At 65.3% G+C, this 56070-nt stretch carries 52 protein-coding genes, 1 tRNA gene and 1 pseudogene (2 of these 54 running past the window's edge); 25 read left to right on the top strand and 29 right to left on the bottom strand.

What is annotated here, in order from left to right; all coding sequences use genetic code 11:
- The 4 genes and pseudogenes from CBY09_RS09370 to CBY09_RS09355 form a co-directional block, all read left to right on the top strand.
- On the top strand, positions 1-620 hold the 3' portion of the coding sequence (locus tag CBY09_RS09370; RefSeq protein ID WP_094288815.1) for an acyl-CoA dehydrogenase family protein. Its footprint begins 553 nt before the window's first position; 620 of the gene's 1173 nt are visible here — the last part of the coding sequence; its start codon lies off the left edge, out of view; it ends in the stop codon at positions 618-620.
- Between the two features lie 14 nt (positions 621-634).
- Positions 635-1522 (top strand): beta-keto acid cleavage family enzyme, encoded by an 888-nt coding sequence (locus tag CBY09_RS09365; RefSeq protein WP_094288813.1) that lies wholly within the window; start codon positions 635-637, stop codon positions 1520-1522.
- 184 nt (positions 1523-1706) lie between these two features.
- On the top strand, positions 1707-2828 hold the full coding sequence (locus CBY09_RS09360; RefSeq protein ID WP_094288811.1) for a Fic family protein: 1122 nt from the start codon (positions 1707-1709) through the stop codon (positions 2826-2828).
- A 26-nt stretch (positions 2829-2854) separates the two neighbouring features.
- Positions 2855-3193, top strand: a pseudogene (locus CBY09_RS09355) (3-keto-5-aminohexanoate cleavage protein); the annotation flags it as partial.
- Between the two features lie 92 nt (positions 3194-3285).
- On the opposite strand, the gene CBY09_RS09350 reads toward CBY09_RS09355, so the two are convergent.
- Complete coding sequence (locus CBY09_RS09350; protein WP_133066267.1) at positions 3286-3543, bottom strand: hypothetical protein; 258 nt, start codon at positions 3541-3543, stop codon at positions 3286-3288.
- A 204-nt stretch (positions 3544-3747) separates the two neighbouring features.
- On the opposite strand from CBY09_RS09350, the gene CBY09_RS09345 reads away from it, so the two are divergent.
- The gene (locus CBY09_RS09345; protein ID WP_133066266.1) at positions 3748-4323 is read left to right on the top strand and encodes a hypothetical protein; all 576 of its coding nucleotides are present in this window, start codon (positions 3748-3750) and stop codon (positions 4321-4323) included.
- Between the two features lie 15 nt (positions 4324-4338).
- Here the strand turns inward: CBY09_RS09345 and CBY09_RS09340 are convergent, their stop codons facing one another.
- The 9 genes from CBY09_RS09340 to CBY09_RS09295 form a co-directional block, all read right to left on the bottom strand.
- The gene (locus CBY09_RS09340; RefSeq protein WP_094288805.1) at positions 4339-6510 is read right to left on the bottom strand and encodes a 3-hydroxyacyl-CoA dehydrogenase NAD-binding domain-containing protein; all 2172 of its coding nucleotides are present in this window, start codon (positions 6508-6510) and stop codon (positions 4339-4341) included.
- A gap of 22 nt (positions 6511-6532) precedes the next feature.
- Positions 6533-7738 (bottom strand): acetyl-CoA C-acetyltransferase, encoded by a 1206-nt coding sequence (locus CBY09_RS09335; protein ID WP_094288803.1) that lies wholly within the window; start codon positions 7736-7738, stop codon positions 6533-6535.
- Positions 7739-7952: 214 nt separating this feature from the next.
- Positions 7953-9113: an acyl-CoA dehydrogenase family protein gene (locus CBY09_RS09325; protein WP_094288799.1), complete on the bottom strand. Its 1161-nt coding sequence runs from the start codon at positions 9111-9113 to the stop codon at positions 7953-7955.
- Between the two features lie 131 nt (positions 9114-9244).
- Positions 9245-10411: an ABC transporter substrate-binding protein gene (locus CBY09_RS09320; protein WP_094288797.1), complete on the bottom strand. Its 1167-nt coding sequence runs from the start codon at positions 10409-10411 to the stop codon at positions 9245-9247.
- Positions 10412-10545: 134 nt separating this feature from the next.
- Entirely contained in the window at positions 10546-12402 is a 1857-nt protein-coding gene (locus CBY09_RS09315; protein WP_094288795.1) for an AMP-dependent synthetase/ligase, read from the bottom strand.
- Positions 12403-12409: 7 nt separating this feature from the next.
- Positions 12410-13228 (bottom strand): ABC transporter ATP-binding protein, encoded by an 819-nt coding sequence (locus tag CBY09_RS09310; RefSeq protein ID WP_094288793.1) that lies wholly within the window; start codon positions 13226-13228, stop codon positions 12410-12412.
- Positions 13225-14064: an ABC transporter ATP-binding protein gene (locus CBY09_RS09305; protein WP_094288791.1), complete on the bottom strand. Its 840-nt coding sequence runs from the start codon at positions 14062-14064 to the stop codon at positions 13225-13227. Before CBY09_RS09305 ends, CBY09_RS09310 begins: the two co-directional genes overlap by 4 nt.
- 5 nt (positions 14065-14069) lie before the next feature.
- Complete coding sequence (locus tag CBY09_RS09300) at positions 14070-15146, bottom strand: branched-chain amino acid ABC transporter permease (RefSeq protein WP_094288789.1); 1077 nt, start codon at positions 15144-15146, stop codon at positions 14070-14072.
- Positions 15147-15155: 9 nt separating this feature from the next.
- Entirely contained in the window at positions 15156-16031 is an 876-nt protein-coding gene (locus CBY09_RS09295; RefSeq protein WP_094288787.1) for a branched-chain amino acid ABC transporter permease, read from the bottom strand.
- Between the two features lie 192 nt (positions 16032-16223).
- Here CBY09_RS09295 and CBY09_RS09290 point away from each other — a divergent pair, with 192 nt between their 5' ends.
- Both CBY09_RS09290 and CBY09_RS09285 read left to right on the top strand, forming a co-directional pair.
- Complete coding sequence (locus CBY09_RS09290) at positions 16224-17021, top strand: crotonase/enoyl-CoA hydratase family protein (protein ID WP_094288785.1); 798 nt, start codon at positions 16224-16226, stop codon at positions 17019-17021.
- 108 nt (positions 17022-17129) lie between these two features.
- Positions 17130-17615, top strand: a complete 486-nt coding sequence (locus CBY09_RS09285) for a thioesterase family protein (RefSeq protein WP_094288783.1) — start codon at positions 17130-17132, stop codon at positions 17613-17615.
- A gap of 2 nt (positions 17616-17617) precedes the next feature.
- Here the strand turns inward: CBY09_RS09285 and CBY09_RS09280 are convergent, their stop codons facing one another.
- Both CBY09_RS09280 and CBY09_RS09275 read right to left on the bottom strand, forming a co-directional pair.
- Positions 17618-18085, bottom strand: a complete 468-nt coding sequence (locus tag CBY09_RS09280) for a PaaI family thioesterase (protein WP_094288781.1) — start codon at positions 18083-18085, stop codon at positions 17618-17620.
- A 14-nt stretch (positions 18086-18099) separates the two neighbouring features.
- Positions 18100-18537: a MerR family DNA-binding transcriptional regulator gene (locus CBY09_RS09275; RefSeq protein ID WP_094288779.1), complete on the bottom strand. Its 438-nt coding sequence runs from the start codon at positions 18535-18537 to the stop codon at positions 18100-18102.
- 187 nt (positions 18538-18724) lie between these two features.
- Between CBY09_RS09275 and CBY09_RS09270 the strand changes: the two genes are divergently transcribed.
- On the top strand, positions 18725-19300 hold the full coding sequence (locus tag CBY09_RS09270) for a bactofilin family protein (protein ID WP_094288777.1): 576 nt from the start codon (positions 18725-18727) through the stop codon (positions 19298-19300).
- A gap of 66 nt (positions 19301-19366) precedes the next feature.
- Here CBY09_RS09270 and CBY09_RS09265 read toward each other — a convergent pair whose 3' ends face one another.
- Complete coding sequence (locus CBY09_RS09265) at positions 19367-19789, bottom strand: acyl-CoA thioesterase (RefSeq protein ID WP_015012492.1); 423 nt, start codon at positions 19787-19789, stop codon at positions 19367-19369.
- A 128-nt stretch (positions 19790-19917) separates the two neighbouring features.
- On the opposite strand from CBY09_RS09265, the gene CBY09_RS09260 reads away from it, so the two are divergent.
- The 3 genes from CBY09_RS09260 to CBY09_RS09250 all read left to right on the top strand — a co-directional run bounded on the left by CBY09_RS09260 (position 19918) and on the right by CBY09_RS09250 (position 23159).
- Positions 19918-21768: an ABCB family ABC transporter ATP-binding protein/permease gene (locus CBY09_RS09260; protein ID WP_094288775.1), complete on the top strand. Its 1851-nt coding sequence runs from the start codon at positions 19918-19920 to the stop codon at positions 21766-21768.
- Between the two features lie 45 nt (positions 21769-21813).
- On the top strand, positions 21814-22746 hold the full coding sequence (locus CBY09_RS09255) for a 2-hydroxyacid dehydrogenase (protein ID WP_094288773.1): 933 nt from the start codon (positions 21814-21816) through the stop codon (positions 22744-22746).
- Between the two features lie 68 nt (positions 22747-22814).
- Positions 22815-23159: a nucleotide pyrophosphohydrolase gene (locus CBY09_RS09250; protein ID WP_094288771.1), complete on the top strand. Its 345-nt coding sequence runs from the start codon at positions 22815-22817 to the stop codon at positions 23157-23159.
- 100 nt (positions 23160-23259) lie between these two features.
- On the opposite strand, the gene CBY09_RS09245 is transcribed toward CBY09_RS09250, so the two are convergent.
- The 3 genes from CBY09_RS09245 to CBY09_RS09235 are packed head-to-tail and all read right to left on the bottom strand — an operon-like array spanning position 23260 to position 26193.
- Positions 23260-24297, bottom strand: coding sequence for a DctP family TRAP transporter solute-binding subunit (locus tag CBY09_RS09245; protein ID WP_094288769.1), 1038 nt, complete (start codon positions 24295-24297; stop codon positions 23260-23262).
- 52 nt (positions 24298-24349) lie between these two features.
- The gene (locus CBY09_RS09240) at positions 24350-25648 is read right to left on the bottom strand and encodes a TRAP transporter large permease (protein ID WP_094288767.1); all 1299 of its coding nucleotides are present in this window, start codon (positions 25646-25648) and stop codon (positions 24350-24352) included.
- A complete protein-coding gene (locus tag CBY09_RS09235) occupies positions 25645-26193 on the bottom strand; it encodes a TRAP transporter small permease (protein WP_094288765.1) in 549 nt (182 codons plus the stop codon). Before CBY09_RS09235 ends, CBY09_RS09240 begins: the two co-directional genes overlap by 4 nt.
- A 282-nt stretch (positions 26194-26475) precedes the next feature.
- On the opposite strand from CBY09_RS09235, the gene CBY09_RS09230 reads away from it, so the two are divergent.
- The 6 genes from CBY09_RS09230 to CBY09_RS09205 all read left to right on the top strand — a co-directional run bounded on the left by CBY09_RS09230 (position 26476) and on the right by CBY09_RS09205 (position 31820).
- Entirely contained in the window at positions 26476-27408 is a 933-nt protein-coding gene (locus CBY09_RS09230) for a LysR family transcriptional regulator (protein WP_094288763.1), read from the top strand.
- A gap of 178 nt (positions 27409-27586) precedes the next feature.
- Positions 27587-28486 (top strand): amino acid ABC transporter substrate-binding protein, encoded by a 900-nt coding sequence (locus CBY09_RS09225; RefSeq protein WP_094288761.1) that lies wholly within the window; start codon positions 27587-27589, stop codon positions 28484-28486.
- A 119-nt stretch (positions 28487-28605) separates the two neighbouring features.
- The gene (locus tag CBY09_RS09220) at positions 28606-29505 is read left to right on the top strand and encodes a transporter substrate-binding domain-containing protein (RefSeq protein WP_094288759.1); all 900 of its coding nucleotides are present in this window, start codon (positions 28606-28608) and stop codon (positions 29503-29505) included.
- 111 nt (positions 29506-29616) lie between these two features.
- The gene (locus CBY09_RS09215) at positions 29617-30375 is read left to right on the top strand and encodes an amino acid ABC transporter permease (RefSeq protein WP_094288757.1); all 759 of its coding nucleotides are present in this window, start codon (positions 29617-29619) and stop codon (positions 30373-30375) included.
- Between the two features lies 1 nt (position 30376).
- A complete protein-coding gene (locus CBY09_RS09210) occupies positions 30377-31042 on the top strand; it encodes an amino acid ABC transporter permease (RefSeq protein WP_094288755.1) in 666 nt (221 codons plus the stop codon).
- A gap of 40 nt (positions 31043-31082) precedes the next feature.
- The gene (locus tag CBY09_RS09205) at positions 31083-31820 is read left to right on the top strand and encodes an amino acid ABC transporter ATP-binding protein (RefSeq protein ID WP_094288753.1); all 738 of its coding nucleotides are present in this window, start codon (positions 31083-31085) and stop codon (positions 31818-31820) included.
- 130 nt (positions 31821-31950) lie between these two features.
- Here CBY09_RS09205 and CBY09_RS09200 read toward each other — a convergent pair whose 3' ends face one another.
- Entirely contained in the window at positions 31951-32874 is a 924-nt protein-coding gene (locus tag CBY09_RS09200; RefSeq protein ID WP_094288751.1) for a MurR/RpiR family transcriptional regulator, read from the bottom strand.
- 100 nt (positions 32875-32974) lie between these two features.
- Between CBY09_RS09200 and CBY09_RS09195 the strand changes: the two genes are divergently transcribed.
- From CBY09_RS09195 to CBY09_RS09170, 6 genes are all read left to right on the top strand, one after another.
- On the top strand, positions 32975-34165 hold the full coding sequence (locus CBY09_RS09195; RefSeq protein ID WP_094288749.1) for a M20 family metallopeptidase: 1191 nt from the start codon (positions 32975-32977) through the stop codon (positions 34163-34165).
- 63 nt (positions 34166-34228) lie between these two features.
- On the top strand, positions 34229-35221 hold the full coding sequence (locus CBY09_RS09190) for a Bug family tripartite tricarboxylate transporter substrate binding protein (protein WP_094288747.1): 993 nt from the start codon (positions 34229-34231) through the stop codon (positions 35219-35221).
- A gap of 97 nt (positions 35222-35318) precedes the next feature.
- Positions 35319-36386 carry a dihydroorotase gene (gene pyrC / locus CBY09_RS09185; RefSeq protein WP_420807446.1) on the top strand — a complete coding sequence of 356 codons (1068 nt, stop codon included), beginning with the start codon at positions 35319-35321 and terminating at the stop codon, positions 36384-36386.
- The gene (locus CBY09_RS09180) at positions 36371-37141 is read left to right on the top strand and encodes a DUF3025 domain-containing protein (protein WP_094288745.1); all 771 of its coding nucleotides are present in this window, start codon (positions 36371-36373) and stop codon (positions 37139-37141) included. The genes pyrC and CBY09_RS09180 overlap by 16 nt, the downstream gene beginning before the upstream one ends.
- Positions 37142-37447: 306 nt before the next feature.
- The gene (gene htpX / locus CBY09_RS09175; protein WP_094288743.1) at positions 37448-38326 is read left to right on the top strand and encodes a protease HtpX; all 879 of its coding nucleotides are present in this window, start codon (positions 37448-37450) and stop codon (positions 38324-38326) included.
- Between the two features lie 269 nt (positions 38327-38595).
- A complete protein-coding gene (locus CBY09_RS09170) occupies positions 38596-40167 on the top strand; it encodes a methyl-accepting chemotaxis protein (RefSeq protein WP_094288741.1) in 1572 nt (523 codons plus the stop codon).
- Positions 40168-40198: 31 nt separating this feature from the next.
- Here CBY09_RS09170 and CBY09_RS09165 read toward each other — a convergent pair whose 3' ends face one another.
- On the bottom strand, positions 40199-41278 hold the full coding sequence (locus CBY09_RS09165) for a GlxA family transcriptional regulator (protein WP_094288739.1): 1080 nt from the start codon (positions 41276-41278) through the stop codon (positions 40199-40201).
- A 126-nt stretch (positions 41279-41404) separates the two neighbouring features.
- Between CBY09_RS09165 and CBY09_RS09160 the strand changes: the two genes are divergently transcribed.
- Positions 41405-42748 carry an amidohydrolase gene (locus tag CBY09_RS09160; protein ID WP_094288737.1) on the top strand — a complete coding sequence of 448 codons (1344 nt, stop codon included), beginning with the start codon at positions 41405-41407 and terminating at the stop codon, positions 42746-42748.
- A gap of 33 nt (positions 42749-42781) precedes the next feature.
- On the opposite strand, the gene CBY09_RS09155 is transcribed toward CBY09_RS09160, so the two are convergent.
- The 11 genes from CBY09_RS09155 to CBY09_RS09105 form a co-directional block, all read right to left on the bottom strand.
- Positions 42782-43324: a VUT family protein gene (locus tag CBY09_RS09155; RefSeq protein ID WP_094288735.1), complete on the bottom strand. Its 543-nt coding sequence runs from the start codon at positions 43322-43324 to the stop codon at positions 42782-42784.
- On the bottom strand, positions 43321-45039 hold the full coding sequence (locus tag CBY09_RS09150; protein ID WP_094288733.1) for an NAD(P)/FAD-dependent oxidoreductase: 1719 nt from the start codon (positions 45037-45039) through the stop codon (positions 43321-43323). Before CBY09_RS09150 ends, CBY09_RS09155 begins: the two co-directional genes overlap by 4 nt.
- Before the next feature lie 212 nt (positions 45040-45251).
- A complete protein-coding gene (gene cysK / locus CBY09_RS09145) occupies positions 45252-46169 on the bottom strand; it encodes a cysteine synthase A (RefSeq protein ID WP_094288731.1) in 918 nt (305 codons plus the stop codon).
- Positions 46170-46296: 127 nt separating this feature from the next.
- Positions 46297-47382: an RNA 3'-terminal phosphate cyclase gene (rtcA, locus tag CBY09_RS09140; protein ID WP_205734118.1), complete on the bottom strand. Its 1086-nt coding sequence runs from the start codon at positions 47380-47382 to the stop codon at positions 46297-46299.
- The gene (locus tag CBY09_RS09135; RefSeq protein WP_094288729.1) at positions 47382-49208 is read right to left on the bottom strand and encodes a vWA domain-containing protein; all 1827 of its coding nucleotides are present in this window, start codon (positions 49206-49208) and stop codon (positions 47382-47384) included. The genes rtcA and CBY09_RS09135 overlap by 1 nt, the downstream gene beginning before the upstream one ends.
- A gap of 6 nt (positions 49209-49214) precedes the next feature.
- Positions 49215-50279 carry an AAA family ATPase gene (locus tag CBY09_RS09130; RefSeq protein WP_094288727.1) on the bottom strand — a complete coding sequence of 355 codons (1065 nt, stop codon included), beginning with the start codon at positions 50277-50279 and terminating at the stop codon, positions 49215-49217.
- 29 nt (positions 50280-50308) lie between these two features.
- Positions 50309-51115, bottom strand: a complete 807-nt coding sequence (locus CBY09_RS09125; protein ID WP_240515656.1) for a nucleotidyltransferase domain-containing protein — start codon at positions 51113-51115, stop codon at positions 50309-50311.
- Between the two features lie 195 nt (positions 51116-51310).
- Positions 51311-52534 (bottom strand): RtcB family protein, encoded by a 1224-nt coding sequence (locus CBY09_RS09120; protein WP_094288713.1) that lies wholly within the window; start codon positions 52532-52534, stop codon positions 51311-51313.
- A gap of 26 nt (positions 52535-52560) precedes the next feature.
- Positions 52561-53370, bottom strand: coding sequence for a hypothetical protein (locus tag CBY09_RS09115; RefSeq protein ID WP_094288711.1), 810 nt, complete (start codon positions 53368-53370; stop codon positions 52561-52563).
- Between the two features lie 9 nt (positions 53371-53379).
- Positions 53380-54513 carry a slipin family protein gene (locus CBY09_RS09110; protein WP_094288709.1) on the bottom strand — a complete coding sequence of 378 codons (1134 nt, stop codon included), beginning with the start codon at positions 54511-54513 and terminating at the stop codon, positions 53380-53382.
- 296 nt (positions 54514-54809) lie between these two features.
- Positions 54810-54882, bottom strand: a tRNA-OTHER gene (locus tag CBY09_RS09105).
- A gap of 344 nt (positions 54883-55226) precedes the next feature.
- On the opposite strand from CBY09_RS09105, the gene rtcR reads away from it, so the two are divergent.
- A protein-coding gene (gene rtcR / locus CBY09_RS09100; protein WP_094288707.1) for an RNA repair transcriptional activator RtcR crosses the window boundary here: on the top strand, positions 55227-56070 show its 5' portion. It continues 791 nt past the right edge of the window; the window shows 844 of its 1635 coding nt (coding positions 1-844); the start codon lies at positions 55227-55229; the stop codon falls past the right edge of the window.

Below are 56070 nucleotides of genomic sequence, written 5' to 3'. Positions count from 1 at the left end.
AGGGCAGTGGCGGCATCTCCATGCTGCTCATCCCCGGCCACAGCGCAGGCCTGTCGCGCAGCAAGCTCGACAAGATGGGCTGGCTCTGCTCCGACACCGCCCACCTGCGCTTTGACAACGTGCGCGTGCCCGCCCGCTACCTGCTGGGCGAAGAGGGCGCGGGCTTTCGCATCATCATGGCCAACTTCAATGGCGAGCGCTTTGGCCTCGCCGCATCGGCCCTGGGCTTTGCCGAGGCCTGCTACGACGAAGCCCTGGCCTGGGCCCGCCAGCGCAAGACCTTTGGCGCCGCGCTGGTGGAGCACCAGGTCATCCGCCACAAGCTGGTGGACATGCAAATGCGCATCCAGTCCACCGCCGCATGGTGCGAGTCCGTGGCCGCGCAGGCCGACGCGGGCCGCACCGGCCCCGAGTGGGTCGCGCAGGTGTGTCTGCTCAAGAACCACGCCACCCAAACCATGCAGTTCTGCGCCGACCAGGCCGTGCAGATCCTGGGCGGCATGGGCTTCATGCGCGGCACCGTCAGCGAGCGCATCTACCGCGAGGTCAAGGTCATGATGATCGGCGGCGGTGCAGAAGAAATCATGAAAGACCTGGCTGCACGCCAGCTAGGCATTTGAAGGAGACAGGCACCATGCACAGCACCGACCACGGCAACAAAGCCATCATCACCTGCGCCATCACCGGCGTGCTGACCGACCCCGGCCAGCATCACGTGCCCGTCACGCCCGAGCAACTAGCGAAAGAAGCCCGTCGCGCCTACGACGCGGGCGCCGCCGTGGTCCATGTGCACTTTCGCAACCAGGAGCCCGGCAAAGGCCACCTGCCCAGTTGGGACCCGCAGGTGGCGCGCGACTGCGTGCAGGCCATGCGCGAGGCCTGCCCGGGTTTGATCATCAACCAGACCACCGGCGTGGTCGGCCCCAACTACCAGGGCCCGCTGGATTGCCTGCGCGCCACCCGCCCCGAGATGGCGGCGTGCAACGCCGGCTCTCTCAACTACCTGAAGGTGCGCAGCAACGGCACCTGGGCCTGGCCGCCCATGCTGTTCGACAACCAGCCCGCCAAGGTCAAGGACTTCATCGACGTGATGCTGGAGACCTGTACGTTGCCCGAGTTTGAGTGCTTTGACGTGGGCATCGTGCGCTGCGTGGAGATGTATGTGCAGACCGGCATGTACACCGAACGCCTGCCCGAATACAACTTTGTGATGGGCGTCGAATCCGGCATGCCTGCGGACCCCGACCTGCTGCCCATCCTGCTCAAGCTCAAGATTAAGGAGGCCCCCTGGCAAGCCACCGTCATCGGCCGCAGCGAGATCTGGCCCGTGCACCAGCGCGTGGCCGAACTGGGCGGGCACCTGCGCACGGGGCTGGAAGACACGTTCTATCTGCCGGATGGGGCGAAGGCGGAGTCGAACGGGCCGCTGATTGAGAAGCTGGCGGAGTACGCGCGCAACGCGGGGCGGGAGGTGGCGTCGCCGCAGGAGGCGCGGGGGATGTTGGGGTTACAGGTGCTCTAGCTTGCGGCTGGTGGGCAATTGCTCACTTCGGTCGTTCATCTCTTGGAAGGATCAACACCGCGCATGGGCACGTCATTTATTTAACATGACGGCCCAGTCATGTTAGAAAAGTCGTGTTTTTTTAACGCATCATGGTGCTCATGTGCGTTTTTTGCGTGAATCCAGACACGAGCGGAATGACTCCATGACGTTGCAACCCAGCTACTCCATCCCCAAACTTCCGCCGCTGGGTGTCGATTTTCAGACGCCAGAACTGCTCAGGGCATTGGTCGCGGCCCATCGCCATCTGGCAGAACTCAAAGGCTGCGCCGCCAGCATTCCCAACCAGGCCATTCTGATCAACACCTTGGCATTACAGGAGGCCAAGGCGAGTTCGGAAGTGGAAAGCTATGTCACCACGCAGGACGAGTTGTTTCAGGCGGATTTGCACATCGCCGAATGGGTGTCGCCCGCCGCCAAGGAGGTGTCGCGCTACCGAGAGGCGCTGAGGCACGGATTCGACCGCATGCGAGAGCAACAAGGCATCCTGGGCAATGGCACGCTGATTGCGCTGTTCCAGTTGCTGAAGAACAGCAGCGAGACGTTTCGCACCGGTGGCGGCACGGTGCTCAAGAATGAGAAAACCGGCGCAACCGTCTTCGTGCCACCGCAAGACAGCTCGCAGGTGCAAGCCCACATGCAGGCGCTGGAACAATTCGTCAACGATGACTCGGCCAGCGACCTGGACCCGATCATCAAGATGGCGCTGATTCACCACCAGTTCGAAAGCATCCACCCTTTCAGTGATGGCAATGGCCGCATCGGGCGGATTCTGTGTGTGCTGTATTTGGTGCGCACCGGCTTGCTGGACACGCCCGTGCTCTACCTCTCACGCTACATCAATCAGTACAAGGGTGACTACTACCGTTTGCTGCAGGAGGTGCGCGATGCGGAAGGCGACCCGGCAGCCATTGCCGCTAGCTGGCAGGCGTGGGTGGTCTTCATGCTCAATGCCGTGGCGCAGACGGCGCGCCAAGCCGTCCAACTGGTGGGGGGCATGCGCGACCTGATGGTAGAAACCAAGCGCCGCATGCGGACCGACACCCCCAAGCTGTACTCGCAGGACCTGCTCAACAACCTGTTTCGCCACCCCTACACGCGTATCGAATTCGTGCAGAACGACCTGGGCATCACGCGACAAACGGCAGCGCGTTACTTGCGACAACTGGCCCAAGCGGGGCTGGTGCAGGAGCACAGCCAAGGCAAGCACTTGTATTTCATCAATGCGCCGTTGGTGGAGTTGTTGGTGCGTGGGGAGCGTGGATAAAAGGCCTCGGATGGGGGCGTGTACGCCGCGAATGCAACTTTGTGATGGGCGTCGAATCTGGCATGCCTGCGGACCCGGACCTACTGCCCATTTTGCTCAAGCTAAAGATCAAAGACGCCCCCTGGCAAGCCACCGTCATCGGTCGCAGCGAGATCTGGCCCGTGCACCAGCGCGTGGCCGAGCTGGGCGGACACCTGCGCACGGGGCTGGAGGATACGTTCTATCTGCCGGATGGGACCAAGGCGGATTCGAACGGGCCGTTGATTGAGAAACTGGCGGAGTACGCGCGCAATGCGGGGCGGGAGGTGGCTTCGCCGCAGGAGGCGCGGGGGATGTTGGGGTTGAAGGTCGCGGGCATTCCGTGAGCGTGAATAGCGCCCAGCGCCGCAGCTTGGGTTAGCTGGTAGCGCCAGTTGGCACTTTACCCAGCGTTGGAGTGGCCTCGGGTAGCGCTGCGTTAACTCTGCGAAGGGTTTGGACATACCCGCCGCGCGAGAAACCAGGCGACTACAAGGCTCAAAGCTGCCGATAGCGAGAATCCGTAAATCACCACCATCCGAGAAAAGCGATGCCTTCCCCAATGGGCGTCTTCGTTGGTTTGGATGGCGCGTTTGTATTCGTTCAACTCACTGATCTGCGCAGGAGTCAGCTGGTCGCGGTGCACATAATTTCTGTCGATGTTTTCGACCGCCCCAATGGTGTCCGTCTTGATCATGGGAGAGTGAAACACCATGAACACGCCCGCTACACAGAAAGAGAGAACTGCTTGGCCAATGAGTACCCAAACGAGCTTCTTTACTATTTGTGGTGTCATCTCTACTGAGCATTTAAGGTGACTGAGTACGCAGGACCGTAACGAGTCCGTTCGAACTGGACAAATCACATGAACGTCTTCTACAGCTGGTGAAGGGGAAAGTCCGTGACGCAGTCCTCCTCGGCCCTCAAGGGATTTGCCGCGCTGTCGTATCGTGACCCCGCAGTGGTTCTGCGTGAACTCCGCCAGATCGAGTCTCAAATGGTAGGCGCAAACTTGTCCCCACAAGTCCGCAATCTACGAACCAACGGCTTGAAGCCCATACGCGAGTTTCGCCATGCTGCGCTTTTTTGCCATGGAATGTCCCTGCGTCTGGGGCACCAGGTTCTGTTTTCTCCTGTGGAATCAAGTGACTATGACTTCGTTGCTACATGGCTGATTGCTGATGTTCAGCACTTTGCGCGGGTGCAACTCAAGGAGTTGGTGCCAGCGCATTTGAACGAAGGTGCAACTGTCCAGGCATTGGTCGATGGTTTGAGCAAATATTCCGGCGATGACTTGATAGTTGCTATCTTTCTCAACAGAGAGGGCCGTTTCTCTCTGGAAGAGGTTGTGTTTCCCACCCTGCACATTGCAGAGTTGTGGTTCGTGTTCGCGACAACTCCAGACCTACATATGTGGCAGTTGGTCGGGGATGCATTGCGGGAGCCCGAAGTGAGCTCCTTCAGGTATCCGACTTGAAGGGCCCAGGTTCAGTCAATAGCGTGGCTGAAATTCGCGGATGGCATCTCGGACTTTTGTTTCTAACGTGAACCCCGAGCCGTATTTCGCCGCCAGCTCATCCGCGCGTGTTAGGAACGTCTCAACATCCGTTCCATAAATGAACTGCATCGCCCCCCCCGTCCACGCCGGAAACCCGATCCCAAAAATCGACCCAATGTTCGCGTCATGCACGCTGGTCAGCACGCCCTCGGCCAGACAGCGCGCGGTTTCGACGGCTTGACGGTAGAGCAGGCGGTCCTGGATCTCCTGCACGCTCCATTCCACGCCGGGCTTTTCGAACAGAGGTTTCAGCTCCGGCCACAGGTGCTTCTTGGCGCCTGGGGGGTAGTCGTAAAAGCCGCCGCCACCCGCACGGCCAGGGCGCTTCAGCTCCTTGACCATGCGCTCCACCAGCAGCTCGCCGGGCGTTGCGGTGTAGGTCTTGCCTTCGGCCGCGTAGTCGGCGCGGGTCTGGTCGAGCACATGCACGCTCAGGGTCAGCGCGGTTTCGTCCAGCACGGCGAGGGGGCCTACAGGCAGGCCTGCTTGCATGGCGGCGTTTTCAATCGCGGCGGCGGGGATGCCTTCGCCCAGCATGGCGGCGCCTTCCATCACAAAGGTGCCAAAGGTGCGGCTGGTGTAGAAGCCGCGTGAGTCGTTGACCACGATGGGCACCTTGCCCAGGGCCTGCACGTAGTCGAAGGCGCGGGCCACGGTTTCGTCGTCCGTCTGTTGGCCGCGGATGATTTCCACCAGCTTCATCTTGTCCACGGGGCTGAAGAAGTGGATGCCGACAAACTTCTCGGGCCGGCTGCTGGCCCTGGCCAGGCCGCTGATGGGCAGGGTGGAGGTGTTGCTGGCGAAGAAGCCGCCGGGTGCCAGTTGCGGCTCGGCCTCTTGTGTGACCTTGGCCTTGAGGTCGCGGCTTTCGAACACGGCTTCGATGATGAGGTCGCAGCCCGCCAGGTCGGTTGCGCTGGCGGTGGGGGTGATGCGCGACAGCAGCGCCTGCTGCGCCTCGGCGGTCATGCGGCCCTTGTCCACGCGGGCCTGGGTGAGGCGGGCGCTGTAGGCCTTGCCGGCCTCGGCCTTCTCCGCGCTCACGTCCTTGAGCACGGTGGCGATGCCCCGGCTGGCCTGGGCCCAGGCGATGCCTGCGCCCATCATGCCGGCGCCGAGGATGCCAACCTTTTGTGGCTTGTAGCGTGGGGCTGAGCCTGGGCGCGACTTGCCGCTCTTGATCGCGTTCATGTCAAAGAAGAACGTGTTGATCATGTTGCGCGCCACGGGGCCGGTCATCAGGCGGGCGAGGTAGCGGCTTTCGATGCGCAGGGCGGTGTCGTAGTCCACCATGGCGCCTTCGACCATGGCGGCCAGCGCCGCCTCGGGCGCGGGGTAGCGGCCGCGCGTGGTCTTCTTGAGCATGGCGGGCGCGACGGTGAGGGCGCCTGCAATCTTGGGGTTGGCGGGCGTGCCGCCGGGCATCTTGTAGTTCTTGTCGTCCCACGGCTGCACCGCGTGCGGGTGGGTGGCGATGTGGGCCAGCGCGGCGGGCAGCAGCTGATCGCGCGTGGCCACCAGCTCGTGCACCAGTTGCAGCTCCAGCGCCTCGGCGGGGTTGAAGAGCTTGCCTTCCAGGACGTAGGGCTGCGCGCCCATCAGGCCCAGCAGGCGCGTCATCTTGGTCACGCCGGTGGCGCCAGGCATCAGGCCCAGCGTCACCTCGGGCAGGCCGAACTGGATCTTGGGGTCGGCCACGGCGATGCGGTAGTGGGCGACCAGGGCCACTTCCCAGCCGCCACCCAGTGCCGCGCCATTCAGGCAGGCCACCACAGGGATGCCCAGCGTTTCGAGCGTGCGAAAGTGCTTCTTCATGCGCTCGATTTCGCCAAACGCGTTGGGTGCATCGGCGGGCGTGAGGCGCATGGTGGCCTTGAGGTCGGCGCCCGCAAAGAAGCTGGTCTTGGCCGACGCGAGCACGATGCCCTTGAGCGCGGCGCCCAGGCGTTCGCGGTCGGCTGCTACCCACGCCGTGACCTCGCCCAGCTCTTGCTGCCACTGGCGGCACATGGTGTTGACGGGGGAGTTGGTTTCGTCAAACGTGATGACGGCAACTTCGCCGTTGGTGCCCTGGGCGGGGATGAGTTCGTAGCGGATGGTTTGCATGATGTTCTTGTCTCCTGCCCGTTCAGATACGTTCAACGATGGTGGCAATGCCCATGCCGCCGCCCACGCACAGCGTGGCCAGGCCATAGCGCTGGCCCCGGCGGTGCAGTTCGTCAATCAGGGTGCCGAGGATCATGGCGCCCGTGGCGCCCAGCGGGTGGCCCATGGCGATGGCGCCGCCGTTCACGTTGACCTTGTCGTGCGGTACGCCCAGCTCGCGCATGAAGCGCATGGGCACGGCGGCGAAGGCCTCGTTCACTTCAAACAGATCGATCTGGTCAATGGTCATGCCCGCGCGGGCCAGCGCCTTCTTGGCAGCGGGCACGGGGCCGGTGAGCATGATGGTGGGGTCGGCGCCGCTGAGCGCAGTGGCCACGATGCGTGCGCGCGGTGTGAGGCCATGTGCCTTGGCGGCGGCCTCGTTGCCGATGAGCACGGCGGCAGCACCGTCCACGATGCCCGACGAGTTGCCCGCGTGGTGCACGTGGTGGATGCGTTCCACCTGCGGGTAGCGTTGCAGCGCCACGGCGTCAAAGCCCATGCCGCCCAGTTGCTCGAACGAGGGCTTGAGGGCACCCAGGCCCTCCAGCGTGGTCTTGGGTTTGATGAATTCGTCTTCCGCCAGGATGGTCTGGCCGATGAAGTCGCGCACGGGTACGACCGAATTCTTGAAGTAGCCCGCTGCGCGCGCAGCGGTGGCGCGGCGTTGGGATTCGAGCGCGAAGGCGTCCACGTCGGCGCGGGTGTATCCGTCCAGCGTGGCGATCAGGTCGGCGCCGATGCCCTGGGGCACGAACAGCGTGGCGGAGTTGGTCTCCGGGTCTTGCGCCCAGGCGCCGCCGTCGGAGCCAATGGGCACGCGGCTCATGCTCTCCACGCCGCCCGCCACCACCAGGTCTTCCCAGCCGCTGCGCACCTTCTGCGCGGCCAGGTTCACGGCTTCGAGGCCCGAGGCGCAGAAGCGGTTGACCTGCACGCCCGCACAGCGAAAGTCCCACCCGGCCTTGAGCGCGGCCACCTTCGGCAGCACCGAGCCCTGTTCGCCCACGGGCGAGACGATGCCCATGACCACGTCGTCCACCGCCGCCGTATCAAAGCGGTGGCGCGCTTGCAGCTCCGTCAGCAGGCCCACCAGCAGGTCGATGGGCTTGACTTCGTGCAGGGTGCCGTCCTTCTTGCCCTTGCCGCGCGGGGTGCGCAGCGCGTCGAAAACATAGGCTTCGGTCATGGTGTGGTCTCCAGATTTGAATGAAATTGGCCGTTTGCGCGCGTCCATCGAGCGCTGATAGCTATGAATACAGTAGCGGTGGGTGGTTTCTCCACTGGCCCAGGCGCGGGCAGCCAAGCAAGGGCCGCCCCGCAGTGAGGGCTGCGTCCCCCTGCCCGCATTGCGCAGCAATGCGAGAGCGGGGGGAAGGCGCGCAGCGCCACAGGGGGGTGTCTCATTTCAAGCCCATGCCGCGTGAGATGACTTCTTTCATGATCTCGTTGGTGCCGCCGTAGATGCGCTGCACGCGCGCGTCGGCGTAGGCGCGGGTGATGGGGTATTCCCACATGTAGCCGTAGCCGCCGAATAGCTGCACACATTCGTCCATCACCTTGCACTGCAGGTCGGTCGTCCAGTACTTGGCCATGCTGGCGGTCTGGGTGTCGAGTTGGTCTTTCACGATCAGCTCGCAGCACTTGTCCACAAACACGCGGGCCACCTGCACCTCGGTTTGCAGTTCGGCCAGGGTGTAGCGGGTGTTCTGGAACGATGCGACGGGCTGGCCGAAGACCTTGCGCTCTTTGACGTAGTCCAGCGTCCAGTCAATCGCGGCCTGGGCCGCAGCCACGGCGGTGATGGCGATCTGCAGGCGCTCCCACGGCAGCTGCTCCATCAGGCAGATAAAGCCGCGCCCTTCCATGGCGGGCCCGCCCAGCAGATTCTCGGCAGGCACCTTCACGTCGTTGAAGAACAGTTCGGAGGTGTCTTGTGCCTTCATGCCCAGCTTCTTGAGGCGCTGGCCCTTTTCAAAGCCGGGCATGCCGCGTTCGACCAACAACAGGCTGGTGCCCTTGGCGCCTGCGGCCGGGTCGGTCTTGGCGACCACGATCACCAGGTCGGCATGCCAGCCGTTGGTGATGAAGGTCTTGCTGCCGTTGAGCACGTAGTGCGATCCATCTGCACTTTTGATGGCCGTGGTCTTGATGCCCTGCAGGTCGCTGCCCGCAGCAGGCTCGCTCATGGCGATGGCGCCCACCACGGCGCCGCTGGCCATCTGCGGCAGGTACTTGCGCTTTTGTGCCTCGGTGCCGTAGTGCAGGATGTACGGCGCCACGATCTCGCTGTGCAGACCAAAGCCGATACCGGTGGTGCCTGCACGCGCCAGCTCTTCCATCTGCGCCACCGAATACAGTTTGTCGGCCCCGGCGCCGCCGTATTCCTCGGGCAGGCTCATGCACAGAAAGCCGTTGGCGCCCGCCTGGCTCCACACCTCGCGCGCCACATAGCCCTGGTCTTCCCAGTCGGCGTGGTGGGGCGTCACCTCTTTCTCGATAAAGCGGCGGAAGCTGTCGGCAAAGGCCTGGTGGTCGGGCTGGAAGAGGGTGCGTTCGATCATGGTGCTGGTCGATCCTATTTATGCAAAGTTACTGCTTGGTTAAAATCATTTTGCCATCGACGCCGCCGGAACGCACCCCCTGAAATGCAAAAAGCCGCCCGAAGGCGGCTGGGGTGAGGGCGCTCAGGTCCTCATGGCTTGACGTAGTCCGACACCACCTTCCACTTGCTGTCGGTGATCTGTGACAGGCGCGAGAGGTCGCTGCCCAGGCGCTTTTGCGGGCCAAAGGTGGCTTCGGCGCTGCCGAACATGTCGGGCGGAATCACCATCGTGTCCATGGCCTTGATGAAGCTGTCGGTGCTCAGGTTGGGGCCCGCCTTCTGTGCCGCCTTGATGAAGGCATCGACCGCGTTGTAGCCATAGACCGAGAAGACGGTGGGGTCTTCGTTGAACTTGGTCTTGTACTTGTTGGCCCAGAAGCGGATGGGCTGGCTGGCCTCGTCCAGGTAGGGGTGCTGCACCGTCATGGTGGCGTACAGGCCGTCCATGGGCTTGCCGCCCAGCTTGTGGATGAGGTCGGTGTAGGCAGCGCTGGAGCCCAGGAAGGTGGGGTTGAAGCCCGTCTTGCGCGCCTCGCCAATCGTGCCGATGGTCTCGCGAATGATGGTGCCCAGGATCACGAAGTCGCATTCCGAAGACTTCATCTTGGCGACCTGCGACGAAAAATCGGTAGCGCCGCGCTTGTACGAGGTCTTCTCGGTGAACTCCATGCCGATGGACTTGAGCGCAGCTTCGCCGCCGCGCATCACTTCCAGGCCGAACTCATCGTCCTGGTAGATGGTGCAGATCTTCTTGGCGCCTTTTTCCTTGATGAGCTTGGGTGCGGCCAGGCGGATCTGGTCGTAGTAGGTGGCGGCAAACGAATACTTGAGCTTGTGGAAGGGCTCGTACATTTCCCGCGCGGCGGTGATGGGGAAGAAGTTGATCACGTTCTTGCTGAACTGCACGGGCATGGCCGCCAGGTTCTGGGCCGTGCCGATGTGGCCCACCATGATGAAAATCTTGTCCTGGTTGACCAGCTTCTGTGCGGCCAGCACGGCTTTCTTGGGGTCGTAGCCCGAGTCTTCCACCTTCAGGTCGAGCTTGCGGCCATTGATGCCGCCCTGCTCGTTGGCTTCGTCCACGCGCAGCATCATGCCCAGCCGCACCTGCTTGCCAAACCCTGCCAGCGGGCCGGAAAGATCCTGGATGGAGCCCAGCGTGATGGTGTCCTTGCTCACGCCCTGGCTGGGCTGGGCTTGGGCGGAGGCACCGGCCATGGCCACGAGGGCCAGCGCGGCGATGTGATGAAACTTCATGGCACGTCTCCTTCGGTTGGATCGAAACAAAAACGATCGCTCGTTATAGAACGATGCCCGGGGTGGGGCACCAGCACTTTCCCTATCCTGACGGGGTTGGTTTGGGTTTGGTTGGGCTTGCGTGCCGCGCGCGCCTACCGGTACATGGCCTCGATCTGGGGGGCGTACTTTTGCTGCACCAGCTTGCGCTTGAGCTTCATGGTGGGCGTCAGCTCTTCGTCCTCGGCCGTGAGCTGGGTGTCGAGCAGGAAGAACTTCTTGATCTGCTCCACGCGGGCGAACTTGGCATTCACACGGTCGATTTCAGCCTGGATCAAATCCTGCACCTCGCGCGCACGGGTCAGGCTGGCGTAGTTGCTGAAGGGCACGTCGTGGTCCTGCGCAAACTTCTCCACGTTCTCCTGGTCGATCATGATGATCACCGTGAGGTAGGGCAGCTTGTCGCCAATCACCACGGCGTCGGTCACGTAGGGGCTGAACTTGAGTTCGTTCTCCAGCTCGCTGGGCGTGATGTTCTTGCCGCCCGCCGTGATGATGATGTCCTTCATGCGGTCGGTGATGCGCAGGTAGCCGTCGGCGTCGATGGCGCCCACATCGCCCGTGTGCAGCCAGCCGTCGGCGTCGATGGTTTCGGCGGTCTTTTCAGGCAGGTTGAGGTAGCCCTTGAACACGTTGGGGCCGCGCACCAGGATCTCGCCCGTGGCGGGGTCGATGCGCACCTCGTTGTAGCTGGCGGCCGGGCCGATGGAGCCGGGCTTGATGCGCGTTGCAGGCACGCCGGTGGCGGCGCCGCAGGTTTCGGTCATGCCCCATACCTCCAGCATGGGCACACCCAGTGCCAGGTACCACTTCACCAGCTCGGGCGAGATGGGCGCGGCGCCGGTGACGAGAAAACGCGCGCGGTGGATGCCGATGAGCTTGCGCACGTTGTTGAGTGCCAGCCAGCGCGCCAGCTGGAACTGCAGCTTCAGCAACCCGCCCACCGGCTGGCCCGCCAGCACCAGGTCGGCAATGCGTGTGCCCACGCCGATGGACCAGGCATAGGCCGCCTGCTGTAGCCGCGTGGATTCCTTCAGGGCAATCATCACGCCGGAGTAGAACTTCTCCCACACGCGCGGCACGGCCGTGAACACCGTGGGCGCGATCTCGCGCACGTTCTCGGGCACGGTGTCGGGGTTCTCCACAAAGTTCAGGCGCGCGCCGGTGTAGAGCGAGAAGTACTCGCCGCCCATGCGCTCGGCAATGTGGCACAGCGGCAGAAAACACATGGTCTCGTCCGCCTCGCTGCGCGATATCAGCGTGTTGTAGCCGCGCACGGTGTAGGTGAGTGCGGCGTGTGTGTGCATGGCGCCCTTGGGCTTGCCGGTGGTGCCCGAGGTGTAGACCAGGATGGCCACATCGTCGGGGCGGCAGGCCTTGACGCGCTGCATCAGCGCCTCGGGGTGCTGGGCGTTCCAGGTGCGTCCTAGCTCGCGCAGGGCGGCCAGGCTCAGCACATCGGCGTCTTGCAGGCCGCGCAGGCCCTCCATGTCGAACACGACGATCTTGCGCAGCAGCGGCAACTGGCCGCGCACCTCCAGCGCCTTGTCGAGCTGCTCGTCGTCCTCCACAAACAACACGGTGGTGCGCGAGTCTTCGCTCAGGTAGTGCACCTGCGCGGCAGCGTCGGTGGGGTAGATGCCGTTGGCCACGCCGCCGCAGCTCAGCACAGCCAGGTCGGCCAGCACCCATTCGATGTTGGTGTTGGACAGGATGGATGCACATTCGCCCGGCGCAAACCCCAGTGACATCAGGCCGCCCGCAATCTCGCGCACGGCGTCGGCCGTCTGGTTCCAGGTCCAGCTCTTCCAGATGCCCAGTTCCTTCTGGCGCATCCACACGCGCGGGCCACGCTCGGCCACGGCGTTCCAGAACATGGCTGCGATGGTGTCGCCTGCCAGCACGTCGGTGCCTGCGGGCTGGATGTGATCGAGGTCCCAGAGATTGCTCATGTTGTCCTCATCGCCATGTTTTCTTCTTTTTCCACCTGCGCTCACCGCGCACGCCTTCATCCTTCATGCCGAGGTAGAACTCCTTGATGTCGTCCTTCTCGCGCAGGCGCTCGCAGCTGTCTTCCATCACGATGCGGCCGTTCTCCAGCACATAGCCGTAGTCCGACGCGTTGAGCGCCATGTTGGCGTTCTGCTCCACCAGCAGGATGGTGGTACCGCGCTCGCGGTTGATGCGCACCACGATCTCGAAGATCTCCTTGGTGAGCTTCGGACTGAGGCCCAGGCTGGGCTCGTCCAGCAGGATCAGCTCGGGCGCCGCCATGAGCGCGCGCGAGATGGCCAGCATCTGCTGCTGCCCGCCCGAGAGCAGGCCCGCGTCCTGCGCGGCGCGTTCCTTCAGGATGGGGAAGTAGCCGAACACGGTTTCGATGTCGCGCGCCACGCCATCCTTGTCGGCGCGTGTGTAGGCGCCCATGAGCAGGTTGTCGCGCACCGAGAGCAGCGGAAACACCTCGCGCCCCTCGGGAACATGCATCAGGCCCCGGCGCACGATGGCGGCCGGGTCGTTGGCAGTGATGTCGGCGCCCTGGAATTCGATGGAGCCCTTGCGCGGGTCGATGATGCCGCTGATGGTCTTGAGGATGGTGGTCTTGCCCGCGCCGTTGCTGCCCAGCACGGCGGCGATCTCGCCGCGCCGCACTTGCAGGCTCACGCCCCGGATGGCCTTGATGGGACCGTAGGCGCTCTCCACGTTCTGCAGGCGCAGCAGGGGCTGGTCCGCTGCGGCCACAGCGGACGGGGTGGTTGCGGCCAGCACGGCGCTCATGTGCGGACTCCCATGCTGGAACCTGCCGGGCGGCGCAGATTGCTCACATCGTCGATCGTGCCCAGGTAGGCTTCCACCACGCCAGGGTGTGTCTGCACTTCGCGCGGTGTGCCCATGGCCACCACCTCGCCCTGGTTCATGGCCAGCACGCGGTCAGACACCTTGGAGACCAGCGACATGTCGTGTTCCACCATCAGCACCGTGATGCCCAGTTCATGCTGGATGTCCTGGATCCAGAAGGCCATGTCGTCGGTCTCCTCCACGTTCAGTCCAGACGAAGGCTCGTCGAGCAGCAGCAGCTTTGGCTCGGTGCACAGCGCGCGGGCCAGCTCCACCACCTTGCGCACGCCGTAGGGCAGGCCCGCCACCATGGTGTCGCGGTAGTGCTGCAGGTCGAGAAAGTCGATGATCTGCTCGGCCTTTTCGCGCGCCAGGATTTCCCCTTCGCGCACCTTGCGGGTGAAGAACATCTCGGCCCACAGGCTGCTGTGCTGCTGCGTGTGGCGGCCAATCAGCAGGTTGTGCAAAACGCTCGCGTGTTCAAACAGCTCGATGTTCTGGAAGGTGCGCGCAATGCCCAGGCTGGCCACCTTGTGGGGGGGCTGGTCGGTCAGCGGCAGCATGGCGCCGCCCGGGCCTGCATAGGCAATGGTGCCGGTGGTGGGCGTGTAGATGCGGCTGATGAGGTTGAACACCGTGGTCTTGCCCGCGCCGTTGGGGCCGATGAGGGTGAACACCTCGCCACGCCGCACGTCAAAGCTCACGTTGTTGACGGCCAGCACACCGCCAAAGCGTACGCTGAGATTCTTGGCCGAAAGCAGGACTTCGTTGGTCATCGCAGTCATTTCAACCTGTCGGATTTTTGAAAGGACTTCTGCCGCTTGAACATGCCCTGGCGGTAGAACGGGAACATCTGCAGCCAGGTGCGCACCTTGAGCCAGCGGCCGTACAGGCCCATGGGCTCGAACAGCACAAAGGCAATGAGCACCGCGCCATACACCACGGCCTGCAACCCTGGCGCCTGGCCGATGGCAGCGGGCAGCCAATCCTTGCTGAGCGAGATGAGCTGCGGCATCGAGATCAGGAAGATCGCGCCCAGGAACGCCCCGTGCACCGAGCCCAGGCCGCCGATCACGATCATGAGCAGCAGGTCGATGGACTGCAGGATGTTGAACTGGTCGGGCGAGATGAACTGCAGCTTGTGGGCATACAGCGCGCCGCCGATGCCCGCCAGCGCGGCCGACAGCGAGAACGACAGCGTCTTGTAGCGCGCGAGGTGGATGCCCATGCTCTGCGCCGAAATTTCTGAATCGCGGATGGCGACAAACGCGCGCCCTGTGGGCGAACGCAGCAGGTTCAGGATGGCCAGCGTGCAGACCACGGTGATCACGAGGCACAAGAAGTAGAACGACTCCGTGGTCTCGAACGCATAGCCGCCGATCTGCGGCGGCACCAGGTGTTTGCCGGAATTGCCGCCCGTCACCGACTCCCAGCGCGCAAACACCTCTTCGACGATGAAGCCAAACGACAGCGTGGCCATGCCCAGGTAGATGCCCTTGACGCGCAGCGCGGGCAGGCCCACCACCACGCCCACGGCGGCCGACAGCCCTGCCGCGCAGGCCAGCGACAACGCAAACGGCCAGCCCATGCCCGTGAGCACGGCCTGCGTGTACGCCCCCACACCCAGAAAGGCCGCGTGCCCGAGCGAGAACAGCCCCGTGAAACCCGCCAGCAGCATCAGCCCCAAGCCGACGATGGAATAGATGAGCACAAAGGTGAGCTGCGCCAGCCAGTACTCGGGCGCGACCCAGGGCGCGGCGACCAGCGCCAGGCCCAGCAGGCTGTACCAGAACACGTGGCCGCCGTGTTTGGCCAGGCGGATGTCTTGCGCATACGAGGTCTTGAAGATGAAACGCATGGTTGTCTTTCAGACCTTTTTACGGAGCTTTTCACCGAACAGTCCATTCGGTTTGACCATCAGCATGATGAGCACCACGATGTACGCCGCCGTGTCCTTGAAACCGTCGGGCAGGTAAAAGCCCGACAGCGATTCGACGATGCCAATCACCAGCCCGCCGACGATGGCGCCCGGCAGGCTGCCGAAGCCCCCCACCACGGCGGCCGGAAACGCCTTGAGCCCGATGAAACCCATGTTGGCGTGCACAAACGTGATGGGTGCCAGCAGCAGCCCCGCCACCGCCGCCACCACGGCCGCCAGCCCCCAGGCCAGGCCGTTGAGCCGTTGCACCGGGATGCCCATGTAGTAGGCCGCCAGCTGGTTTTGCGAGGCGGCCTGCATCGCAATGCCCAGCTTGCTGTAGCGGAACATCGCAAACAGCAGCACGCACAGCACGCCCGTGGCGCCGATCACCACCAGCTGCTCGGCGCTGACCACCAGCTCGCCCAGCCGCAGGGACTGGTCCTTGTAGGGCACGGGCAGCGTGTGCGTGTCGGTGCCGATGTTGGGGATCATGGTGACCAGGCCGCGCATCACATAGCCGATGCCGATGGTGAGCATGACGATGGAGAACGCAGGCTGGCCAAGGATGGGGCGGATCACCGCGCGCTCGACCAGCACGCCGAACAGCCCCATGGCCACCACGCTGGCCAGCACCGCCACCCAGAAGGGAAAGCCCAGCACGGTCATCAGCGCCAGGCCGCAGAAGGCGCCGAGCATCATGAGTTCGCCCTGCGCAAAACTCACGGTTTCGGTGGCTTTGTAGATGAGGACAAAACCCAGCGCGATCAGCCCGTAGATGCACCCCTGGGAGACACCGCTGATCAACAGTTGCACAAATTGCACCCTGGCTCTCCAGAAGATTTTTACAAAGCGGTTGCTTTGCATAAATAATGCTGCCTGCGACCGCTGCCCACCGCACTCGGGGCTAACCCTGATGGGGGGCGTGATCGGGTAGCGGCGGATATTGACCCAGCACCAACCCCCGCGCAATAGGAGTTACGTCGGGTGCACACAACCCGCCCACAGGAGAGCCCCATGTCCGTAGAGGTGGAAACGCAAGGCCGTGTCACGCTGGTGACACTGCGCAGGCCCGATGTGCGCAATGCGGTGGACGCAAACACAGCGCGGGCCTTGCACGCCGCATTTGTCGCGTTTGACCAGGACGCGCAGGCAGACGTGGCCGTGTTCCACGGAGCAGGCGGGCATTTCTGTGCGGGCTGGGATCTGCAATCGGGCGCGCGTTTGCTGGCCGACGGTGTGGCGCCCGAGGCGCTGGCGCAGTCGCTCGATTTCGCCCCCGATGCGGTCCACCCGCCGGGGCCGATGGGCCCGAGCCGCTTGCAGCTGACCAAGCCTGTGATCGCTGCGATTGAAGGTGCGGCGGTGGCGGGCGGCATGGAGCTGGCGCTGTGGTGCGACCTGCGTGTGATGGCCGAGGACGCGTACATGGGCGTGTTCTGCCGCCGTTTTGGTGTGCCCCTGATCGACGGCGGCACTGTGCGGCTGCCGCGCCTGGTGGGCCTGTCGCACGCGCTGGACCTGATCCTGACCGGCCGCAAGGTCGAGGCCGACGAGGCTTTGCGCATGGGCCTGTGCAACCGCGTGGTGCCTGCGGGCCAGGCGCTGCAGGCGGCCCTGGCGCTGGCACACACGCTGACCGCCTTTCCGCAGGCCACGCTGCGCGCCGACCGTGCGAGTGCGCTGGCGGGCGAGGGTTTGCCGCTGCAGCAGGCGCTGCTGCAGGAGTGGGCCGGTGGGCGCGAATGCCTGGCCGAAGCGCTGCGCGGGGCCACCCGGTTTGCCACCGGGGAAGGGCGCCACGGCAAGTTTTAGATAAAAATGGCCGTTTGCGCCTGTCCATCATGCGCTGATAGCTACAAAATCAGGAGCGTTCAGGGCCGTGCCCCTTGTTCCATACACCACATCCATCCCAGGAGACCCATGAGCAAATCCGCGCCCCCCGCCCCGCAAGCCTTCGAGCCCGCCTTCATCGCCGGGCTCAAGTCCATCTTTGAAGAGAAGATCGTTTTCAACCAGGTGCTGGGCCTCAAGATCACGTCGCTGGCGCCCGATGGCGTGGTGGGGCGCATCGACATGAAGCCCGACCTGGTGGGCCACTATGCCTATAACCGCATCCATGGCGGTGTGATCAGCGCGGGGCTTGACGCCATGGGCGGTCTGGCCGTGATGGCCGCGATTGGCGCCAAACACCTGGACGAGCCGCCCGAGCAGCGCCTGCACCGCTTTGCCAAGCTGGGCACCATCGACCTGCGCATTGACTACCTGCGCCCCGGCATTGGCAGCCACTTCGAGCTGCGCGCCCAGGTGCTGCGCCTGGGCTCGCGCGTGGCCACCACGCGCATGGAGTTTCTGGGGCCAGACGGACAGATCATGTCGGCCGGGGCGGCGGCCTACATCGTTTCCTGATCTCAAGGGACCGACCTCGGCTCCAGGTTGCGCGCCGTGCCCAGCCAGGTGGCGCACAGCGTCTCGGTGCCCGATGCGTCCACTGCGAGCACGTCGGCGGCGCAGATGCTCAGCAGCCTGCCCGCGTCCACCACGCGGCCCCGCGCGCGCAGGCAGGCGCCGCGCGCCGGGGCAAACAGCTTGACGGTGCCATCCACCGTGGCGTTGGCCCAGCCGGGCGGCAGCAGGCTGCCTGCGGCGGCCACGGCGGCGAAGTCGCCCAGCGCATACACGGCCGTGGCCTGCAGCTGGCCGGGGCGAAAGCAGAACGATTCCAGGATGGGCATCTCCAGCGTCACGGCGCCCGGCGCTGTGTGCACGAAGCGCAGTCCCAGGGTGCGCGCCATGGGCATGGCCAGCACGGCCGCCTGCAGGCGCTGCAGGGCGGGCAGGGTGCCGGGGGTGTCGGCCGTGGACGTGTCGGGGGTCATGGGCGGTCTCCTTGTTAAGGTGGGGTGGGGGCGCGGCGCACCCGGGGCCAGGGCGCACGCGGCGGGGTGCCGTTGGCAGCAGGGTGCTGGCGTGTTTCCTGCTCTGCCTGGCGGGCGCGCAGCCACTGCACATGGTCCAGCGCCTGCTGGTGCTGGGCCTGCAACGCCGCGATCTGCGCCTGGATGTCGTCGGCACGGGCCTGCACCGCATCGGCCAGGCCACCGGGGCCAATGCGGCCACGCCGCCAGGCGAGCAGATGGCTGCGGATCTGCGGCACGCCAAACCCGAGTGCGCGCGACATGGCAATGAACACCACCTCGCGCCGCGCCGAGGGTGCATAGTGGCGGTAGCCATTGGGCAGGCGTTCTGGGCGCAGCAGCCCGGCGCGTTCGTAGTGGCGCAGCGCATGCACGGTCACGCCGGTGAGTCGAGCGAGTTCGGATATCTGCATGGGTGGCAGACTAGCAAGCTTCGCGCTGCGCGAGGCTTGCGCAGGTGACAGGGGGTGTCACGCTGTGTGGTCTTGCAAGCCCTGCAAGCGCATGCAACGACCGAACCGTTTGGTTACCGTTCTTGCGTAACAGGGGCATCTTTCACTGGATGCGAAACCTAGCATGGCCTCTTTTCAAGGAGATCTGATGGCCGTGCAAAACCCCTTCTTTGGCAAGCGTGAACCCGAGTCGTTCCAACCCCGCAGCAGCACCACTTCAGGCTCCGTGTTGGGCGGCAGTGGGGTGAACAGTGCAGTGTCGGCGCAGCCGACCGCACCGGCAGCCCCCAAGCCCAGCAGCGCCAGCGACAGCTCGGGCAGCAAGCTCACGGTGGGCCCCAACATCAAGCTCAAGGGCGTGGAGATCACCGACTGCGACACCCTGGTGGTCGAGGGCACCGTCGAGGCCACAATGGATTCGCGCGTGATCCAGATCTCGGAAAACGGCGCCTTCAAGGGCTCGGCCGAGATCGACATTGCCGAGATCCACGGCGAATTCAACGGCACGCTCACCGTGCGCCAGAAGCTCGTGATCTACAGCTCGGGCAAGGTCAACGGCAAGATCCGCTACGGCAAGCTGGTGGTGGAAGAGGGCGGCCAGCTGGCGGGCGAGATCGAGGCGGGGTTCTCGGCCTCATCGTCATCGTCTTCCTCCGGCAGCAGCCATCTGCAGCGCGGGGCCGGGCCTTTGCGCACCGAACCGGCCACCGCACTGGCGGCCTGACGCCCGAATCTGCGCGCCGCCGCGAGCGGCGCGTCACTGCGGCGCCGTCACGCGAACGCGCTGTGCTCAGGCCGGTGCGTTGTGCTTGGGCACCGGGCGCGGGCGGCCCTGGTGGTCGATGGCCACATAGGTCAGGCGTGCTTCGGTCACTTTCACATACTGCCCCTGGGCAGAAAAGCGTTCGGCATACACCTCCACCTCCACGGTGACCGAGGTGTTGCCCACGCGCGTGATGGCCGAGAAGAACGACAGGATGTCGCCCACGCGCACGGGCTGCTTGAAGATGAATTCATTGACCGCCACCGTGGCCATGCGGCCCTGGATGTAGCGGGCGGGCAGCACGGATCCCGCCAGGTCCACCTGCGCCATCACCCATCCGCCAAAGATGTCGCCATTGCCGTTGGTGTCGGCGGGCATGGGGATGACCTTGAGCACCAGTTCCTTGTCGGTGGGCAATGCGGCGGGTGGTGGGCTGAAAACGGCAGACATGGGCACAATCTCGGTTGGGGCTGAGGCAATCCTTGGGGAAACCGGTGGTTTCACCAGGCCTTGCGCCCCGAGAAAAACCACCTGGGCATCAGCCAGGTCGGAAAAAACAACAACCGGAATTGTCCCCCATGCGCCACCACGGCGAAACTGCCCCCACCGCTGCCGGTGCCATGGCCCCCGCCGCTGGCACCCCGCCCGCCCCGTCCGACTGGGCCACCCTGCACCGGCTGCTGCCCTACCTCTGGCAATACAAGTGGCGCGTGATCGCCGCCATCGTCTTCATGGTGGGCGCCAAGTTCGCCAACGTGGGCGTGCCCATCCTGCTCAAGACGCTGGTCGATGCCATGAGCATCCAGCCCGGCGACCCGGCCGCCTTGCTGGTGGTGCCCGTGGGGCTGCTGCTGGCCTACGGCGCGCTGCGGCTGTCCACCTCGCTGTTCACGGAGCTGCGCGAGCTGGTGTTTGCCAAGGCCACCCAGGGCGCGGCGCGCTCGATTGCGCTGCAGACCTTCGAGCACCTGCACGCCCTGAGCCTGCGTTTTCACCTGGAGCGCCAGACCGGCGGCATGACGCGCGATATCGAGCGCGGCGTGCGCGGTATCGAGTCGCTGATCTCGTTCACGCTGTTCAACGTGGTCGCCACCCTGGTCGAGGTGGTGCTGGTGCTCTCGGTGCTGGCCATCAAGTTCGATGCCTGGTTTGCCTGGATCACGCTGGCGGCGCTGGCGTTGTACATCCTCTTCACGGTGCTGGTGACCGAGTGGCGGACAAAATTCCGCCGCGAGGCCAACGAATTTGACTCGGCCGCGCATTCCAAGGCCGTGGATTCGCTGCTCAACTACGAGACGGTGAAGTACTTCAACAACGAAGGCTTCGAGGCCCGCCGCTACGACGAAAGCCTGGAGCGCCTGCGCCGTGCGCGGCTGAAAAGCCAGACCACGCTGTCCATGCTCAACACCGGCCAGCAGCTCATCATTGCCGTGGGTCTGGTGGCCATGCTCTGGCGCGCCACGCAGGGCGTGGTCGATGGCCGCATGACGCTGGGCGATCTGGTCATGGTCAACGCGTTCATGATCCAGCTGTACATCCCGCTCAACTTCCTGGGCGTGATCTACCGCGAGATCAAGCAGAGCCTCACCGACCTGGACAAGATGTTCACGCTGATGGACAAGGAGCGCGAGGTGGCCGATGCCCCCGGCGCCCAGCCGCTGGCAGGGCTGGACCAGCCCACCGTGCGCTTCGAGGACGTCGTGTTTGCCTACGATCCAGGCGTTGTAAGCACTGGCGGGCGCACCATCCTGCAAGGCATCAGCTTCGAGATCCCTGCGGGCAAGACCGTGGCGGTGGTCGGGCCCTCGGGCTCGGGCAAGAGCACGCTGGCGCGGCTGCTGTTCCGCTTCTATGACATCCAGCAGGGCCGCATCACCATTGCGGGGCAGGAGATCCGCAGCGTGACGCAGGCCAGCGTGCGGCAGGCGATTGGCATCGTGCCGCAGGACACCGTGCTGTTCAACGACACCGTGGCCTACAACATCGCCTACGGCCGCCCTGGCGCCACGCAGGAAGAGATCGAGGCCGCTGCCCGCGCCGCGCGCATCCACGACTTCATCGCCAGCACGCCCAAGGGCTACGCCACCATGGTGGGCGAGCGGGGTCTCAAGCTCTCGGGCGGTGAGAAGCAGCGCGTGGCGATTGCGCGCACCTTGCTCAAGAACCCGCCCATCCTGATTTTTGACGAGGCCACCAGTGCGCTGGACTCGGCCAACGAGCGCGCCATCCAGGCCGAACTGCAGGGCGTGGCGCAGAACAAGACCACACTGGTGATTGCCCACCGCCTGTCCACGGTGGTGGACGCGCACGAAATCCTGGTCATGGACGCGGGCCGCATCATCGAACGCGGCACGCACGCGCAGCTGCTGGCCCAGCGCGGGCGCTACGCCGACATGTGGACGCTGCAACAAAGTGACCCCAGCGCCTGAACGCCTTTCTTTTCCCTCTCTTTTTTTCCGACTTTTCCTCGTGCCATGAAGCCCGTCCTGCTTGCCCTCATGTTCCTGTCCGAAGAACACCGTGCCCAGATGGCGCAGTCGTTCGAGCTGGTCTACGCGCCCGACGCAGCGCAGGCCGCCGCCGCCATCGCCGAGCACGGCCCGCGCATCACGGTGGTGCTGACCATCGGCGCCACGGGCCTCTCGGCCGCGCAGATCGATGCCTTGCCGAACATCACCCTCGTCTGCGCCCTGGGCGCGGGCTACGAGAACATTGCGGTGGCGCACGCCAAGGCGCGCGGCATTGTGGTGGCGACCGGTGCGGGCACCAACGACGACTGCGTGGCCGACCACGCCCTGGGCCTGCTGATTGCCGCCGTGCGTGGCATCCCCCGGCTGGACCAGCTCACGCGCCAGGGCGTGTGGCGCACGGCGTTGCCGCTGCCGCCCAATGTGTCGCACAAGCGCCTGGGCATCATCGGCCTGGGCACCATCGGCAAGAAGATCGCGCAGCGGGCGCTGGGTTTCGAGATGCAGGTGGGCTACCACAACCGCACTGCGCGCACCGATGTGCCCCACCGCTACTTTGCCGACGTGACTGCGCTGGCCGACTGGGCGGATTTCCTCGTGGTTGCCACGCCCGGCGGCGCGGGCACGCAGCACCTGGTGAACGCCGCCGTGTTGAGCGCGCTCGGCCCGCGCGGCGTGGTGGTCAACATCGCCCGGGGCAGCGTGATCGACACAGCCGCCCTGGCCGCCGCGCTGCGCGAAGGCCGCATCGCCGCTGCGGGGCTGGACGTGTACGAGAGCGAGCCCGCGCCCCCGGCCGAGCTGATCGGGCTGGACAACGTGGTGCTCACGCCCCATGTGGCGGGCTGGTCGCCCGAGGCGGTGCAGGCCTCGGTGGACCGCTTCCTGGAGAATGCTCGCCGCCATCTGGCGGGCGAGGCGCCGGTGTCGCCGCTCTGAAGTTTGAATAAAAAAGGCCGCTTGCGTGCGATGGGTAAGCGTTTTTAGCTATCAAATAAGGAGTATTGATGTCCGCTGTCGATCTCGACGCCTTGCAAGCCCGGCTGCGCGTCTTTGCGGCCGAGCGCCACTGGCAGCCGTTCCACACGCCCAAGAACCTGGCCATGGCGCTGATGGTGGAGGCCGCCGAGCTGGCCGAGATCTTCCAGTGGATGACGCCCGAGCAGTCGCTCGCGGTGGCAGGCGATCCGGCGCTCAAGGAGCCCATTGCCGACGAGGTGGCCGATGTGCTGCTCTACCTGCTGCAGATTGCCGACCACGCGGGCGTGGATCTGGCCCAGGCGGTGGAGAACAAGCTGCGCAAGAACGCGGTCAAGCACCCGGTGCCGGAGGGCGACTTGATAAAAAAATAGCCGCCTGCGCCTGATGGATAAGCGCTGGCAGCTATTGTTTGTATAGCGCCACCAGGAATTGGAAACTGATGGCGCGGGCCGGGCGGGCGTTGGCTTTCTTTTACTGCTTGCGCGCTGCAATCGCCTTCTCGGCCATGTTCACCAGGTCGGTGCCGATCTGGCCTTTCCACTTGTCGTACACGGGGCGGGTGGCTTTCACAAACGCGGCGCGCTCGGCGGGGGAGAGCTGGGTCACCGTCACGCCCAGGGCGCTGATGTCCTTGAGCAGGGGCTTGTCGGCCTCGATAACGCCCTTGCGGGCGATGGCGATTTCTTCCTTGCCCGCGTCGATGGCGGCCTGCTTCACGATCTCGCGGTCGGCAGGCGTCCAGCTGTTCCAGATTTCCTTGTTCACCACAAAGATCAGCGGGTCGTTCACGTAGCCCCACAGCGTGATGTTCTTTTGCGCCACGCTGTGCAGCTTGGCGGCAGTGAAGATGGACAGGGGGTTCTCTTGCCCGTCCACCGCGCCACTGGCAAAGGCGGGCTGTGCGTCGGCCCAGCTCATCTGCGTTGGGTTGGCGCCCAGCGCGGTGAAGGTGTCCAGGAACAGAGGCGAGCCCACCACGCGGATCTTCAGGCCCTTGAGGTCTTCAGGGGTCTTGATCGCCTTCTTGGAGTTGGAGATTTCGCGGTAGCCGTTCTCGCCCCAGGCCAGGGGCACCACGCCGGCCTTGTCCAGCGTGGCGAAGATGCTCTTGCCCACATCGCCCTGCGTCACGGCGTCCACGGCGGCGTAGTCGGGGAACAGGAAGGGCAGCGAGAACAGGTTGAGCTGCTTGACCTGGGGCGACCAGTTGATGGTGGAGCCCACGGCCATGTCGATCACGCCCTGGCGCAGTGCGCTGAATTCGCGCGTCTGGTCGCCCTGGATCAGCGAGACACCGGGGTACAGCTTGATGTTGATGCGGCCCTGGGTGCGCTCGCGCACCTTGTTGGCCCACAGCTCGCCGCCCTTGCCCCAGGGGAAGGCGGTGCCCAGCACCAGCGACATGCGGTACTCGCTCTTGTACGCGGTCTGTGCCATGGCGGCAGGCGCGGTGAAGGCCAGTGCGGCCGCAGCGGCCACGGCCGAGGTGAGGAAGGTGCGCAGTTTCATGGGTTGTCTCCTTGTTGGATGGTTGGTTGAATGGGTATGCGATGAGAGGAAATCAGTAGCCCAGGCGCTGGGGCAGCCAGAGCGCGATCTGCGGGAACACGACGACCAGCAGCATGGCCAGGGTCATGGCCAGTACAAACCACACGACCCAGCGGGTGGTCTGCTCCATGCGCACGCCCGCAATCTTGCTGGACACCATGAGGTTCACGGCCATGGGGGGCGTGAACTGGCCAATCGCCACCGTGAGCGTCAGCACAACGCCGAACCACACCACGTCCCACTGGTAGTGCTGCATGATGGGCATGAGCAGGGGCACGAAGATCAGGAAGATGGAGATGCCGTCGAGGAACATGCCCGCGACGAGCAGCACCACAATCAGCGCGCCCAGCACGCCTTGCTCGCTCAGGCCCGACTGCACGATGGCGCGGGTGACGGGGTCGATCACGCCCAGCGTGGACAGCGAGAACGCAAAGATGCCCGCCAGCGAGACCACCACCAGGATCACGGCCGAGAGTTCCCCGGCCTCGCGCAGGATGGCGAACAGGTCGCGCACCTGGATCGTGCGGTGCACCACCATGCCCACAAACAGGCCGTAGAACACCGCGACGACGGCGGCCTCGGTGGGCGTGAACCAACCTGCGCGCATGCCGCCCAGGATCACCACCGGCGCTGCCAGGCCCCAGGAGGCCTCGCGCAGGCTGCGCCAGAACGGCGGGCGCGGCATGTCGGCTTCGGCGCCGCCCATCTTGTGGCGCCGCGCCAGCCACACGGCCGGGACGATCAGGGCAATGCCCGCCAGCACCCCGGGAAACATGCCGGCCGCAAACAGCGCGGGCACCGAGGCCCCGGGCACCAGCACCGAATACACGATGAAGGCCACCGAGGGCGGGATGAGGATGTCGGTGGCGGCCGCGCCTGCGACCACGCTGGCCGAGTAGGCGGCGGGATAGCCTGCGCGCGCCATGGCCGCAATCATGACCCCGCCCACGGCGGCGGCAGTGGCCGGGCCCGATCCCGAGATGCCGCCCAGAAACATGGCCACCGCAATCGCCACCAGCGGCAGCATGCCCGGGCCGCGCCCGACGATGGACACCGCAAAATTCACCAGCCGCAGCGCCACGCCCGAGCGGTCAAAGATCGAGCCCACGAGCACAAACATGGGGATGGCCAGCAGCGGGTATTTGCCAAGCCCGGCATAGAAGTTCTGCGGCACGGCCAGCAGGCCGAACCAGGGGGTCTCGGCATTGGCCAGTGCAATGGCGGCAGCGCCCGCCAGGCCCAGGGCGGCGCCAATCGGCACGCCCAGAAACATCATGCCCAGGAAGGCCACAAACAGCAGTGTGGCGATCATGTGCGTGCCTCCGTGGCAGCTGAGGGGGCCGCTGTACGCCGCAGGCGTGCCCACAGTTGCAGTGCCCGGGCCGTGGTCAGCGCGCACAGCACCGGCAGCCAGACGGAATACCACCACTGTGGCACGCCGATGCCGGGGGAGGTTTCTTCAAACCGGTAGTCGTCCCACACCACGCGCACGCTCAGCACCGTGATCAGCCCAAACAACAGCGCGACCATGAGCGCGCCGAACTGTGCCAGCACCTGGCGCCGACGCTCCGAGCCGCCATCGGCATAGAACTCGATGCGGATGTGCAGCTGCCGCGCCACTGCCGCCGAGCCGCCCACCAGGGCCAGCACGATCATCAGGAACACCGAGATCTCCTCGGTCCAGGCAAACGAAGCATCGGTGAAATAGCGCACCACCACATTGACGAAGGTGATGAGTGCCAGGGCGGCCATCGTCAGGACGATAAGCCAGTCTTCCAGGCGCAGGGATCGGGGGGCGTCAGCAGCCGCTGGCGCTGTGGGCGCAGCGGGCGGGCCATCGGGAGTGGAGGTGGACATGGACGCGGGGAGTCAGAAAACACACGGGGCGGATGCCGATCTTGTGGCCCGGCGGTGTTGTGCACCTGGGCGTTGACCGATGGAGCGGCGGGGTGGGCGCGCAGCGCATTATGCGTTGCCTGCTAAGCATGCACAGCATTGGTGCAGTGCGGCAAACGATGCTGCTGGACCCGGCCGGGGGCGTGCAGGTGGCACACCATGCAGGCCCGCTCCGCGCATGATCTGTAGAAACCCTCATGCCGGGCGCCAGCAGGGCGCAGCCTGCGCGCGGATAATGCGCCGATGGAAACCAAGTGGCTTGAAGATTTCGTCAGTCTTGCGGAAACGCGCAGCTTCAGCCGCTCTGCCCAGTTGCGGCATGTGACCCAGCCCGCGTTCTCGCGGCGCATCCAGGCGCTCGAAGCCTGGGCGGGCACCGATCTGGTGGACCGCAGCTCCTACCCCACCCGCCTCACGCCCGCTGGCAAAACCCTGTATGACCAGGCGCTGGAAATGCTGCAGGCGCTGCAGAACACCCGCGCCATGCTGCGTGCGCACACCAGCGCGGGCAAGGACATGATCGAGTTCGCCGTGCCGCACACGCTGGCGTTCACCTTCTTCCCGGCCTGGGTGTCCAGCCTGGCCGACAAGTTTGGTCCGTTCAAGAGCCGGTTGATTGCACTGAACGTGCACGATGCTGTGATGCGCCTGGTGGAAGGCGGCTGCGACCTGCTCATCGCCTACCACCACCCCTCCCAGCCCTTTCAGCTCGATGCCGACCGCTACGAGATGGTGAGTCTGGGGCAGGAGGTGATCTCACCCTACAGCAAGGCCGACGCCGACGGCCAGCCCGTGCACCGCCTGCCGGGCCGCGCGGGCCAGCCGCTGCCTTACCTGGGCTACGCGCCCGGTGCCTACCTGGGGCGGGTCACGGAACTCATCCTCAAGCAGTCGGGCACGCCCATCCACCTGGAGCGGGTGTATGAGACCGACATGGCCGAGGGCCTCAAGGCCATGGCGCTTGAAGGCCACGGCGTGGCCTTTTTGCCGCACAGCGCCGTGAAGAAAGAACTGCGCTCGCGCCGCCTGGTCAGCGCGGCGCCCTCCGAGGCCGAGGGCCTGCAGATGACCATGGACGTGCGGGCCTACCGCGAGAAACCGGGGGGCAAGGAAGCCCCCAAGGGCACGGCCCAGGCGCTCTGGACCTACCTCCAGGCCCAGGCCGGGTCATGCTAAGGGTAAATACGGATATAAACACTTTGCATAGTTGCGCCCGCAAACGGCATTGGAGTTTCATAGTAACGACACGTACAGTTCGCGCCATCGCTGGGTCGGTGGCAACAACACATGCCTGCAACTGCCACGATGGCACGAACATTGCAAACCCGATTCCTTTCTTTTAACGGGACGTCGTATGAAAGTTCAGCACTGGAGATTCGCTAAGGGCCTGGTTGCCCTGGGCTGCCTGCTGGCGGCGTCCGTGCAGGCGGCGACCGTGCTGGAGCGCGTGAGTGCGGGCGGCAAGCTGGTGATTGCCCACCGGGAGTCGTCGGTACCGTTCTCGTACATCGATTCCCAGTCGGGCAAGCCCGTGGGTTATGCCGTGGACCTGTGCCTGCGCCTGGCCGACGTGGTGCGCAAGAAGACCGGCAAGAAAGACATGGAAGTGGAGTTCGTGGCCGTCACGCCCGCCAACCGCATCACCATGATCGAGCAGGGCAAGGCCGACATGGAATGTGGCTCCACCACCAACAACGCCGAGCGGCGCCAGAAGGTGGCGTTCACCATTCCCCACTTCATCACCGGCGCACGGCTGCTGGTGAAGTCCGCCAGCCCCATCGACAAGGTGGAAGACCTCAACGGCAAGAAACTGGTGTCCACCAAGGGCACCACCCCCCTCAAGGCGGCCGACCAGGCCAACCGCGAGCGCCTGATGGGCATCACCATCGTGGAAGCCCCCGACCATGCCAAGGCGGTCGAGATGGTCGAAAAAGGCGAGGCCGATGCCTTTGTGATGGACGATGTGCTCCTGTATGGCCTGGCCGCCGGCCGGCCCGATCCCAAGGCGCTCAAGGTGGTGGGCCGCTTCATGACCACCGAGCCGCTGGCCATCATGCTGCCCAAGAACGACCCCGAGTTCAAGAAACTGGTGGACGAGGAAATGCGCCGCCTGATCACCAGCCGCGACATCTACCCCATATATGACAAGTGGTTCAACAAACCCATCCCGCCCAACAACACGGTGCTGAACCTGCCAGTCAGTTATCTGTTGCGTGACTTCTGGAAGTACCCTACCGATCAGGTCCCGTTCTGACTAACATCTTCGGGTAAGTCCTCCCCCATTTCTAGACGTTTGGGCTTGCAGCCCGGACGGGTTGCGGCCAGTCTCTAGAATTCCTCCCTTTTTTCTGTTTTCAACACAAGGAGATCCCTATGAAGAAACATTTGCTCGCGATTGCTGTGACCGCCCTGGCCGCAGGCAGCGCGTTCGCTCAAGCCACCGACACCCTGGCCAAGATCAAGGCTTCTGGCAGCGTGACGCTGGGTGTGCGCGAGTCTTCGGGTCTTTCCTACACCCTGGGCAACGGCAAGTACGTGGGCTTCCACACCGAAATGGGTGAAATCGTCCTGGCCGACATCCAGAAGGCCCTGGGCATGGCCAAGCTGGAAGTCAAGTACCAGCCCGTGACCTCGCAGAACCGCATCCCCCTGGTGACTAACGGCACCGTGGACCTGGAGTGTGGCTCCACCACCAACAACGCTGCCCGCCAGAAGGATGTGGCGTTCGCTGTGACCACTTACGTGGAAGAAGTGCGCATTGCCGCCAAGGCCAACTCGGGCATCACGTCCATCAAGGACCTGAACGGCAAGACCGTGGCCACCACCACGGGCACCACCTCGGTGCAAACGCTGCGCAAGCACGAGCGCGCTGGCGGCGTGGACTTCAAGGAAGTGTTCGGCAAGGACCACGCCGACAGCTTCCTGATGCTGGAAACCGGCCGTGCCGACGCCTTCGTGATGGACGGCTCCATCCTGGCCGCCAACATCTCCAAGTCCAAGAACCCTGCCGATTACAAGATCGTGGGTGAAGTCCTGAACGTGGAACCCATCGCCTGCATGCTGCGCAAGGACGACCCCGCCTTCAAGAAGGCTGTGGACGACTCCATCAAGCGCCAGATCGCCGACGGTTCGCTGGCCAAGCTGTACGACAAGTGGTTCATGCAACCCGTGCCGCCGACCAACACCAAGATCGGCCTGCCCATCTCCGACGCTACGAAGGCTGCCTGGGCTGCCCCTAACGACAAGCCCATGGAAGACTACGCCAAGAAGTAATCTTCGCAACGCTTGTGCCCCTTCGGCCAGCCGGTTTGAAGGGGCTTTTTTGTTGGACCGGGCGCCACGCGCCTGGCCCGGCGCAATACCAAGAATTAAAGGGGTGCTCCTATGAGTTGGGATTGGCAGGTGTTCTGCCAGGACACCATGGACCGGGAAGTTGTGCAGAGCTGCTTTGGCAAGGGCGGCGACATCACCTACCTGGACTGGATGCTGTCGGCCTGGGGCTGGACGGTGTCTGTTTCGTTGCTGGCCCTGGTGCTGGCGCTTGTGTTGGGCTCATTGATCGGTACGCTGCGCACCTTGCAGGACCGGCCCATGATCGTTCGGCTGGGCAATGCCTGGGTCGAGCTGTTTCGCAATATTCCGCTGCTGGTCCAGATCTTCCTCTGGTACCACGTCATCCCGAGCCTGTTTCCTGTGATGAAGGGCGTGCCCGGCTTTGCACTGGTGGTGCTGGCCCTGGGCTTCTTCACCTCGGCGCGTATCGCCGAGCAGGTGCGCTCGGGTATCCAGGCATTGCCGCGCGGCCAGCGCTACGCGGGCATGGCCATGGGGTTCACCACCTTCCAGACCTACCGCTACGTGCTGCTGCCCATGGCGTTTCGCATCATCATCCCGCCGCTGACCAGCGAGACGATGAACATCTTCAAGAACTCGTCCGTGGCGTTCGCCGTGTCGGTGGCCGAACTCACCATGTTCGCCATGCAGGCCCAGGAAGAAACCTCGCGCGGCATCGAGGTCTACCTCGCCGTGACCACGCTGTACATCCTCTCGGCTTTCGCCATCAACCGGATCATGGCGTTCGTCGAGAAGCGCGTGCGCATCCCGGGCATGGTGGTGGCTGGTGCGGCAGGGGGAGGACACTGATATGAATCTCGACTTCTCCTTCTACAACTGGGACCTGATCTCCAACTTCGTGCTCAAGGGGCTGTACTTCAGCCTGATGCTCACGGTGATCGCCACCATTGGTGGCGTGTTCTTCGGCACCCTGCTGGCGCTGATGCGTCTGTCGGGCAAGAAGTGGCTGGATGTGCCTGCCACCATCTATGTCAACGGCATGCGCTCCATTCCGCTGGTGATGGTGATCCTGTGGTTCTTCCTGCTGGTGCCTGCGATCATCGGCCGCCCCATCGGCGCCGAGGTGTCGGCGGTCATCACCTTCATTGCGTTCGAAGCCGCGTATTTCAGCGAAATCATGCGCGCCGGCATCCAGTCCATCCCACGCGGCCAGGTGTATGCCGGCCAGGCGCTCGGGATGACCTACGGCCAGAACATGAAGCTGGTGGTGCTGCCTCAGGCGTTCCGCAACATGCTGCCGGTGCTGCTCACGCAGACCATCATCCTGTTCCAGGACACGTCGCTGGTGTATGCCATTGGTGCCTACGACATGCTCAAGGGCTTTGAGGTGGCGGGCAAGAACTTCGGCCGCCCCATTGAGGCCTACCTGGCTGCCGCCGTCCTGTACTTCGTGATGTGCTATGCGCTGTCCTGGATGGTCAAGCGCCTGCACCAGAAGATCGCGATCATCCGCTGATCGACGCTGGTGCAAAAGAGATTGGATTGAGGAAAAAGAAATGATCGAACTCAAGAACGTATCCAAGTGGTATGGCCCCGTGCAGGTGCTCAACGAGTGCTCGGCCACCATCAACAAGGGCGAAGTGGTGGTGGTGTGCGGCCCCTCGGGCTCGGGCAAGTCCACGCTCATCAAGACCATCAATGCGCTCGAACCCTTCCAGAAGGGCGAGATCACGGTGGACGGCGTGAAGCTGCACGACCCAAGCACCAACCTGCCCAAGCTGCGCAGCCGCGTGGGCATGGTGTTCCAGCACTTCGAGCTGTTCCCCCACCTGTCGGTGACGGACAACCTGACGATCGCGCAGATCAAGGTGCTGGGCCGCAGTGCGGACGACGCCAAGAAGCGCGGCCTGAAGATGCTGGAGCGTGTGGGCCTGATTGCCCACAAGGACAAGTTCCCCGGCCAGCTCTCGGGTGGTCAGCAGCAACGTGTGGCGATTGCGCGCGCGCTGTCGATGGACCCCATCGTGATGCTGTTTGACGAACCCACGTCGGCGCTCGACCCCGAAATGGTGGGCGAAGTGCTGGATGTGATGGTGGGCCTGGCCAACGAAGGCATGACCATGATGTGCGTGACCCACGAAATGGGCTTTGCCCGCAAGGTGAGCAACCGCGTGATCTTCATGGACGTGGGCGGCAAGATCCTGGAAGACTGCTCCAAGGACGAGTTCTTCAACAACCCCGATGCGCGCCAGCCCCGCACCAAGGACTTCCTCAACAAGATCCTGGCGCATTGATGGTGCGTCGCCCCGGGCCGCCCAGCCTCGGGGTTGGATCAAAGAAAAAAGCGCTCCTCGGAGCGCTTTTTTCATGGGCGCAGGCACGCCCGAAAACCTGGGGCGGTCCAGCGGAGGCGGTCTGCGCCAGTTAGCGCTTGCTTCCCCGCCGCCCTGCTGGCGGGTGGCCCTCCACGATAAGCTGGGCTTCCACATCCTTCCACAGATCGTCGCGCCGTTTCAGGGCTTCGGACACAGCCTCGTGCCGCAGCTGGGCCACGGCTGACACCAGGGCGTTGCACACAAAAAATGCGGCGGTGTACGAGTCAAACGGCGAGGCGTTGGAGATACGCACCTGCACGCGGTGGTGGGCCAGGGCCGCCAGCGGTGCGGCGTTGCTGTCGATGATGGCCAGCACCTGCGCCCCCGCATCGCGAAACCGCTGGGCCACCTTCACCGGCCCGCTGGCATAGCGCCGGATGCTGAAGACCAGCAGCGTGTCCTCGGGCTGGATCCACAGCAACTGGTCGGTGGCGGCCACGGCGCCCGCGCCCAGCTCGTGTACGCCGGGGCGGCACATGTTCAGGTGCAGCGCCAGCCAGGCGGCCACGGGGGCGCTGTTGATCTGCGCGAGCACAAAGACGCGTCCCCGGCTCTGCGCGATGCGCGCGACGATGGCCTCGAATGCCGCCATGTCCAGCCTATCGCGTGTGGCGGCGATGTTGTGCTGGTCGTGCAGCAGGGCGTCGTCCACACATTGCTGCAGGCTGCGCTCGGTGCCGATGGTGACGGGCGCACGCTGCCCGGCGGTCTGCAGCAGGGCCGTGACCTCGCCCCGCGCCTCGCGCTGCGCCTCGGCATAACTCGCGTAGCCCAGCTTGGCAAACAGCCGCACCACGGTCGAAGCGCTGGTGCCGGTGCGCGCCGCCAGCGCAGTGGCCGACTCCAGCAGCGCGTGGGGGTAGTCGCGCCCCAGCGCCTCGGCCAGGGCGCGCTCGCTGGCGGTGAGTTCGCCGCCCTGGCGGGCCAGGCGCTCGGTCAGCAGTGCGGTGGATGATTGCAATGATGATTTCATTTATGTCTCATTTATGAAAAATGTATTGCAAACAGCCGAAACGCGTGCAACACTGCGGCGCAAATTGTGCCCCGGCCCGGGGTGTGACCCAAGGACAAACATGCACGAAACGCTTGAAAACACGGCGTCCCAGGCGCCATCTGCCCCAACCGCCCCGGCACTGGCCTGGCTGACGGGCCAGGGGCAGGCCATGCAAGACCTGTTGCAAAAAGTGGTCAACATCGACAGCGGCAGCCGCGACGAAGCGGGTGTGACCGCTGTGGCCCATGCGCTGGCCGAGCGCCTGCGGGCCGCGGGCGTGCCCGTGCAGTTCGAGCCTGTGCCCGGCTACGGCGTGCTGCTGCACGCCCAGGTCACCCCGGACGAGGCGGCAGGCAAGGGTGCGCCGATCATCCTCATGGGCCACATGGACACGGTCTACCCCGCTGGCACGGTGGCGCGCCGCCCCTTCCGCGTGGAAGACGGACGCGCCTACGGCCCCGGCGTGGCCGACATGAAGTCCGGCCTGGTGCTCAACGTGTTTGTGGCCGAGGCCTTTGCGCGCTGTGGCGGCCTGGCTGCGCCGCTGCACCTGTTCTTCTCGTGCGACGAAGAGATCGGCTCGCCCGCCACGCGCGACCTCATCATGGACAAGGTGCGCGGCGCCCGTGCCGTGTTCAATGCCGAGCCCGGCCGCGTGAGCGGCAACGTGGTCACCAGCCGCAAGGGCTCGATGGTGGTGGAGTTCGAAGTGACGGGAGTGGCCGCGCACGCAGGCATCAACCACGCCGCAGGCGCCAGCGCCATCGAAGCCCTGGCGCGCAAGACGCTGGCACTGCACGCGCTCACCGACCCGGCCACGGGCGTGACCTGCAACGTGGGCGTGGTGCAGGGCGGCATCGTGCCCAACATGGTCGCCCCGCATGCCAAGGCCGAGGTGGACCTGCGCTTTACCGCCGACACCGACCCCGATGCACTGCTGGAGCGCGTGCGCGCCATCGTCGAGGAAGCATCCGTGCCCCGCACCCAGGGCCGCATCACCACCGCGCGCCGCACCCTGCCCATGAAGCCCACGCCCGACTACCTGCTGGCGCTCTACCAGCAGGGCGCAAGTGCGCTGGGCTTTGAGGTGCAGGGCGAGTTCACCGGCGGCGCGGCCGACAGCGGCCTCACGGCCTCGGTGGGCGTGCCCACGCTGTGCGCCACGGGCCCCGTCGGCGGCCACCCGCACACCGAGCGTGAGTACTGTGAGCTGAGCACCTTCGTGCCCCGCGCACAGGCCGTGGCGCTGGCCGTGCTGGGACACCCCTGAGCGGCTTGGCCCTTTTGCAATCTTCTTCTGTTCTCCTGTTCTTCTGTTTTTTTGAGCTTTTCGATGGCCATGAACACCACTTCCCGCCGCAGTCTTCTCTCCACCGGCCTGGGCCTTGCAGGCCTGGCCGCTTTGCCCGCCCTGGCGCAAGATAAATTCCCCTCGCGCCCCATCACGCTGGTGGTGCCGTTCCCGCCCGGCGGGTCGGTGGACATCATGGCGCGCCAGTATTCCGAGCCGCTGTCCAAGCTGCTGGGCGTGCCCATCGTGGTGGAGAACCGCGCGGGCGCGGGCGGCTCGGTGGGCGCGCAGTATGTGGCGCGCGCCAAGGCCGACGGCTACACGCTGGTCGTGTCGTCGCAAAGCAGCCACCTGGCCAACCCGCTCACGCAGCCCAAGGTGGGCTACGACCCGGTCAAGGATTTTGAAAACATCGCCATCCTGGGCCGCCTGCCCAATGCGCTGGTGGTACACAGCAGCCTGCCGTTCAAGACCTTCAAGGAATTCATCGACTACGCCAAGAAGAACCCCGGCAAGCTCAACTACGGCAGTGGCGGCGTGGGCAGCATGGGCCAGCTGAACGTGGAAATGCTCAAGGCCGCCACCGGCGCCTTCACCACTCACATCCCCTACCGGGGCGGCACGCCGCTGATCACGGCGGTGCTGGGCAACGAGGTGCAGTTCATCCTCGACAACCTGGTCATCATGCTGCCGCACATCCAGGCGGGCAAGGTGCGTGCGCTGGCCCTGGCCAACGACCAGCGCCTGCCCCAGCTGCCCGATGTGCCAACCCTGGCCGAAGTGGGCTACCCCCAGCTCAACCTCACCTCCTGGATCGGCCTGGCCGCGCCCGGCGGCACGCCCGATGCGGTGGTGCAGACCCTGTACAAGGCCGTGCGTGAGGTCGCCACTTCGCCCGCCATGCTGGCCAACCTCAAGGAGCGCGGTGTGATCCCGCCCGAAGAGATGACCCCCGCCGCGTTTGAGAAGATGATGTCCGAGCGCCTGGTGAAGTTTGGCGAGGTGGTGCGCAAGGCGGGCATCACCGCCGAATAAGGTGCGGGCCGCAGGAATATGAGTGTTTTTGGCTGTCTCCGCGCAATGGATAAGCGCTGATAGCTATAAAAATAATAGTAATCATGCCAATGGGACAATGTCGCCCATGACAGCCGCACTCCACACCCCCACCGCGCCCACCACCCTCACCATCACCCGCCCCGACGACTGGCACCTGCACGTGCGCGACGGGGAGCCACTGCACACGGTGGTGCCCCACACCGCCGCCCAGTTCGGCCGCGCGATCATCATGCCCAACCTGCGCCCGCCAGTCACCACGGCGGAGCAGGCGCTGGCCTACAAGCAGCGCATCCTGGCCGCCGTGCCCGCAGGCCTGAGCTTCGAGCCGCTGATGACGCTGTACCTCACCGACAACCTGCCCGCCGACGAGATCGCGCGCGCCAAGGACGCGGGCGTGGTGGCCTGCAAGCTCTACCCCGCCGGCGCCACCACCAACAGCGATGCGGGCGTGACCGACCTGCGCAAGACCTACAAGACGCTCGAAGCCATGCAGAAGGCAGGGATGCTGCTGCTGGTGCACGGCGAGGTGACCAGCAGCGACATCGACCTGTTCGACCGCGAGGCCGTGTTCATCGAGCAGCAGCTCATCCCGCTGCGCCGCGACTTCCCCGAGCTGAAGATCGTCTTCGAGCACATCACCACCAAGGACGCGGCCGACTACGTGGCAGACGCCGACCGCTTCACCGCCGCCACCATCACCGCGCACCACCTGCTGTACAACCGCAATGCCATCTTTGTGGGCGGCGTGCGCCCGCACTACTACTGCCTGCCGGTGCTCAAGCGCGAAACCCACCGCGTGGCCCTGGTGCAGGCCGCCACCAGCGGCAGCAGCAAGTTCTTCCTGGGCACCGACAGCGCACCGCACCCGGCGCACCTCAAGGAGCACGCCAGCGGCTGCGCGGGCTGCTACACGGCCCACGCGGCCATCGAGATGTATGCCGAGGCGTTCGACAACGCCGGTGCACTCGACAAGCTCGAAGGCTTTGCCAGCTTCCACGGCCCTGACTTCTACAGCCTGCCGCGCAACACCGGCACCATCACCCTGCGCCGCGAGTCGTGGACACCGCCCGACAGCTTTGCGTTTGGCGAAGCCGAACTCAAGCCCCTGCGTGCCGGTGAAGCCCTGCCGTGGCGGCTGGTGTAAGCGAAGCCTTCGACGCCATCGACTGGAGCGCCCCCTGGCTGGCGCCGTGGCGCACCCTGGGCCAGCCCGTGGCGCAGCAGCTGCAGCACGATCCTGCCGTGCACCGGGCCTTGCAGGTCGCAGCGCCGCCAGCGTTGCCAGTGGGTTTTGTGCCTCAGTCCGAGCTGCCCGAAGGCACGGCCTACGAGCAGTACATCTGGGACACCCGCCGCGTGCCCACACGCGACAACCTGCACGACTTCTTCAACGGCCTGGTGTGGCACCAGTTTCCGCGCACCAAGGGCCGCCTGAACCAGCTGCAGGCCCAGGCCATCGCCGCCGACGGTGTACAGGCCGTGCGCGGGCCGCTGCGCGATGCGCTCACGGTGTTTGATGAAAACGGTGCGCTGCTGCAGGCGCCCGACGCGCTGTGGCAGGCGCTGCACTCGCGCGACTGGCAGCGGCTGTTCATCGACCTGCGCCCGCTCTGGGCCCAGGCCCGGCTGGTGTTGGTAGGCCATGCGCTGATGGAGAAGCTGGTTGCGCCCCGAAAACCCATGGTTGCGCACGTCTATACAGCCCCGGTAGCTATTGAATCAATAGCAAATCTGGATGCCTGGCTGGCGCAGGAGATCCAGCCCCAGCCCTGGGCTGCCAAACCTTTCTCGCCGCTGCCCGTGCTGGGCGTGCCCGGCTGGTGGCCCGCCAATGAGGCGCCAGGTTTTTATGCCGACGCCCAGGTGTTCCGGCCACCCCGCGCAGCGACAGGGGCCTAGGAGCGGCTAACAAGACTCAGCGAAGCGGTTCTGGCCAGGCGCTGTGTCGCAGGCAGTACGGGCAGTACGGGCAGTACGACAAGACGCGGCAACGACGCCAGAAGCGTTTTGTGAGCCGCGCTAATTCCCGTCAAGGCTTGTGTGATAAGGGGCGCATGCAGGTTTGCACCTACCATAGCGCGATGCAATCGCGGCCAGAGGGCGGGTGCCGTTCCCACACAGGGGGCGGCGCTTGAAGAGCGGCCGCCGGCCCCCATCTAAGCCAGCAAACACCTGTTGTTGTTTACCCCACGGAGAATTCAAGCCATGAAGCGGATCCTGTTATTTGTGATGACCAACCTGGCCGTCGTTGTCGTGCTGGGGGTGGTGGCCAGCCTGCTGGGCGTCAACCGCTACCTCACGGCCAACGGCCTGAACCTGGGCGCGCTGCTGGGCTTCGCGCTGGTCATGGGTTTTGGCGGCGCGATCATCTCGCTGCTCATCAGCAAGCCCATGGCCAAGTGGACCTCGGGCGTGCGCGTGATCGACGGCTCCGGCTCGCCCGACGAGCGCTGGATCGTCGAGACCGTGCGCAAGTTTGCCGACAAGGCGGGCATCGGCATGCCCGAAGTCGGCATCTTTGAAGGCGACCCGAATGCCTTTGCCACGGGCGCGTTCAAGAACTCCGCGCTGGTGGCCGTGTCCACGGGCCTGCTGCAGGGCATGACGCGTGACGAGGTCGAGGCCGTCATCGGCCACGAGGTGGCGCACATTGCCAACGGTGACATGGTCACCATGACGCTGATCCAGGGCGTGATGAACACCTTTGTGGTGTTCCTGTCGCGCGTCATCGGCTACGCAGTGGACAGCTTCCTGCGCAAGAACGACGAAAACAGCTCGGGCCCCGGCATCGGCTACTACGTGACCACCATCGTGCTCGACATCGTGCTGGGCTTTGCCGCAGCCATCATCGTGGCCTGGTTCAGCCGCCAGCGCGAATTCCGCGCCGACGCAGGTGCTGCGCAGCTGATGGGCCGCCGCCAGCCCATGATCAACGCCCTGGCCCGCCTGGGCGGCATGCACCCCGGCGAGCTGCCCAAGAGCGTGGCCGCCATGGGCATTGCCGGTGGCATTGGCAAGCTGTTCAGCACCCACCCGCCCATCGAAGAGCGCATTGCCGCGCTGCAGAATGCGCAGCAGCAATAAGGGCTGACGGGGTGGGGCCTCGCCCCACGCAGCCCCTCAAGACACCGCCGCAGGGTTTGCGCCCTGCGGCGGTTTCCTTTTGGGTCAACCAACCAACGGGGGTGTGGGCCGTCGCCGGCCCTTGCACCGTGGCTGGCACCTTGCCAACTCAAGTGGGTGTCACCTTGTGTCGATATGCTGGTGTGCGCCTGCGGTGCCCCGGCGCATGCCCCGGGGCCGGTGGCCGACTTCGGCCCGGTGTTTTTGTCCCCCCCACGGAATCCATTCTTATGTCCATCTCCCACGCACGTGTTGCGGTTCGTCTGGCCCTGGCCTTTGGTGTTGTGTGTCTTGTCATGTCGCTTTCGGCGGCCGTTGGCATCTGGCGGCTGGCAGGGTTGCAGGACATTGCCGACGACCTGGGCGGCGCATCGTCCGAGCGCGCTTTGCTGGCGCGGGAGCTTCACGCCATCGTTGTGCTCAGTTCTGCCCGCGCCGAGACGCTGCTGGAGATCGACAACAACCCCGCCTATGCAGCGCGCATCGACGCCGACCGCAAGACCACCTCGGCACGGTCGTCCGAAGTGCGCAAGCGCCTGGACGAACTGGCGGCAGACCCCGAATCCCAAGCGCTGTTCGACGCCATCGACAAGGCGGGAAACGGTTTTCGCGCGGTGCGCGATGACCTGGTCAAGCGCCGCAAGGCGGGCGAGGCACTGCCTGCAGACGCTGTGGCCAACCAGCTGCGTCCGGCAGCCGATGCCTATGCAGCGGCCGTGAACAAGCTGGCCGAGTACCAGCGCCAGCGCGTGGCCCAGGCCCGCGAGGCCGCCGCCAGCAGCGAACGCCAGGGCATCACGCTGCTGGCAGCGGGCTCGGTGGTGGGGTTGTTGCTGAGCCTGGCCTGCGCATGGTGGCTGTCGCGTTCCATTCTGCAGCCGCTCGCCCAGGCATCCGAGGTGACGGACCGCATTGCCGACGGTGACCTCACCTCGGCCATCCCCGCCTTGAGCACGGGCAACCGCGACGAGCTGCAGGCCTTGCTGTCACGCCTGGGCGGCATGCAGGCCCGCCTGGCAGGGCTGGTGGTGGGCATGCGCCAGGCCAGCACCTCGGTGGCGGGCGCGAGCAGCGAGATTGCGGCGGGCAACAGCGACTTGTCGGCCCGCACTGAACACACCGCCTCCAACCTCGAAGAAATCGCCGCCAGCATGGAAGAACTGCTGGCCACCGTGCGCCACAGCGCCGACGCTGCAGCGCAGGCCAGCACCCTGGCCACCGGTGCCAGCAGCGTTGCCCAGCGTGGGCGTGAGGCCGTGGACCGCGTGGTGGGCACCATGGATGGCATTGCGCTGTCTTCGCGTCGCATTGCCGATATCACCAGCGTGATCGACGGCATTGCGTTCCAGACCAACATCCTGGCGCTGAACGCTGCCGTCGAGGCCGCGCGCGCAGGCGAGCAGGGCCGGGGCTTTGCGGTGGTGGCGGGCGAGGTGCGCAGCCTGGCCCAGCGCTCGGCCACGGCGGCCAAGGAGATTGGGGGCCTGATCAGCGACAGCGTGCGGCAGGTGGACGAGGGCACGCAACTGGTCCACGCGGCAGGCAGCACCATGGGCGAGATCGTCCAGTCGGTGCAGCAGGTGGCCACCATCATTGGCGAGATCAGCACCGCCGCCCGCGAGCAGACCACGGGCCTGAGCCAGGTGGGCGAGGCCGTCTCGCAACTCGACCAGATGACGCAGCAGAACGCCGCGCTGGTGGAGGAGTCCTCCGCCGCCGCCCAGGGCCTGCGCGTGCAGGCGCAGCAGCTGGCTGAGCTGGTGGAGGCGTTCCGCCTGCCTGCGGGCAACGCGCTGCGCTGAGCCGCGCGCAGTAGGTATTGCGACCGGACCGCTACTTCACTTCCACCCGCCAGCGCCGCCGTGGCGCACGCAGCGCATGGCGCTTGCGGTACTCGGCCGGTGCCATGCCGGTGTAGCGCACAAAGATGCGCCGGAACGCCGCCGGGTCGGCATATCCGCAGGCGACCGCGATGCTGGGCACGCTCTCCAGCGTCACCTCCAGCAGCACCTTGGCGCGTGCGCAGCGCAGGCTGTGCAGGTGGTCCAGCGGCGACTGCGACAGCTCCTGCTGAAAATGCCGCAGCAGGGTGCGGGTGCTCACCGATGCTGCCTCGGCCAGCCGGTCCAGCGAGTAAGGCTGGTCCAGGTGTGCCTCCATCCAGGCAATGGCGCGGGCGAGTGTGCTGTCGCGCGTGGCGGGGATGTGCTGCTGCGCATTGGCCTGCAGCGCCGCGCGGGCGCGCTGGTGGTCGGGGGCCATCACGGTCTCGCAGGCGGCGGCCAGCTCCGGCCCCAGCGCCTGGCGCACCAGGGCAATGGCCAGCAGGTTCACGTTGCTGGGCAGCGCGCAGCTCAGCCAGGGGCCATCGTCCGACAGGTCCTGGCCCAGGCTGTGGCCAATGCCCGGGAAGTCCCGTTCGAACCCTGCGATGTAGAACCAGGGCAGGCAGGCCTGCCGCCCGTTCAGCCGCCCGCTCTGTGCGGCCAGCCAGGCGCCGTTGCCCACGGTGAGCAGCTTCTGTCCCGCGTCCAGCGCAATGCCCAGCTGGCGGGACAACGCCTGGTGCCGGGCCGCCACGGCGCGGATGGCCGGGATGTCGGGCGCGTGGAAGGACGGGATCAGCAGTGCCTGGGCGGGCGCTGGGGCCACTGTGCCATCGTCCGGGGTCACGTAGGCCGCCAGGGGGCCGGGCAGGGGTGCCAGCGGCAGGCCCTCGGCGTCCAGCAGGCGCCAGGCCAGGCGGGGCGCCTGCGCCCCCAGCCGCAGGCTGGCCAGCAGGTTGGCGCCGCGCAGCAGGTCGATGAGTTGCAGGGCACTGCCCACGGCCGACTCGGGCAGCAGCGGGATGTCCACGCGGAACACCGGGGGCTTGGGCGGCGCTGCAGGCAAGGACAAAGGTGACGGTGGCATGGCGATATTGGCTCTGTGGATGGCGATTTTCGCTTGTCATGAAGGTGGTGTGCGCTTTTAGCATGAATGTGCTTTTCGCTTCCCCACCCAGGCCCTCGTGGCTGTTCACTCCCTACGGATCTGCCCATGCACAAACCCCTCTCTGCCATCGCGATTGCCGCCGGCCTCGTCGCCTGCGGGCTGACTTTTGTCTCTTCGGCCCAGGCCCAGGCGCTGGATGCCGCCGGCCTGCAGGCCATCGACGCCGCCGTGAACGCCGTGGCGCCCAAGATGGTCAACTGGCGCCGCGACATCCATGCCCACCCCGAACTCTCGGGCCAGGAGGTGCGCACCGCCAAGCTCGTGGCCGAGCACCTGAAGAAGCTGGGCATGGAGGTGCAGACCGGCGTGGGCGGCACCGGCGTGGTGGGCACGCTCAAGGGCGGCCTGCCGGGCAAGGTGGTGGCCCTGCGCGCCGACATGGACGCACTGCCCGTGCTGGAGAACACCGGCCTGCCCTTTGCGAGCAAGGCCAAGGCCAACTACCTGGGCAAGGAGGTGCCCGTGATGCACGCCTGCGGCCACGACGCCCACACCGCCATGCTGATGGGCGCGGCCGAGGTGCTGGCGGGCATGAAGGCCCAGCTGCCCGGCACCGTCAAGTTCATCTTCCAGCCTGCCGAAGAGGGCGCGCCGGTGGAGCCCGACGCCAACGGCAAGGTGCCCAGCTTCGGCGCCAAGGCCATGATCGAAGCCGGTGCGCTCAAGGATGTGCAGGCCATCTACGGCCTGCACATCACCTCCAACCTGCCTGGCGGTGTGGTGGGCTACCGCAGCGGCCCGCTGATGGCCGGGTCGGACAACATCACCATTCATGTGGAAGGGCGCGGGGGCCATGGCTCCTCACCCTGGGCCACCATCGACCCCATCGTGGCCGCCAGCCAGGTGGTGATGGGCCTGCAGACCGTGGTGAGCCGCCAGCTCAACATCAGCCAGGAACCGGCCGTGGTCACCATCGGCCAGATCCAAGGCGGCACCCGCTACAACATCATCCCCGACAAGGTGGAGATGATGGGCACGCTACGCACCTTTGACGAAGACATGCGCCAGGAGGCCCTCAAGCGCATCACCACCACGGCCGAGTCGATCGCTGCCGCCAGCGGCGCCAAGGCCAGCGTGCGTTTTGGCCCCGTGGCCTACCCCGTGACCACGAACCCTGCGCAGCTCACGCAGGCCTCGTTGCCCGCGCTGAACCTGGCCATGGGCGGCAAGACCATGGTGATCCCCAAGGTGGCGGGCTCCGAGGACTTCTCGGAGTTCCAGAAGGTCGTTCCCGGCTTCTTCTACTTCCTGGGCGCGCCACCCAAGGGCAAGGAATTTGCCAAGGCCCCGCCCAACCACTCTGCGCTGTTCGACATCGACGAGGACCAGTTGCCCAATGGGGCTCGCAGCCTGGCTGCCCTGGCCGTGGACTTTTTGCAGCGCAAGTAAAAAGAAGCCAAAAGAAGAGGGGCGCCGTGCGGTTCAGGCCGCGCGGTGGTGCGTTGCCAGCTGTCGCCCGATGAGCAGGCGAAACGGCAGCAGCAGCGCCACCCCCAGCCCGAGCTTCACGCCCAGATCACCCAGCGCCCAGGTGACCCAGGGGTCGCTGGTGCCCGCAAACGCAATGCTCCAGAACACGGCGGTGTCCAGCACCGCTGCGAGCACTGTGGCCACCAGCGGCGCACGCCACCAGGTGCCATGCCGCAGGCGGTGGAACACGGCAATGTCCAGCCACTGCGAGAGCAAAAACGCGGTGCCCGATGCGATGGCAATGCGCACCGGCGCCAGCACCAGCGAGGCCGCAACGGCCACCGCAAAGCCCACCCACGCCACCCGCCGCGCCTGCTGCGGGCCGTGGGCGCGGTTCACCAGTTCGCTGACCAGAAAAGCCACCGGGTAGGTGATGGCGCCCCAGGTGAGCCAGTCATTGAGCGGGAACTGGACGAGGATGTTGGACGCCAGCACCACGGCGGCCATGGCCAGGGCCGCCGCTGCAAACTGCGCCAGGCTGGGCGCCCGCATCATGCGGCCGCGCCGAGCAGGCTGCGCGCCACGGCCTCGCCCACCTTGATGCCATCCACGCCCGCCGACAGAATGCCGCCCGCGTAGCTGGCGCCTTCACCCGCCGGGTACAGCCCCGATGTGTTCAGGCTTTGCAGGTTCTCGCCGCGCCCGATCTTGAGCGGCGACGAGGTGCGTGTCTCCACGCCCGTCAGCACCGCGTCGTGCATGTCAAAGCCCTTGATCTTGCGGCCGAACACGGGCAGTGCCTCGCGCAGCGCCTCGATGGCGTAGCCGGGCAGGGCGGCGTGCAAATCGCCCAGCGCCACGCCGGGCTTGTACGAAGGCTCCACGCTGCCCAGCTGGGTCGAAGGCTTGCCCGCGATGAACTCGCCCACCAGCTGGCCCGGCGCGCTGTAGTCGCGCCCGCCCAGCACAAAGGCGTTGGATTCGAGCTGGCGCTGCAGCACGCTGCCCGATAGCGGGTGGAACTGCCCGGCGGGCAGGGCCTCTACGCCGTAGGTCTGGCCCAGGTGGGTTTCAAACGCCTGCGCGTCTTGCGGGTAGTCGCGCGGGTCGATGCCCACCACCATGCCCGCGTTGGCATTGCGCTCGTTGCGCGAATACTGGCTCATGCCGTTGGTCACCACGCGGTTGGGCTCGCTGGTGGCGGCCACCACGGTGCCGCCGGGGCACATGCAAAAGCTGTACACCGCACGGCCGTTGGCGGCGTGGTGCACCAGCTTGTAGTCGGCCGCACCCAGCAGCGGGTGGCCGGCGTGGCGGCCCCAGCGGGCGCGGTCGATCACGCCCTGCGGGTGTTCGATGCGGAAACCGATGGAGAACGGCTTGGCCTCCATGGCCACGCCGCGCTGGTACAGCATGGCAAAGGTGTCGCGCGAGCTGTGGCCCAGCGCCATCACCACATGGTCGGCGCGCAGCTCGGTGATGTCGCCCGTGGCCTGGTTCAGCACCTTCAGACCGCGCAGGTGGCGCTGGTCGCCCTGGCCTTCGATGATCACGTCCGTCACGCGCTGCTCAAAGCGGATCTCGCCGCCCAGCGCAATGATCTGCTCGCGCAGGTTCTCCACCACCTTCACCAGCTTGAAGGTGCCGATGTGCGGGTGGGCGACGTAGAGGATTTCTTCAGGTGCGCCAGCCTTGACGAACTCGTTCATCACCTTGCGGCCCAGGTGGCGCGGGTCCTTGATCTGGCTGTAGAGCTTGCCGTCGCTGAAGGTGCCTGCGCCGCCTTCGCCAAACTGCACGTTGCTCTCGGCATGCAGCTCGCGCTTGCGCCACAGGCCCCAGGTGTCCTTGGTGCGTTCGCGCACGGTCTTGCCGCGCTCCAGCACGATGGGCTTGAAGCCCATCTGCGCCAGCACCAGCGCCGCGAAGATGCCGCAGGGGCCAAAGCCCACCACCACCGGCCGCAGGGGCAGGTCGGCAGGCGCCTGGCCCACGGGGTGCCAGGCCATGTCGGGCGTGGACTGGATGTGTGGGTTGCCAGCAAACTTTGCGAGCAGCGCTGCTTCGCGTTCAGGCTGGGCCAGCGTGATGTCCACGATGTACACCGCCAGCAGGTCGGCCTTGCGCGCGTCAAAGCTGCGCTTGAAGACGTGCAGGTGGGCGATGTCGGCGTCGGAGATGCCCAGGATTTGGGTGACAGCAGCGCGCAGGGGCGCCTCGGGGGCTTCGGCAGCGGTGAAGGGCAGCCGGATTTCAGAGAGTCGGATCATGGTCTTGCGGGCCCGTGTCGATCGGGCGGCGTGCAAAGTCGTGGGGCCATGATTTTACCGGCGTGGCCCCGCTGACCAGTACCCAGAAAAAAGGCCCGCCGGGTGGCGGGCCTTGGGGCCAAAGCTGTCAATGCCTGGTTGCTATCAATTGAATAGCTTTAGGCGCTTGATGGTCGCGCGCAAACGGCCATTTTGGCTGGTATTTTCTGCCCTCATGCGGGCAGGAAGCCTTCCACCGACAGGTAGCGTTCGCCCGTGTCGTAGTTGAAGCCCAGCACCTTCGCACCCGCAGGCAACTCGGGCAGCTTCTGCGCAATGGCTGCCAGCGTGGCGCCCGAGGAGATGCCCACCAGCAGGCCTTCTTCGCGCGCGGCGCGGCGCGCAAATTCGCGCGCGGGTTCGGCATCGACCTGGATCACGCCGTCCAGCAGGCTGGTGTCCAGGTTCTTGGGGATGAAGCCCGCGCCAATGCCCTGGATGGGGTGGGGCGAGGGCTGGCCGCCCGAGATCACGGGCGAGGCCGAGGGCTCGACCGCAAACACCTTGAGCTGGGGGAACTTCGCCTTGAGCACCTTGGCGACGCCCGTGATGTGCCCGCCCGTGCCCACGCCGGTGATCAGCACATCGATGCCGTCAGGGAAGTCCGCCAGGATCTCCTGTGCCGTGGTGCGCACATGCACGTCGATGTTGGCCGGGTTCTCGAACTGCTGGGGGATCCACGCGCCCGGCGTCTGCGCCTGCAGCTCCTGCGCGCGGGCGATCGCGCCCTTCATGCCCTTCTCGCGCGGGGTCAGGTCAAACTGCGCGCCATAGGCCAGCATCAGACGGCGGCGCTCGATGCTCATGCTGTCGGGCATCACCAGGATCAGCTTGTAGCCCTTGACGGCCGCCACCAGCGCCAGGCCGATGCCGGTGTTGCCGGAGGTTGGCTCGATGATGGTGCCGCCCGGTTTGAGCGCGCCCGACTTCTCGGCGTCTTCCACCATCGACAGCGCAATGCGGTCCTTGATGGAGCCTCCCGGGTTGCTGCGCTCGGACTTCACCCACACGCTGGCCGCCGGGCCGAACAGGCGGTTGATGCGCACGTGGGGCGTGTTGCCAATGGTCTGCAGAATGTTGTCAACTTTCATGGCGTCTCCTGTGAGGTGTCGGGTGGGACGAAAGGGGAAGGGTGTGACGCGCATTCTGAACCAGTTGTTCTACTGCCCTGGTGATATGGATATAGCCAGGGTATTGATCCAGGTGGCGCGTCGCCGTTCAGGGAGCGGGCTGGATCTCCACCTGCATCGCACGCTCCACCGGCGTGATCTGAACCCGCACCGGCAGCCCCAGTGCAATCGTCTGCGCATTGGTGGCCGTGTGCTGCGTCACCTCGCTGCAGGTGTAGCGCGCGGCCCGCCCGCTGCGCCATACCGCCAGTGCCAGCGGCAGCATCCACTGGTCGGCCAGGTGCGGGCCCAGGGCGCCGCTGCTGCGCTGGTAGGCGCGCACCTCGTCCACCAGCCGCTTGGCCACCTGCTCGGCCGACAGGTGGCGCTCGCCCAACTGGCAGAACACCTCGGTCACGTGCGCGTGCTCCAGCGTGGCGATCAGCGCATTGCCCGGCCCTTCGTTCTGGCGCGTAGGCGGCTGGCGCAGCTGGCCGGATTCAAACGTCCAGCCCATGCGCTGGCCCAGCGCCTCCAGCTCCCGCGTGGCAATGTTGCGCGTCAGGCCGGGCACCAGCGCCTCGCCCCAGGCGTTGTGCAGCGGGCCGCGCTCCAGCAGGTCCACGGGCGCCAGCGGCTGCATGGTGGCGGACGTAGGCGTGATGCGCGCCACCAGCTCGCCACCGCCAGCGGGGTAGAAGCCGCGCCGCTGCAATTGCAGCTCCAGCCCCACGCCCAGGCGCCGCACCAGCGGCGCAAACGCCCGCTCCAGAAAATCAAATGGCGGCGCCATCGGGTTGTGCGTGCCGCCCGACAGCTGCACCTGGCTGTCGCCATCGGCCAGCATCAGCGCGGGCAATACGGTCTGCAGCACCAGCAGGCAACTGCCTGCCGTGGCGATCTGAAAGCGGTAGTCGCCCGCACGCACCGCGCCGGGCGTGAACACCAGCGTTTGTGAGTTCAGCTCCGCCCCCTCGGCCTGCCCGCCGCACACGGCCACGGCCGCTTGCACACAGGCCAGGTGCTGGCGCATCAGCCCCGGCTTGGGCCGCCCGGCGCGGATGCGGGTGATGTGCAGTGGGCGGCCGGTGACCATGGACAGGGCAAGGCCCGTGCGCAGGATCTGGCCTCCGCCTTCGCCGGTGGAGCCGTCGAGGGTCAGCGGCTTCAGGCTTGGTGATTCAGTCAGTTCCATCAGTTCATCGAAAAAACATCGCCCCGGGGCGTGAACGGCAAGCGCCGCCCCGGAGCCAGAAGGTAAGCATGCGGGCGGCGCACATCCAGGTGGTCGCAGTCCGCGTCGGTAATGATGAGCAGCGGGCCTTCTTTCGGAAAGTCCGCGCTGTTCTCCAGCAGGTTGATGGCAGGTTGCAGCACGGTGCCACCGCGCCCCTGGATCTGTACCCGGTGCGCAATGTCCTGCGCGGGCAGGTAACCCAGGTCATACGGCGCGGCATCGCAGCACACGACCCGCACGGCGGGCACCTCCTTGGCCTCGGCATAGCTGGCAATGCTGCCCAGGGCTTTGGCCAGGATGTGTTTGTCCATCGAGTCCGAGGTGTCGAGCACCACGCCAAACGTGCGCCCGTCGCGCCAGCGGCTATCAGGGCCCACATGGGGGCGCGGAATATCCGGCGTGGCCGATTGGCGGCGGCTCAGGCGCGCATAGGTGCGCCGGGTTTCGATGGGTGGAAAGTGGTGGTCAAACCACCGCGCCAGCTCCACGTCCCACGGAATGGGCGGCTGCAGCAGCGCGCGGATTTCCTCCAGCAGTCCCGCAGGCAGTAAGCCACGGCCTTGCGATTCGTGCAGCATCAGGCCTTTGCCTAATTGCTCCTTGTAGAACGCATCCAGATCGGTAAACGGCACACGATCGGTGCGCAGACGGCGCTGCAGCATGTCGCCCTGCTGGCCCGCCAGGGTTTGCAGTTTGCGCATGCGCCGCAGGTCCACCACGATGCGGTCGTACACCTCCTCGGCTGAGAGGCCGCGCAGCGCCAGGTCGTGCAGCAGGCCCAGCGCCGGGGCGCTGCCCACCTGCATCTGGATCAGCCAGTCGTTGATGACGTAGTCGCACGCCACGTTCCACAGGTAGTGGTCTCGCCCCCGCTGCCGGTCCATGTGGCGCAGGGCCACGTGCAGAATTTCGTGGGCCAGCACAAAGCGGGTTTCCTGCTCGCTCAGGTCCGCTGCGGGGTTGAGGTAGATGGTGCGCAGGGTTTCATCCACGGCGGCCACCATCACCTCCTCGCGGCGGCACAGCCCGGCATCTTCCAGAATTTCAAACGCCGCCACCATCGACCCCAACAGCGGAAAGCTGCTGATGAACCAGCTGCGTGCACGTTCGGTCACGCTGCGCGGTGCGCTGCGTGTGTTGGCTCCCAGCGCCGTGCGGGTGCCTGCCGCAATCTCCACCGCCTGCGTGACCGAGTTGGCAATGCCTGCGGCAAAGACTTCGCTCCAGGTTTCTTGTGTGCTGGCAAAGCCATAACGCCTTTGCGCAGGCGGCGCCTGTGACCAGTCTTCGGGCGCTTGCAAGCTCGTCGCGCGGGCACCGGCCAACCCCAGCCCGGCGACCCACTCGGGCATCCCGTTGTCGCCAAACTGGCGGTACCAGCGGTCCTCGTCCCATGCGGGTGCATCCACCGGCATCTGCATATCGTGCGGACAAGTGCCGAATTTGACGGTGGCCAAAAAGCGGGTGCTGGCCACATCGCAGGCTGCGCTCCAGGCCGCCCAGTCGCCCCGGTCGCGCTGGAAGAAGTCCATGGCGTAGCTCAGCACACCCCGCGCCAGCACAAAGGCCCACTCGGCCGCTTCTGCATGGCGCTTGGGGTGGACGTGGATCACGTCGTGCCGCAGCACCACCAGCCAGCCATCGGCGGGGCACAGCGATGCCGCAGTGCGCACCCAGGATACGCGGTGCGCCAGTGGGCCAAAGATGGGGTGCGCCTTCACCATCGCCATGCCAGCGTCAAAAGCCAGGGTGGCGGGGTTGGGCTTATGGGGGGTTTTGGCCATGGGGGCTCAGGCTGTTTTGGCCTGGCGTTCCACCAGGCGGGGCAGGTCGCGCACCACTTCGATCATGTACCAGGCAGGCAGCGTCTGCCCGGCCTCTTCGGCCACGGCAATCTGCGCCATCTCCAGGCTGATCTGGGCCAGGTCTTTGAGCATGGCTTTGGAGCGATGCACCAGGGCTTGCAGTTCGCCTGTGTTCGAGCTCTTGTCTTGTGGCAGGGCCTTGATGAGCCGTGCGCGAAATGCCTGTGCCAGAAAGTACAGCACATCGCGGTCTTCAGGCGCGTGGGGCCAGCGCGCATCGCCTTTGAAGATGGCTTCCAGCCGGTGCCGGTCGGCCGCCAGCTTGTCAAACGCCTTGAACTGCGCCGCATGCTGGGGCGTGAGGCAGCCATAGGCCAGCGCCTCCACCATCGAGGCCGAGGGCGCATCGCCAAACGCGTGCAGCGCATCGCTGAGCATGTGCCACGAGCGGGGCGTAGAGAACGGCTCCTCGTGCTTGGGCGGGGCGCTCCACAGGTGATCAGGGCGCTGCTGCAGATACTCCAGCACCAGGGGGTGAATGGCATTGGCCGTGGCCCAGGTCAGCCATTCAGAGGCTGACACCTTCATGTGCACATGCACCATGCGGTTCATCAGCGCCGATGACATGGGCTTGACGATGGCAGAGTCCTGCGCGCGGTTGCCCGCGCCAATGACGATGGAGCCCTCGGGCAGGGTGTACTCGCCCACACGCCGATCATGGATCAGGCTGTAGAAGGCCTTTTGCACATCCTGCGAGCAGGCGTTGAGCTCATCCAGAAAGATGCAGTAGGGCTCCTTGCGCGCAATCATGGCGGGTGGGCAAAAGCGGCTCACCCCATCCACAATCTGGGGCACACCCATCAAGTCCTCCGGCGCGAGCTGGCTGCCCAGCAGAGACACGCAATCCAGCCCCACGCTGCGGGCAAATTGCTCCACCAGCGCAGACTTACCCACCCCCGGCGGGCCCCAGATGAAGACGGGACGGGTGATGGCAACGTTCAGCAAAAATTCGGTGAGTTGCGACGGGGACAGGGCGTGTACGGTTTGCATGGTGTTGTTCTTGTTGTGATGGGGGCATGTCAGCGCTGGTAGCGCAGCACCGTGTCGTGCAGCAAAGCATCCAGCGCGGCGTTCCCAGGCACGGGCAACGGCTGAACCGGCTCTGCCGCATTGCGCGCCAGCTCGGCCTCGATGAACGCATGGATGCCGGGCCAGCGCGGGCTGGTGGCGGCTTCGCCCGCGCGCATCTTCACCTCCAGCAGGGCGTTGATCTCATCGATCAGCGCTGCATCGCGCACCGGGTGCAGCGTGTGCTGGGCCAGCTCGGCAAAGCGCATGGGCGGCACGCCGGGTTGGGTGCGTATCCACCGCGCGGCCAGCAGCGGGCGCAGCACGTACAGGTACTTTTTGTAGCGCACCGCGTCGGCTTGCAGATGCTCGCGAAAGTTCTTCTTCGCCATCGACGCGTAGTGGTGCCAGCCCTTGGCGTTGGAGAACACTTGACCCGCCAGCGCACGGAACTGCGCCATGGTGCCGGCCTCTTCTCGGTAGACGATGGGCGAGCGCAACCATTCGAGCAGCGTGGGGTTGGACTCGCGCATCAGGCCCAGGGCTTTGCGCAGATCCCAGCCGTTGATGTCCAGGTCACCGCTGATGGGCACCTCAATCACATCGCGGCCGGGCGTGACCGTGAGGTACCAGGGCAGGCGGTTCACGTAGATAAATCGCACGTCGTAGTCGCTGTCGGGCGAGGCAAAGCCCCAGCCCCGGCTGCCGGATTCGCAGGCAAAGAGCACCGTTACGTTGTGCCGGGCTTCTATGTCTCGCAAGGCCTCCAGCACTTGCGTGCGCATGTGGGGCTCCACCGGGTGGGCGGAGCGCAGCATTTCTTTTTGTTCTGATGTATGCATAAAAATGGGCTGTAGCGCTTGATGAGTAAGCGCAATAAGCTATCAAAAATGTAGTAATTTCTGCAATCCTTCGCAACTGGCGCGGCCCAGGCGAGAGACGCCAAGCAAGGGCCGCCCCGCAGCGAGGGCGTCGTCCCCCTTGGGGGGAAGCCGCGCAGCGGCTCAGGGGGACTACCCTTTTACACACACCACCTGCTTGAGCGTGTACACCACCTCCACCAGGTCCTGCTGCGCCGCCATCACCGCGTCAATGTCCTTGTACGCCATCGGAATCTCGTCGATCACATCCGCATCCTTTCGGCATTCCACCCCTTCGGTGGCCTTGATCTGGTCTTCTACGGTGAACAGCTTCTTGGCCTTGGTGCGGCTCATGGTGCGGCCCGCGCCGTGGCTGCAGCTGTTGAAGCTCTCGGGGTTGCCTTTTCCGCGCACGATGAAGCTCTTGGCCCCCATGCTCCCCGGGATGATCCCCAGCTTGCCTTGCTCGGCACTCACCGCACCCTTGCGGGTCACGAACACGTCTTGCCCGAAGTGGGTTTCGCGCTGCACGTAGTTGTGGTGGCAGTTCACCGCCTCAATGTGCGTCTCGAACGGCTTGGTGATCACCTTGCGTAGCGCGGCAATCACACGGCCCATCATCACTTCGCGGTTGGCGGCGGCAAACTTTTGTGCCCACCCCACGGCCTTCACGTAGTCGCCAAAGTACTGCGCGCCTTCTTCAAAGTACGCCAGGTCTTTATCGGGCAGGTTGCGCTGGTTCATCTCGGCATCCTTCTTGGCCAGCTCGATGAAGTGGGTGCCGATGGCGTTCCCCACTCCGCGCGAACCGGAGTGCAGCATCACCCAAACGCTCTGGTGTTCGTCCAGGCAGATCTCGATGAAGTGGTTCCCCGTTCCGAGCGTTCCCAGGTGCTTGTAGTTGTTCGTGTTCTTGATGCGCGGATGCGCTTCGCAAATCTCGTCGAACTCATCCACGAGCGCGGCCCAGGCGCGGTCGGTCTCGGCGGGCGGCGTATCCCAGCTCCCCTTGTCGCGGCCGAAACGCTTGGGAGTCATCCCCACGGGCACGGCGCGTTCAATGGCGGTGCGCACGCCAGACAGGTTGTCCGGCAGATCGCTCGCGGTCAGCGTGGTTTTGCACGCCATCATTCCGCACCCCAGGTCCACCCCCACCGCAGCAGGGATGATGGCCTTGAGGGTGGGCACCACCGAGCCGATGGTCGCGCCAATTCCCAGGTGCACATCGGGCATCACCGCCACGTGTTTGAAAACGATGGGCAGGCGTGCAATGTTGCGCAGCTGGTTCTTGGCGTCTTCCTCCACAGGCACGCCGTTCGTCCACATCTTCACGGGCACACCGTTCGGGATTTCGAGTTGTTCGTAGTTGTTTTTCATAGTCGGTGTTGTTTGGTGATTCGCCATCAGCTCGCCAGTGCGTCGAGAACTGTGTTGAAGCGCTTTGCTAGTGGATGGTGCGTCTTCCCACATTTTTTGCAGGCAGATCGCCAGTCGCTGGGCAGTCCTTCATGGAGCAACCTAAGGAGCTTGTGCTCCCAGTCAGTTTTGTTGTCTGCGTTATTCAACCAGTCTTGCATCACTTTTTGAAACGGTGCTTCCGCAAAAGCGTTGTTGATGGTTTGGCCGTCCATCCAGTATTCCCAGTAGTACGACTCGACAAAGTTCAGCGTTGCTGCCTCGCGCCTGTCCGCCAGCCAGTCGTCCAGCAAAGGTGCCAGCGGTACTCCAGCGTAGTCCCACATGAGCAGGATGCTGAATGCGTACTCTGCCTGGAACAGCCCCTCGCTGTCTGGCCGCCAGTGCGCCAAGCCTTGGGAGAAAAACGCCCGTGCGTAGTCCAGTAGTGCTGCGGCTTCTTCAGCGGAGTACGCCCCCGACTCACAACGGCCCACTCGGTCCAGATACAACTCGATAGAGTGGTGCAACCTGGCGCCTTGCGCCAGCAACTCCAGCATTCGGGGCAGGAAATACTTGATTTCGTCCGCCGGTTGCACCTCGCTCTTAGCGGAGGTGTTGTATTGGTAGAAGTGCTTCTCCGTCAGTTGGCGTAGCGGCAGGCGGCTCATTTGCAGGGCCACATCAGCGTCCATGCAGCAGGCGGTGCAGACATCCAAGGTGCCCACCTCTGGTGCGCTGTATTTGGCAAAGGCCTGGTAGACCGCCTGTGTGGCGGCTTCCAGTGGGTTAGCGGCGGGTGTCGGTTGCTTCTTCATGGTTCTCTTTCATCGCATCTTCACCAGGCCATTCAGCACCTGGTCCAGGCCGCCAAACACCGAGATCTTGTCGATCCGCTCGGCCACACGCTCCAGCGTCTCCAGCTCCTTCATGCGCAGGGCGACGGGGTTGTCTTCCATCACCTTGGCGGTGTTGAGCAGCGAGCGCGTGGCGGCAGTTTCCTCGCGGCGGCGGATCACGTTGGCCTCGGCCTGCTTCTGCGCCTGCACCACCTGGGTCAGGATGGTTTTCATCTCGCCGGGCAGCACGATGTCCTTCACGCCCACGCTTTCCAGTTGCATGCCATAGGGCTGCAGCTTGGCGGTCATGTGCGTGGTCACCACTTCGTCGATCACCGTCTTGTTCTCCAGCAGCTCATCGAGCGTGCGGGTGCCCACGGCGGCACGCAGTGCAAACTGCAGTTCGCGGTACAGGTGGTCGGCGGGCTTCTGCAACTGGGCAAAGGCACGCAGCACATCGGTATAGCGGTAGGTGGCGCACAGGTTCAGGCGCAGGCTCACCTTGTCGCGGGTCATGATGTCCTGGCCCGATACCTCCACGGCTTGCAGGCGCAGGTCCACCAGCTCCACGGCCACAGTGCGGCCGTACTTCCAGAACGCGTAGGTGCCAGTGGTCAGCAGGCGCTCCACCTTGCCGTCCACCGTCAACAGCGCGCACTGGCCCTCGGGCACCTGCACCTGCAGCACGCCGGTCAATCCGGTCACGCTGCGCTGGCGCAGCTGGGTTTGCGTCAATCGCGCCACCAGTGCGGCAGGCAGTTCGGCGCCTGCTTGCAGGTCCACCACCTGCACGCTCACCTCCACCAGGCCTTTCCAGTACAGGCGGCGGGTGCCGGGGGGCAGGATCTCCACCAGCACGCCGTTTTCGCTGCGCAGGCCCACTTCAGTTTCCGACAGGTTCACCTGCACAAACTCGGCTGCCACCACGGCAGGCTCCTGCGCCATCAGGTATTCGGCCAGACCGTGGGTGAGGGCGGGCTGTTCGAGGGCGAAGGTCTCCACGCGCAGCTGGTCGGTGCCCGCGAACAGCCAGTAGGTGCCGCTGTGCAGCACACGCTCGAAGCTGCCATTGCGCAGCAGCAGGGCGCGTTCGTTCTTCTTGACGGTGGCGCGTTGGAACATCTTCGTCAGCATCTCTTTTTCCTCTCTCTTCTTCGTTGTCGTATCGGGTTGCCGTTACAGCGATGGCGGGGTGCCAGGGGGTGCAGCCTGGGCCGTGCAGTGCGCCGTGGTGGCTGCCCCCATCCCCAACGGGAAGAGCGGCAGCATGGCTGGCTGCGGGCGCGGGCTGTGCCGGGTGCTGGCACAAACCGCCACCGGCTGACGGGGTGGGGCCCTGGCGGTTGCGGCGCAACCTGGAGGCCTCTCCCCGCGTTCGGCGGGTGGTCCTTCGACCGGTACTTCCAAACAAGGTCTTGCGACCGTGGGCAGGAATCGAACCTGCGACAACCGCCTTTCGGCGGGGCTCTACCAGACTGAGCTACCAGTGGTGGCACGCCTGGAGTCGAACCAGACACTTCCTTTCGGAGTGGTCACCACGACCATGCCGTTGCCCAGCGGTTGCGATGTGCGGCATGCAGAACATCGACAGAACCCGAAGGCCCCGGACGCCCGGCACCGGTGGGGCGAACATTTGTCCTAACCCCAGCCTGTGAGCGGTCACCGCTTGCGCTGGATGCATCTTCTATTGCCAGATGTGTGCCAGCTCGCAATGCATGGCGTCGAATGCATGCAAGTTGTTGATTTGTATGTGAATATTTCCTTTGCAGTGAACTTGATAGGGTGTGTGGTTGTCAAAATAACTAGAATGAAAGCTAGCCAAGTAGATAAAAATCATGCGCAGAACCAAAGTAGTCATCGGATTCCTGGGCACCCAGCTCGACTCCGGCAAGGGCGCCGGCCGATGGGAGAAGTGGCGCCCCACCGTGTCGCTGGTGCAGCATGAGGACGTGGTAATCGAGCGGCTGGAGCTGCTCTACACCCCGCCGCACCGTGAGCTGGCCCACCAGGTGCGCACGGACATGGCAACCGCCTCGCCCGAGACCACGGTGAACCTGGTGCCGCTGCCCATTGCCGACCCATGGGACTTCGGCGAGGTCTATGCCCAGCTGTACGACTGGACGCAGGCCTACCGCTTTGACACCGAACGCGAGGAGTACTGGACCCACATCACCACCGGTACGCACGTCGCGCAGATCTGCCTTTTTTTGCTGGTGGAGTCGCGCCGCATTCCGGGCGTGCTGGTGCAGACCTCACCGCCCAAGCGCCAGCAGATGGGTGACCCCGGCAGCTACACGCTGATCGACCTGGACCTCTCGCGCTACGACGTGATTGCGCAGCGCTTCGGCGCGGAGCAGCAGGACGCGGTCCAGTTCCTCAAAAGCGGTATCGCCACGCGCAATGCGCGCTTCAACGCGCTGATCGACGAGGTGGAGCGGGTGGCGGTGCGCTCGCGTGCGCCCATCCTGTTCACCGGGCCCACGGGCGCGGGCAAGTCGCACTTGGCGCGGCGCATGTACGAGCTGAAAAAATCCCGTCACCAGGTCGAGGGTGAGTTTGTGGAAGTGAACTGCGCCACGCTGCACGGCGACGGCGCGGCGTCCACGCTGTTCGGCCACAAGAAGGGTTCCTTCACCGGCGCCGCGGCCGACCGCGCGGGCCTGCTGCGCACCGCGCACA

Source organism: Acidovorax kalamii (assembly GCF_002245625.1).
GTDB classification, from domain to species: Bacteria; Pseudomonadota; Gammaproteobacteria; order Burkholderiales; family Burkholderiaceae_C; genus Acidovorax; species Acidovorax kalamii.
Note: the sequence above shows the minus strand (reverse complement) of the source record. Positions and strands in the feature narration are given on the sequence as shown.

Coding starts and splice junctions, on each gene's coding strand:
- CBY09_RS09235 (WP_094288765.1), bottom strand. CDS start 26,193: ATGTCCACCTCCACTCCCGATGGCCCGCCCGCTGCGCCCACAGCGCCA.
- rtcA (WP_205734118.1), bottom strand. CDS start 47,382: ATGGAACTGACTGAATCACCAAGCCTGAAGCCGCTGACCCTCGACGGC.
- CBY09_RS09325 (WP_094288799.1), bottom strand. CDS start 9,113: ATGATCGAACGCACCCTCTTCCAGCCCGACCACCAGGCCTTTGCCGAC.
- htpX (WP_094288743.1), top strand. CDS start 37,448: ATGAAGCGGATCCTGTTATTTGTGATGACCAACCTGGCCGTCGTTGTC.
- CBY09_RS09350 (WP_133066267.1), bottom strand. CDS start 3,543: ATGATCAAGACGGACACCATTGGGGCGGTCGAAAACATCGACAGAAAT.
- CBY09_RS09280 (WP_094288781.1), bottom strand. CDS start 18,085: ATGACCCCCGACACGTCCACGGCCGACACCCCCGGCACCCTGCCCGCC.
- CBY09_RS09290 (WP_094288785.1), top strand. CDS start 16,224: ATGTCCGTAGAGGTGGAAACGCAAGGCCGTGTCACGCTGGTGACACTG.
- CBY09_RS09305 (WP_094288791.1), bottom strand. CDS start 14,064: ATGACCAACGAAGTCCTGCTTTCGGCCAAGAATCTCAGCGTACGCTTT.
- CBY09_RS09130 (WP_094288727.1), bottom strand. CDS start 50,279: ATGCAAACCGTACACGCCCTGTCCCCGTCGCAACTCACCGAATTTTTG.
- CBY09_RS09260 (WP_094288775.1), top strand. CDS start 19,918: ATGCGCCACCACGGCGAAACTGCCCCCACCGCTGCCGGTGCCATGGCC.
- CBY09_RS09215 (WP_094288757.1), top strand. CDS start 29,617: ATGAGTTGGGATTGGCAGGTGTTCTGCCAGGACACCATGGACCGGGAA.
- CBY09_RS09300 (WP_094288789.1), bottom strand. CDS start 15,146: ATGCGTTTCATCTTCAAGACCTCGTATGCGCAAGACATCCGCCTGGCC.
- CBY09_RS09335 (WP_094288803.1), bottom strand. CDS start 7,738: ATGACCGAAGCCTATGTTTTCGACGCGCTGCGCACCCCGCGCGGCAAG.
- CBY09_RS09115 (WP_094288711.1), bottom strand. CDS start 53,370: ATGAAGAAGCAACCGACACCCGCCGCTAACCCACTGGAAGCCGCCACA.
- CBY09_RS09255 (WP_094288773.1), top strand. CDS start 21,814: ATGAAGCCCGTCCTGCTTGCCCTCATGTTCCTGTCCGAAGAACACCGT.
- CBY09_RS09150 (WP_094288733.1), bottom strand. CDS start 45,039: ATGATCCGACTCTCTGAAATCCGGCTGCCCTTCACCGCTGCCGAAGCC.
- CBY09_RS09160 (WP_094288737.1), top strand. CDS start 41,405: ATGCACAAACCCCTCTCTGCCATCGCGATTGCCGCCGGCCTCGTCGCC.
- CBY09_RS09360 (WP_094288811.1), top strand. CDS start 1,707: ATGACGTTGCAACCCAGCTACTCCATCCCCAAACTTCCGCCGCTGGGT.
- CBY09_RS09220 (WP_094288759.1), top strand. CDS start 28,606: ATGAAGAAACATTTGCTCGCGATTGCTGTGACCGCCCTGGCCGCAGGC.
- CBY09_RS09155 (WP_094288735.1), bottom strand. CDS start 43,324: ATGATGCGGGCGCCCAGCCTGGCGCAGTTTGCAGCGGCGGCCCTGGCC.
- cysK (WP_094288731.1), bottom strand. CDS start 46,169: ATGAAAGTTGACAACATTCTGCAGACCATTGGCAACACGCCCCACGTG.
- CBY09_RS09205 (WP_094288753.1), top strand. CDS start 31,083: ATGATCGAACTCAAGAACGTATCCAAGTGGTATGGCCCCGTGCAGGTG.
- CBY09_RS09240 (WP_094288767.1), bottom strand. CDS start 25,648: ATGATCGCCACACTGCTGTTTGTGGCCTTCCTGGGCATGATGTTTCTG.
- CBY09_RS09170 (WP_094288741.1), top strand. CDS start 38,596: ATGTCCATCTCCCACGCACGTGTTGCGGTTCGTCTGGCCCTGGCCTTT.
- CBY09_RS09210 (WP_094288755.1), top strand. CDS start 30,377: ATGAATCTCGACTTCTCCTTCTACAACTGGGACCTGATCTCCAACTTC.
- CBY09_RS09110 (WP_094288709.1), bottom strand. CDS start 54,513: ATGTTCCAACGCGCCACCGTCAAGAAGAACGAACGCGCCCTGCTGCTG.
- CBY09_RS09310 (WP_094288793.1), bottom strand. CDS start 13,228: ATGAGCGCCGTGCTGGCCGCAACCACCCCGTCCGCTGTGGCCGCAGCG.
- CBY09_RS09285 (WP_094288783.1), top strand. CDS start 17,130: ATGAGCAAATCCGCGCCCCCCGCCCCGCAAGCCTTCGAGCCCGCCTTC.
- CBY09_RS09270 (WP_094288777.1), top strand. CDS start 18,725: ATGGCCGTGCAAAACCCCTTCTTTGGCAAGCGTGAACCCGAGTCGTTC.
- CBY09_RS09200 (WP_094288751.1), bottom strand. CDS start 32,874: ATGAAATCATCATTGCAATCATCCACCGCACTGCTGACCGAGCGCCTG.
- CBY09_RS09340 (WP_094288805.1), bottom strand. CDS start 6,510: ATGCAAACCATCCGCTACGAACTCATCCCCGCCCAGGGCACCAACGGC.
- CBY09_RS09125 (WP_240515656.1), bottom strand. CDS start 51,115: ATGCTGCGCTCCGCCCACCCGGTGGAGCCCCACATGCGCACGCAAGTG.
- CBY09_RS09265 (WP_015012492.1), bottom strand. CDS start 19,789: ATGTCTGCCGTTTTCAGCCCACCACCCGCCGCATTGCCCACCGACAAG.
- CBY09_RS09225 (WP_094288761.1), top strand. CDS start 27,587: ATGAAAGTTCAGCACTGGAGATTCGCTAAGGGCCTGGTTGCCCTGGGC.
- CBY09_RS09190 (WP_094288747.1), top strand. CDS start 34,229: ATGGCCATGAACACCACTTCCCGCCGCAGTCTTCTCTCCACCGGCCTG.
- CBY09_RS09320 (WP_094288797.1), bottom strand. CDS start 10,411: ATGAAGTTTCATCACATCGCCGCGCTGGCCCTCGTGGCCATGGCCGGT.
- CBY09_RS09275 (WP_094288779.1), bottom strand. CDS start 18,537: ATGCAGATATCCGAACTCGCTCGACTCACCGGCGTGACCGTGCATGCG.
- CBY09_RS09315 (WP_094288795.1), bottom strand. CDS start 12,402: ATGAGCAATCTCTGGGACCTCGATCACATCCAGCCCGCAGGCACCGAC.
- CBY09_RS09365 (WP_094288813.1), top strand. CDS start 635: ATGCACAGCACCGACCACGGCAACAAAGCCATCATCACCTGCGCCATC.
- CBY09_RS09195 (WP_094288749.1), top strand. CDS start 32,975: ATGCACGAAACGCTTGAAAACACGGCGTCCCAGGCGCCATCTGCCCCA.
- CBY09_RS09135 (WP_094288729.1), bottom strand. CDS start 49,208: ATGGCCAAAACCCCCCATAAGCCCAACCCCGCCACCCTGGCTTTTGAC.
- CBY09_RS09230 (WP_094288763.1), top strand. CDS start 26,476: ATGGAAACCAAGTGGCTTGAAGATTTCGTCAGTCTTGCGGAAACGCGC.
- CBY09_RS09120 (WP_094288713.1), bottom strand. CDS start 52,534: ATGAAAAACAACTACGAACAACTCGAAATCCCGAACGGTGTGCCCGTG.
- CBY09_RS09165 (WP_094288739.1), bottom strand. CDS start 41,278: ATGCCACCGTCACCTTTGTCCTTGCCTGCAGCGCCGCCCAAGCCCCCG.
- CBY09_RS09245 (WP_094288769.1), bottom strand. CDS start 24,297: ATGAAACTGCGCACCTTCCTCACCTCGGCCGTGGCCGCTGCGGCCGCA.
- CBY09_RS09250 (WP_094288771.1), top strand. CDS start 22,815: ATGTCCGCTGTCGATCTCGACGCCTTGCAAGCCCGGCTGCGCGTCTTT.
- pyrC (WP_420807446.1), top strand. CDS start 35,319: ATGTCGCCCATGACAGCCGCACTCCACACCCCCACCGCGCCCACCACC.